This is a genomic window from Halobacillus rhizosphaerae (assembly GCF_046719735.1).
In the GTDB taxonomy this organism is placed as follows: Bacteria; Bacillota; Bacilli; order Bacillales; family Halobacillaceae; genus Halobacillus_B; species Halobacillus_B rhizosphaerae.
In genome coordinates this window covers 576,715-634,385 of sequence record NZ_JAUTWQ010000001.1, presented here as the reverse complement: position 1 = coordinate 634,385, position 57,671 = coordinate 576,715, and the positions used below count along the sequence as shown (strand labels likewise).

Here is a 57,671-nt window from a genome sequence, read left to right as displayed (position 1 = left end):
CATAAAAGTCTCGTCCATGAAGAGTAAAGTAGCCGAGATAAGGGTCCGCTTTATGATGCATGGCTCTTTGCGTGTGAATAACCCGTCGTCCCTGCTGCTTGTTATCTTCCCAAAACTGTTCATCATAAGGAAAGAAATAGGCAGGTATAGGAGTTCTGGCTTCTTTAGCTTCTAGGATCACATCATCATGATGTTTTCCCTTTTCTCCTTCAATTAATATATAATAGCGCTGTAATCCGGTTGAGCCGATACCGGATCCTTTCTTTTTCACCACATCTTTAATTCGGTAGAAAGATTCGGGTTCTCGATTGTCAGGGTGCACAGAAGCAATGTAATCCTTCCAGGCATGCTTCAGCTTTTCCTTCTCCTGTTTGGAAACCGCAGTCAACTTATCTTTACCGATGTCGAACGAACGGATAGAATCCTGATCCACTACGGTTTGTTTTTCCAATTCATGAGATGCTTGTCGTTTTTTTAGTTTCTTTAACACTTTTTTAATTGGACCTTTTGTATTATCTACAGTAAATTGTAGCTTCACCGGGTCTTCGTCGCCATCTTTAAAGGCTTGTAGCTGTTTAATATAGGACTTTAAATAGTGATTAACTAGTTCATCTTGCTTTTCTTTTGAGAAACCAAGCGGACTTGTCATTAGCCTGATGCTTACCACCATCCGCATAACATCATAGAGGTAGGATCCTAAATAGCCTTCATCAAAATCATCAACATCAAAAACAATCTCGCCTTGTTCGTTCTGGAAAGCACTAAAGTTATCAAAATGCATGTCACCCATGATCCAGGTCGGTTTATCTTCAGGTGTATGGAAAGTCAATGGAAGATCCGTAGTGTCAAAGAAATATAAATAAGCACTTCCTCTAAAGAAACTATAAGGATCTTTCTTCATTTTCTGATACTTATTTTTCTGATCCTTGTGGGAAAGGTTCATTAGTTTAGCATCAAATTGATTTAATACCGTTTCTAACGACTGCTTTCTAAGCTTGTCTTTTGTAGATACGATGCGTTCTGCATGATGATCCATCATCTATACCACCTTTTCTAAATTGCATCCTAATCCATTTATACCCTCCCACGAGGCAGAAAAAACAAAAAAACGGCTGCTAATAAATAGCAGCCGTTTTCTTCATTATGACTTATGATAAAGGCTATTGTTTTCTACTACTTGCATGACCTTGCTTGTTTGTTCCATTTTACTGCCGCAGATTGGACAGAGATTTTCTTCGTTGGTACGAAAGTTGTCACGCATCCAACAATTGCAATCCTCGGACGTACACTCCCAAATCTTCGTTTCTTCTTCTTTCACTTCTACCTGGTTTTTTTTACCAAATGCCATTAGAACTGAAACCTCCTCTTGACACAAGATTTATGTAAAAGAGACTGACTTTAGTGAGCCAGTCTCTTTCTAACTTATGCCTTATAGTTTAGTTACGTTCGCAGCTTGTGGTCCGCGGTTGCCTTCTGTAACTTCAAATTCTACAGATTGACCTTCTTCAAGTGCTTTGAATCCTTCTTCATTGATTGCGCTGAAATGTACAAATACATCGTCTTCGCCTTCAACTTCGATAAATCCAAAACCTTTTTCCGCGTTAAACCATTTCACTGTACCTGTTTTCATAGGAATGGGTCCTCCAATATTTCTTAAAATTAATATGCGTTTTGCTATAAAGAAAAAATCACATATTATAAAAAGTACCAATAAACATTGATCACTCTTTATAATAGGTGATTCAGAACTATTCTTCTTAGGATTGGCAGAAACTTTTTTCTTATTAATATAATATACTATTTTTCACCGGTGAAGTCAAGATAGAGCGCCTTTGGAGCCCTATATTTAATAGTATATTCAAGCCCAGGTGTTTTTATTCATTTCTTTTTAAGTTTTTTCGATAATCCCGCAGGCGATTCTCTTCCCAGCATTCCCAGAAGGCTGAGTTCTGTAATCATCAGGCCCTTGATGAATAATAACTGCCCTTCCTATGATTTCATCTACTGTAAAACGATCTGTAAAAAAGATCATACGTGCTCGACCCTGGTTGGAGAAAAGAACCGGAAAGTCTCCTGGGTGATTGCCATGAGGCTGCTGGTGAGGATTCCAATGCCCACCTGCCGAAGAGAATGGCTCTTTTCCATCTCCAAGCTCGCATACACCTTTTTCATGAATATGAAACCCGTGCGGACCGACTTGAGGACCATTCTTTACTCGTTTAAATGGAGGTAACCCTTCCACTTGCACGAATATTTCTACTCCGTAAGGACGCTGGTAAAATTGCATGATGCCTTTAAGATCTGGAGCAAGAGGGCTGCTTAGAAAGGTGACTCTTGCCTGCTCTGCAGTGGCTGCAGGACGATAAGGGTTGTAAGGATAGTACCCGTACATTTTTTTATCCTCCTCCTTTCTTTTCAATTTATGCTTCACGTATTCTAATCATTACTATTCTTCATTTACAAGCTATTTTCCGTGTGCTACACTCACCTGTAATGTCTCAAGATCACAAAAGGAGAGATCCATGATGAAAAAAATGATATTAATGATGATGATTGCTCTTGCAGCTATGATAGGAGTTAGCGCCTGCTCTCAAGATTCTGATGACAGCAAGCAAAGCCAAAGCTCCAATGAGAGTCAACAAGATCAAAGTTCCAGTGATGACAAGAAAGCTTCCAGTGAAAAAGAAGCTACTGGTCCTGTAGCTGTTGTAAATGGCAAAGAGCTTCCACGAAAAGATTTCAACACCCAGCTTGAGAGTATGAAACAGAAATATAAGCAAATGGGAATGGATGTAAGTAAAAAAGAAGACATGCTAAAGAAAAACGTCGTAGATCAAATGGTTGGTGCTGAGCTGATCAGTCAAAAAGCAGATAAAGAAGGCGTCAAAGTTACCGATAAGGAACTGGACAAGCGTTATTCTGATTTTACAGACCAATTTAAATCTGAAGAACAAAGAAAAAAAGCTTTTAAAGATAATGATTTAACAGAGAAAAAAGTAAAAGATCAACTAAAAGAAAACTTAAAGATTAGTAAATATATCGATAAAAATACAGAAGAACCGAAAGTTTCAGATAAAGAAATTAAAGAGCAGTATGATAAAATGGCTGAACAACAAGATGATGCTCCGAAGTTAGATAAAGTTAAGCCGACGATTAAGAAACAGCTAGTTCAACAGAAAACTCAAAAACAAATTCAATCCATTGTTGATAAACTTCGCAAAGAAGCTGATGTCGAAGTTAAAATTTAAACAGTAAAAAAACCTGGCCAAGCGGTCAGGTTTTTTTATGGACATTCTGCTGTTTGAAATCTACTGTAATTTACTTCGCCTAATCACTATATATGTCACCCCTGTTTTGTCTGACAAATCTAATCCTAGAACACCCCTTCCACCTCAACACAAAACAGGGTGCTGAGAAATTCTCAACACCCTGAAGATTTGGTAAAACACGCTTTTCATCCGATTCATTCTATATTCATAGTTCCTGACTTTCTTTGATTTAGGAATGGATAGTTTCTAACCTGGCATATTGATCCTCGAGTACATTTACTTGAGTGTAGTTTGTTAAACTATAAGACAAACGGTTGAAGAACTGGCGAATTTCCCTTGTCCATTGTTCGGAGGCTTGCTGGAACACTTCATCCCAAATGGATTCATAGTGACGGGTCAGAATATCTTCTCCATCGCCTAACACCTGTTTTAAGTGCGGATTGAACCGAGCACTAAGCGCTTCTTTCATCTCTTCTTTTTCATTTTTTTCAAAAAACGTCTTCGTATTCTTAAACATTCGTAATATATCTTGATATTGCTGCTTATCTAGCTCAAATTTCAGATTAAATTCCGGACTGGAGAGATGATTTAAATCCTCGACAGAAAATTCAATAGAGCTGTGAATCTTTCTTAGCTCCTTCTCTAGTTCAGCTTGTTTTTGCTGAAGCAGTTCTGTCAGCAGCCGTTCAATTCTTAAGCTGACTGCTCTCAATTCCTGCTTCATTTCAAAATCAATTTCTCTCACCAATCTTTCCCCGGCTGAATCCACTTGTTCTTTCACATTTTCATTTTTTCCATTAATTACTGCTGGATTAAATTGCTGCTTAAAGAAATCATGGAAATTTAACATCATTCTCTCGTGGACATAATGAATTTGCTTTTCGACTTTATGTCGGATTGGTTCATATTCTGAAGTTCCGTTGAGCTTTTCAATAACGGAGACAGCCTGGTCTTCATTTTCCTGATACGTTTTAAGCTGAAGCTCGCGTTCTTGTTGATTAAGCTTGGCGTGACGGATAAATTCATGTAACGAATCCTTGGCCGCTTTGATATCATGGTAAATCGACTGGATGAGAACATCGGCTAATTCTTCATGTAAAAAACGGCTGAACCTGTCTTCAAAGACATTCATCCCTGACTGGCCGGACTTATTGTCCATCTTCTCACTCAGTGCTTGAAGACTTGATAAGGAGTACAACCGCGGATGGCGAATGTTAAAGCGCGTGAGCTGGTCTTTTAAATAGCTTTCCACCTGCTGGACTTCTTCAGGGGAATCTGCTAAATCACTAGCATTAATAATAAAGAACATTTTATCCATGGCAAACGTGTCTTTCACGCGGCCAAGCTGAGTTAGAAAAGCTTGATCGGCTTTAGAAAACGGGTGGTTATAATACGTGACGAAAAGAACAGCGTCGGCATTCTTTATATACTCGAAAGAAACATCTGTATGTCTGGCATTCACTGAATCTGCTCCCGGTGTATCTACCAGAGTGATGCCCGCCCGTGTCCATTCGCAATCATAATAAAGCTCCATCCATTCAATGAAACAAGACTTCTGTTCCTCAGCAACGAAGGATGAGAATTGCTCCCAAGTAATGGTCATTTCAGTACCAAAATATGGGCTCATATAATCATATCCGGATTGAAATGCCTTAATAAACGACAACTGTTTTTGCTCCAGTTTCTTGAAATCTTTATCGGTCCATTTATTGATTTCTACCATTAATTCCTCTGTGTCTTTTGCTTGTAAAGATCGTTGATGAATCAATTGAGAAAAATCCTCAAGCAGCTGCTGTTCTGTTTTGACTTTTACGCGTATAGTCCGGTCTGGGAATTGTTCTGTTGGCGGACAGATTTTGTTAATTGTGGCCGTCGTAGGATTAGGAGAAACCGGCAGAACACGGTCCCCAAGCAGTGCATTGGCAAAGGATGATTTACCCGCACTAAACGCACCAAACAGTGCCACTGTATAACTTTGGTTAGCTAAGCGATTCTGTTTCGTTTGCAATTGCTCATATAAATCTTTTAGTCCTTCCGTTTCCTGTAAAACGGTTAATGCTTCCTCTGCATGTTTCATAGCTTCACTGGAAGAGGTCTCCCCCGCATCTTGTTCAGCCGAAGCTTCCCATTCCTGTTTACTTGGCAAAGGTTGATTAGAAAAGTCCGTGACAGCTTCAAGAGATTTGAGCTGGACTTGAACCTCCCGTTCTTTCAAGGCCTTCTTTACATGTTCATCTAGCTGATCAGACTGCTCGGAAATAGACAATTGTTGCTTTAACAATTTGCTTGTTTGATGAAAATTTTCGTCCAGCTGATCAAGCTTCTTTTCGATGGCCTTCTTATTCTCTAATGCCTGGATAATCTCTTTATACTGCTCTTTTTCATCCCTATTTCTTTCCTGGAGAATCTCTTTCATTCGTTCCTGCCATTCAAGCAGTCGGGTTCTGTATTGTTGTTTAATATCTTTCGCCACTTGTTCCGTATACCGTAGTACGTAATCACCGGTCACAGATGCGCCGGGTTCAATTAATTTTCTCAGCCGATCTTTTTCATAGGAAAGAGAAAACTGCTGGATTTCTTCAATAATAGAGGAGTCTTTAATCTCAAAAGCATCGATGATTTCCATTATCCGATCTCTTAATGGCCATTTGAGATTTTTCTCCATTACGTCTATTAAACCTGAATAAAAATCATTTTCTCTTCGCTGTAGTTCTTCTTCTGTTTTCTTTTTTGTGAACAGCATTCCAACTTTAAATCCAGACTGACTGGCTTCTAAATAAGCTTTAGCCTTGTCACGCAATGTGCTTGGCATTAGGTAAGCATTAGGCAGAAAGGATAAGACTCGTTCTTTAAATTGCCGATGTAGTTCTTCACTCTTCTGTTCCTGCTCAAGGAAGTAGGCTTCCCAATCTTGAATATGATCATTGGCCGCAAGAATATGGGTGGCCGTTTCCTCTTCCTCCAACAGTTCCTGACGCTTCTCCTGAAAGATTTCTTCTTCTTCGCGGATTGTATCGTTGACGATCGCTTGAGCATCTTTGCTCGCCTGCTCTTCTATTTGTGAATAATCTCTATTAAATAATTCCTCGAAATCAGAAACCAGTAAATCTAACTGGTTCTCACCAACCGTTTCATTTTTCAAGGAAGTATAATAAATTTTTTCAGGTGTGATCCCCCACTGCTGAAGAGAAGCCTGGATGCTCTCTTTAAACTCCTTGAAACTTAGTTCGGAGTCCTGGTGTTTGTCTACTTGATTCACCACTATAGAAAAAGGGGTTCCCCTGGTTTGCATATCTAACAAAAATCTCAAATTCACTTCGGACTGCACATGGTTATAGTCCATAATATAGTACATGTAATCCATTAAATGCAGCGATGACTCAGTAATTAACCGATCGGCATCATTGCTGGAATCTACCCCTGGGGTATCAAGAAGTGCTACGTGTTCAGGTAATTCATCAAGCGGACGACTAATGTCAACACCGGTAATCTCCTCGCCATTCAGACACATTTCCTTTACTGTTTCAAAATCAATATCGCCGTCGTATCTCTCGGGCGGCCCTTCCCTAAACCGGGTAACGGTGTAGGGGGAACCTGATAATAACTTTACAATATTAGCACTCGTAGGAATGGGACTGGAAGGTAAAATCTGTGTGTGAACCAGTCTGTTTATCATGGTTGATTTACCAGCAGAGAAATGGCCGGCAAAGCCTATCATCATTTGTCTGGATTGAATCTTACTAATTAGATCAAGCACTTTACTTGCTTGTTCTTTTTTCTCTATTTTTAATAAATGATTATATAAATGGTTTAATTGTGTCCCAGTCTTCGCTGTAGTGACAGTCATCAGCCAAACTCCTTTTTAGTTAAGCTCGCGGCTCCTAATTCATTACTCTCTATTCTACTCAATAACCTGCCTAAGCCTCAAGTAGTAAACGCTATTTTCTTAAGATCCGCTTACAGGAAGTAAAGTAGAATTAGTAAGAGAAATTATCAATGAGCCTACTGTCCGACTTACTTGCCTTTATTCACAAACTGAAATGTTCTGAGAAACACGGCCAATAATTAGACTATCTTTTCCGATTCTTAAAAAGTTAATCAGAACCTTTCCTTGCGGAGGAACTCTCCTTCAAATACTGGTCAAACCCTTTCACTTGTAGCTGATGGAACCGTTTCTCTACCTGCGATAAATAAGCGGCGGTAAGATGCGGCCCCCCTCCTCTGTGAATTTCTCTTGCATAATGCAGCGGCGGAGTTAAATCTTCTTTTTTGTGAATAACGGTAAATGACAAAACCTCTATTTTACGAGAGTTATGTAAATCGACTTCCACGACTACTGGTCGATAGCCGCCAGTAAACACTCCCTCTCTCTGATAGAGGTAATCAAGCGCCTCTTTTTCCACTTGGTAAACCAATCCCTCTACATGCGCGCCTTTTTTCTCAGCTATATCTGCTCTTCCACCATCTTTAACATGGTGGGAGAAACGAAGCTCATAATCATCCAGCCGGGCAGCTCCTATCATATTCTGAAATAGGTGATCTACCTTGCCAATTTGGAATCTTTCCTGGTCCATACATGAACCATAGGCAAGATAATAATAACATTCCTGCTTCAGAAGCTGTCTTACTTTCCAGTTTCCATGAGGTACCTCAGGCAATTGCCTTCCAGCTTCCTGTTTTCCCCATTTATAGACGATTGCCTGATGATGACCTTGATCCGTCGTGACTTTAACTTCCTCCCGGTAAAATAATGAAGAAGGATCTTCGGCCCGGTAACCTTCCAAATAATCAAGCTTTTTTAAGAAATGGGGTGGGATTTCATATAGCTCTCCGTAAGTAATGGCCTGAGGATCATTAATTAAGAAAGGATAGTAAAATTCCCCTTCCGTCAGTCTGCCCGAAATCCAGGCTTGCTCGGCTAATAAATCAGCTCCTTTTAAATAATGATGATTTACCTCATTTTTTCGTAATGATCCATAGACAAAAACTTTCATATACTTCACTTCCTTTTAAATATATCTCTGTAGGCAGGCAATCCATAGGCTGTATTGGCTGCTTTAACCGCCCGCAAGACAGCCTTTTCTACTACAGACACTGCCAGCATGCTTAATCCATTTAGGTCAACCTCTATTTTATTCGTTGAGAGAGTAAACAATGTATCTCCATCCACAAAGGTGTGAGACGGCCGCATAGTTCTAGCCAAGCCATCATGTGCAATGGAAGAAAGTTTGTTAGATTGAGCTTTGGTTAAGACTGCATTCGTGATGAGAGTTCCGATCGTGGTATTATCATTAAATCGATTCGTCTGCCGCTCCTGCAGCTGGCTGATCAGTCCGTGCTCCGAATTCATAAACTTATTTTCTCCACGGTTATAAGCGCCGGCGACAATACTATTAGAAGCTGGATCAATCACATCTCCGAAACAATTGACTGCGATAATGGCACCCAACTGCAGATCACCCGCTTCAACCGCCGCCCAACCCAATCCTCCCTTCATGGAATAATCCCCGCCATAAATTTTCCCTACCGAAGCTCCTGTTCCTGCTCCCACATTCCCTTCAAAAAATGGTGTATCAGAAAAAGCTTTGGCACAAGCATTATATCCCATCAGCTGGTTTGGCCGTACTTCGGCGTCGCCTACGTTTAAATCAAACAAAATCGCTCCCGGTACGATCGGCACAAAAGTCTTACCTACATCAAATCCGATCTTCTTCCTCTCTAAATATTCCATAATTCCCCCTGCCACATCTAAACCGAAAGCACTTCCACCGGCCATAAAAACGCTGTGAACCCTATCTATTAAATTCTCTGACTTTAATAAATCGGTTTCTCGGGTTCCCGGCGATCCCCCTCGGACACTGACACCGGCAGCAGCACCTTCCTCACAAACTATTACTGTACAGCCTGTCCCCGCTTCCTCATGCTGAGCGTGACCCATTCGAAAACCCTGAATGGCCTGAATATCAATCGCTTTCATGAAAAAAACTCCTTTCATAGGGTTTTTATAAGACAAAATAAGGTAATAAACTACTATAATCATTGGGAGGTGCTTTTTTTATGCCATTCACGCAAATTGTAGTTCACGGCCAAGTCCAGGGAGTTGGCTTTCGTGCTACAGCTAAAAATATCGCAGATCAACACCAAGTCAAAGGGTGGGTGAAAAATACCGCATACGGTGCAGTAGAAATTGAAGCAGAAGGAGATCAGGAAGAACTCGATGCCTTCATTGGAAAAATAAAAGATGGCCCCACACCATTTGCTAAAGTTGAATCTGTTGATATTGAACGGAAAGAGGAGCTAAAGGGATATAAAGAATTTAAAATTGTACATTAAGAATAAACCGCAGGGCTGACCTGCGGTTTATTAATTTATATTCATTTCTTATGCATTGGACGGACGATCACTTCATTTACATTAACATAGTCTGGCTGGGTGGCCGCATATGCTACAGCACGTGCAATATCTTTTGCCTCCAGGGGCTCCATGCTATGATCTTTGAACATCTCAAGTACTTCTCCATCTGTAATATGATCTGTTAATTCGGTATCTACCGCACCTGGGGAGATATTCGTTACCCGGACACCTGAACGAGATAACTCTTTCTCCATTCCCATGGAGAGGGCACGTACCGCATACTTCGTTGCACTATAGACCGTACTGGATGGAAACACTTCATGGCCAGCCACAGAAGAAACATTGATAATATGGCCAGACTCCTGTTCAATCATTGATGGTAGAGCGGCATGAATACCAAATAGTACACCTTTTATATTAACGTCAACCATCTGCTCCCATTCATCAACATAATCATTTTTAAGAAAAGAAAGAAGCATGACACCGGCGTTATTAACTAATAGATCCACACTTCCGAATGAATCTTTCGTGAGTTTCACCAGATTCTCCACATCTTCCCTGTTCGTTACGTCTGTTTCTGCAACCTTCGCAGCAACATTATATTCTTTCTCTATTTGCTGAGCGAGCTCTTCAAGTCTTTCGGATCGACGGGCGGCCAGAACCACATTCGCACCTTCAGCTGCCAAGTGCTTAGCAATTGCTTCGCCTATCCCGCTGCTTGCTCCCGTGATAATTGCTGATTTGTCTGTCAGAGTAGCCATAATAAATTTCCTCCTTGTAAGAACTTCATTTAGAATTTACCCGATTTCTCACGTTCTTAAGCTTATGTACCGGTAAAAAGTGGGTCCTTCCTGAGTCTGGAAACCAGCATGATGCAATAAAAAATCCGAACGATGATGGAAGTATGCCGTTAACATATCATCATCGTTCGGATTTAATAATCACTAAAAAATAGCTGTCCCAGCGTCTTTCTATCTGTTTCTACTGCTGTTCTTCAAAAAACTTGCGGTTCAATTCGATGTATTTGTTTTCCTCTTCAGGAACTTCGTCCTCAATATAAATAGCTTCCACAGGGCAAACCGCTTCACAAGCACCACAATCTATGCAAATAGCAGGATCGATATAGAACATATCTTTTCCTTCTTCAATACAGTCAACAGGGCACACATCCACACATTCGCCTGATTTTTCTTCTTTACAAGGGGATGTAATTACAAACGACATGAAAATCTCCTCCTTTTTGTAGAATTAAAGAGTGCTTATGTCTCAAAATTCACCTTACTATGAAAAATAAACACCACTTCCATGATACCTATTATAGATAAAATTCGCAATTCCTTCTTATGAATCGACCATTTTCAACTTTAAGATAGCTCTATTTGCAGTATGTAAGCCTATGAAAGAAGATTAATGAAGACTGGGCCTCATTAATCTTCCCAAACTCGTTCCACTGTATACTCTCCACCCTGTTTTTGTACAAGGAAAACATCTGGACGGGAAAGCCGCTTCCAATCAAAAAAACCTACCTCGTGCTTAAATCTCTGCAGCAATAAAGCTAATAAGTTTCCATGAGTAACCAACAGAATATTGCCATCTTCATTAGCTTCTAATTCATCAATTAAGGAAAGAACACGTTGTTTCGCTTCTGCTGAAGATTCTCCGCCGGTCAGCTTAAGTTCTGGATCTTTGAAGGTATCATGCAGAACTTCTTCCCAATCATCCAGCGGTTCATGGCTCAAAATTCTTTCTTCTAATCGATCATCCGTTTCGATTGTTAAGCCGCTGTTTTGCGCGAAAGGTTTAATTGTCTCTACTGCTCTTAAAAAAGGACTGGATATAATCCGGTCGATCTTGTAACCTGATCTCTCCAAAAAAGCTGAAAGAATTTGGGATTGACGCACCCCTAATTTAGTTAAGGGAGAATCTTCATGCTGACCATCTGTTTCGCTATGACGTACGAGAATTAATTTGTCCATTTGTGACCCTCCTCCTCTTTCCATCACTTACCCTTATTATCTACGATGAAAAGAATAATAACAAGGAAGGAAGAGCAAAAGGTCACTTTTTATAGATTTGTTCACCCCGATACCAAGTTTCCAGCACTTCGATATCCTTAATGTTTCTCGATTCCACTTCTTTAGGGTGTTTATCCAACAAGACAAAATCCGCCTGGAACCCTGGCTGAATTTTTCCTTTTTTTGATTCCTGGTACTCTATTTCTGCTGGAGTTACTGTAAACCCTAAATAGGCATCATCAAGACTGATGCGCTCTTGCGGCATCCAGCCCCCTTCAGGATTTCCTTTTAAGTCCATACGATTGACCGCTGTGTAGATAGAAACTAGGGGATTAATACTTCCTATGGGTAAATCTGAACTTAAAGTTACTGGGATGTGTTCTCGTAAAAGACTGTTAAAAGCATCACAATAGGGTACAAGTTCCTTTGGAGTCCATTTATCTTTCTTGTCCCACTCTCCGAGCAGAAATGAGGGCTGAGTCTCAATATATGGTTTTAATTTACTAAGCCGTTCGATTAAATCCGGCCCCAGTGTCTGAGCGTGGATAATACGATGGCGCAGCTGTGAGGTTCTTGCTTTCTCACTCTCTAAAGCTTCAATTGCTTGTTCAACAGCTCTGTCACCAATTGCATGCATAGCTACTTGCATATTATTTTCTGCAGCAATGGCGACCATTTCATTCAATTCCTCTTGAGAATAAATTAAGACTCCCTCGGTGGAAGGATTATCCGGATAAGGGTTTCTCATAGCAGAAGTGTGTAACCGCTGGGTGCCATCTAAGAAGATTTTAAAGGCGCCAACCTTTACTTGACGTGTTCCATCTCCGGTGCGCAACTTATTCTCCCTAACATAATCGGCAGCATCACTTTTATCAAAAATATAATGATGAAGCTGAACATCTAAAGGTAATTTACCTTCTTCTTCAAGCTGTGTATAAGCCTGCCATAACTTTTCATAAGTACCAATAAAGTTAATATCATCTGTGTGAACTGAGGTGATTCCATATTCAGATAGATGCGGGGCTGCAGCTTCGATAGCTTCTTTAGCATCCTCCACAGACCTGCCCCAGAAATGGTGTTTAATGTAATGAACGGCGGTGTCTTTAAAACGGCCATTCCAATTCCCATTTTCATCGGTTTCTTTAAATATATCCGGCTCTTTAGCAAAAGCTTTTTCCTGCTTCAATAGATCCAGCGCTTTAGAGCTGATTACACACTCGTGGCCATCTTCGTGCATCAGGTAGATATAAGCATCAACATGAATTTCATCTAAATCTTCAGCAGTTAGTAAATGATCAATATCATCGAATTCCGCATCGTTAAATCCTTTACCGAAAACCCAGTCTCCTTCCTCAATGATGTCATAATGGTTTTCGATTTCCTGTTTCAACTCTTTCCAGCTGGATACTTCGGTAAGATCCAACTCTTTTTTTAACAAACCAAAACGAAGTAAGTGCATATGGCTGTCATTGAAAGAAGGAGTTAATACTTTTCCTCCTCCGTCATACACGACTTCATCATTACCTTGATAAGGACTTGGGAGAATATCAGTGATCTTCCCTTGTGAAATACTTACTGCACAAGCATCCTCCCCTGCACTCTCATTGAATGGCTGATAAATTCTTACGTTATCAATAATCATAACCTATAACCTCCATGACATTAATCTACCATTTTACTTCCCCATTTCTCCTAAAATGTAACATCGAATATCCTAACCGCTTAAGCAATGCAGCATGAAGCCCTGCCTTATTCACTTAATCGTGCCTTATGAACTTATAAGTTGGAAATAAACTAACCAGCAAGTGGAATGGAAATTAGAAGAGCAGCAGATGGCTCTTTAACTACTAAAAAACCGAACCAATATAAATCATTGGATCGGGTTTTTAAGTGAATACATTTTTTAATTGTAAGGATCTCACTGTGCGATTAATTAAAGTTCTTTAAAATATTCTTTGTAGAATCCGCCAATTCTACCTGAGTTGTCAACGATAAAATAAAACTCTTCACTTTCGTTTTTAACGTCATACACTTTCCCAGGAGTTAAGACATTATTGACGACAAACTTCTTCGCTTCGTTATGAACACACTCGATTTGCTTGATAGTCGCTGTTGTTTCCCAAGTTTTATGAATCACAACACATACCTCCTTAACACTATCTATCATACAATGAACAAATGGATGACTCAATGACGCACTAATCTTGAGCAGAAAATAACTCCTTATACCAGTCCTTTGCCGCCAGCACCTCTGATTGTGTTAATTGGTGACCCCTCTCTTCCCAATGCACTTTCACTTCTGCTCCAGCTGATTGTAAAAGTGCATGTAATTCTTTTGTTTCTTCAGAAGAGCAGATTGGATCATTTTCCCCTGCTCCGATAAAAATCGGTGTACCGGTAAGATTAGGAAGGTCCACACCTCTTATTGGGACCATCGGATGAAATAACAAGGCACCTTCTAAACTGTCTTGAAAATGAAATAACAAACTTCCTGCAATATTGGCGCCATTCGAGTATCCGACCGCAATGACCTTCCTTCTGTCAAATGAATATTCTTCAGCTGCTTCTGCCAAAAACGTATTCAGTTCATTCGTTTGCTTTTTCAGATCTTCCTCATCAAAAACTCCTTCGCGAAGTCTTTTGAAAAACCTGGACATGCCTTGTTCGAGAACATTTCCTCGGACCGATAAAACTGCGGCATTCGGATCAATCAGCTCAGCAACCTGCAGTAGATCATTTTCTGTTCCTCCTGTACCATGAAGCATTAATAATGTTTTATGATTTCCTTCTTTACCCGCTTTAAAAATATGTTTCATTCTCATCAATATGCTCCTTTGTTTACATAATATTATTATCGTTTACTTATAATCAATTCTGGTTAAATTTTATCTTTAATTCAAGATAAAGTCAAAGGTACACTCTGGCAGGAGCAAGATATACAGTAAGCTGAAGCTGTACTGGTGACTTGGTGACTCTTACTAAATAAAAGAAAACCGACCCTTTGAAATGAAAGAGTCGGTATCTGTAATTGCATTTAGTTTCTATAAACCTCGCCCTCTTGACGTTGGGAAATAATTGAACCTTTAGAAATTCCTATTATCAGAAAAGCGAGGAATCATCTCCCTTTTACCCATAGGGATTACTTGTAAATTATTTCTTAAAAAGGTGAAGTAAATATCCATAGCCTTCCTGTTCCATTTGGTCTTTGGGTATAAACTGCAGAGCAGCAGAGTTAATGCAATACCTCAGCCCGCCCTGATCTTTTGGACCATCCTCAAACACGTGGCCTAAATGGGAATCTGCCTCCCCGCTTCTCACTTCTGTACGGATCATTCCATGCGTAGCATCGGTTTGCTCCTGGACTTGCTGTTTCTCAATAGGTTTAGTAAAGCTTGGCCATCCACAACCCGCATCATATTTATCCTGGGAACTAAACAAGGGTTCTTTCGAAACAATATCTACATAAATCCCTTCTTCATCATGATCATGATATTCATTTTGAAACGGCCGCTCTGTTGCATTTTCCTGGGTAACCTTATATTGAATATCAGATAGTCTTTGCTTTAATTCCTCTTCATTCTTCTTAAAGCCCCAGTGGTCCTTTATAAATCCTGCCCGGCCAGAACCGCGCTTGTACCGCTTATAGTGATAGCTGTGATTCTTATAATAATCCTGGTGCTTGTCCTCTGCTGGATAAAACGTTTTGGCAGGCAGAATTTCTGTTACAATCGGATCCTTAAAGAAACCGGATTGTTCAATTTGACGTTTACTTTCTTCCGCCACCTGTCTTTGCTCTTCATTGTGGTAATAAATGGCAGTTGAATAAGATTCGCCACGATCTGCAAACTGACCGCCTGCATCTGTGGGATCAATTTGTTTCCAAAATAATTCTACTAAACGTTCATAAGGAAAAATCTCAGGATCATAAATAATCTGAACGGCTTCTTTATGGCCGGTCGTCTCCGTAATCACTTGCATATAGGTAGGGTTTTCCGTGTGTCCGCCCGTATATCCAGAGGTGATGGATTCAATCCCTGGCCGCTCATCAAATGGTTCTACCATACACCAGAAACAGCCTCCAGCAAATGTGGCAGTTTGTAGTTGTCTATTCATGTGAAAAACCTCCAATAGTAGGTAAACTTTTTCAATATGCTTCCTCTTATTTTTGCGAATAGAACAAAAAAAATCAAGCCACATGCACAGCCTAAATATAGAGTTTAGGCTGTGATGTACCTTGACGCCGCTTCATAGAAGAGTTTTCAGCTTCAACAGATTCTTCGAAATCAATCGATTCATCTTGTCTTTTCTTACTTTTTGGCTTAGTTTCTTCTTCTGTTTCTTCATCATCTGAAGAATTCATCAGCTTCATCATATTAATCATTGCTGGAATATTTTTTACCATGGGACCGTACTGCTGAACCATAGGTGCTGCGGTCTGCACAGCTTTTAGTGCCGTTTGCATATGACCCAGCCAACCGGCTCCTCCTGCCCCTGCCGCTTGGCTGGCTCCTAGAGCTTGAGCACCATATCCTGCTGCGCCGAATCCAGGTACGCCCATGCCGGGGATACCCATACCAGAACCTGCTGCCCCTGCTGCACCTCTATTTAAAAAGGGAGCAATAAACTTCATGATTCCTTGTGGTGCTGGTGCTGCAGCTTGTTGAAATCCAGGGAACATACCACCCATGGGAGGGAACGGTGACTGACCTGTCGGGAACATACATAACCCCTCCGTAAATTTGAATTAGTGTAGCATATGCCCTGATCCTTGAACTGGTTTGGGCTTTTAGAGGGAAGATCGATCAGGAAGTGACCAATCGATAGTCGGGCGTCCATGAGCTTCTAAAAAACGGTTCGCCTGCGAAAAAGGACGGCTCCCAAAGAAACCTCTGTGAGCAGCTAAAGGACTCGGATGGACCGATGAGATGACTTTATGCTTGTTCGCATCAACGGAAGAGGCTTTCTTCTGAGCATGTCTACCCCAGAGGATAAACACTACCGGCTCTTCCCTATGATTTAACAAGTCAATGACACGGTCGGTAAATCGTTCCCAGCCCAGCCCTTGATGAGAATGTGCTTCATGAGCTCGCACGGTTAATACATTGTTTAGCAACAACACACCCTGCCGAGCCCATGGAACTAAGTATCCGTGATTAGGTGGAGTAATACCTAAATCTTCCTCTAACTCTTTATAAATATTTCTTAAAGACGGAGGAATTGCCACGTGCGGCTGCACAGAGAAGCTTAAACCATGAGCCTGTTCAGGACCATGGTAAGGATCCTGACCTAATATCACGACATTTGTACCTTGATAAGAGGTTTCTTTTAAAGCAGAAAAAATATCGTACATGTCTGGATAAACTGTAGTCTTCTGATACTCTCTTTTTAACTGTTCTCTCAGCTCCTGATAGTAAGGCTGCTTAAACTCATTTTCCAGAAGTAGGCCCCAGTCGTTTTCTAAAATTTCCACAAATAAACTCCTTTGTCTAAGTTAATAACAGGAAAATCATCAGAATATTTCCCGGGCAAGCGCAGTATCCGACAATACCCTTTAATAGTTGTGTCGTTAATTGACTGAATATAAAGAAACTAATCGGTATTTACAGATGGTTGTATTATTTTTCAAGATGACTTCTTCAATTATTCCTGCACCAATCTGATCTGACTTTATATGTCTTCTTATTTCCAGAGGTTCATTCATTGGAAAAATCTTATAGCCGGGAAATGATATTTCAAACAGATTGTCGTCTGCATCAACACGACGTTCTTTGCCTTCAGTGATTAATAACCATTCCATCGATAAAGGTGTGGACATCTCTAGCGGCCTCCTCTTGTTTTACTGAAATATAAATTCGACAGTAGAACCCTCAGGTCCTGTATTAATTTGTAATTTCGCTGGAATTTCTTCTTTTAGCTGTGCAACGTGGGAAATAATTCCGAGCATACGGTTGCCATCCTGCAAGCTCCTTAGGCAGTCAATCGCCTGCTCTAGGGAGATTTCATCTAAGGAACCAAATCCTTCATCAATAAATAATGTATCCAGCTGTACACCGCCTGCATGAGACTGAACTACATCCGCCATTCCTAGGGCAAGACTCAAGGATGCCTTGAACCCTTCTCCCCCGGAAAGTGTTCTTACTGATCTGTTTTGCCCGGTATGATGATCGAGCACTTCTAAGTCCAATCCGCTCTGTGCTCCTCTTTTAGCAATTTCATTACTTCTTTGTAACTGATAACGGTGATCAGACATTTGATCTAAGCGGAGATTTGCCTGCATCAGGATTTCATCCAGGAAGGAGGCTAACACATACCTTTCCAGAGACAGCCTCAAATGGTTGTCGCCTTTTGCCAGCTGAGCTAACTCTGCAATATCATAATATTGCTTAGCTAAGTTCCCCTGTTCATTTAAGAGCTCAGTTATTTGATTATGAATCTCTTTATTTGTCTGCCATTCTATCTCCAGTCGATTCACCCGCTCCTGCTGCTGTTTCTGCTCCTCATTCATCTTCTGAAGATTTTCTTCTAATCCAGCCAGGTTGGGCGGTTCTACCCCTTTAAGTCTAAGGTCCAGTTTATGGAGAGAATCATTGACGATCGCTGTTCTCTGCTGGAATTTTTCAATTCTCTCACTTATCTTCTCTTGCTCTTCTCTCGAAAGGATGGCACGATGATACAATTCAACGGTTTGAAAAGAATATTGAGCCAGCGTTTCATGGAAAAGCTCTTCTTTCTCCTCTACCGCTAATGCGAGGTTTTCAAGAAATTTACTGCCTTCTTGATCGGCAGCATTTAACTGCTGAACCTGATCTCTTAAATGAAAATAGTCCTCTTTCAATTTCTCCCAAAAAGATACTTGCTGCTGGTATTCCTTCTTTATAGCATCGATCGATTGGTCTAACTTGGTAATATCCTTCGTTTCAAAGGAATACGTTTGTTCAAGACTCTCCATCTGGGTCTGTAGTTTAGTAGATAGTTGCGCCAGTTCATTGACTTGTTCGTTAGACTGCTCCAGATTGACTGTTAAGCTCTTAAACTTTCGCTCCATTTTTTCTAAATCTTGAGCCGCTCTTTCTACTTCTTTAACCTTGTTAGCAGAATCCTTTAAGTCCTGAAGTATTTTACTCATAGATCTTTCAACTCTTTGAAAAGCTTCCTTGATTGATTCATCTGATAGTTCAGGCACCAGATTTTCTAAGTCTTTTTTGAGAGAATCTGTAAGCTGACGCTGAGATTCTCCAGCGGACTTTACATCTACCGCTTTTGTCTGAAACTCAAGGTGAATTGCTTCCCTTTGTTTGAATCTTTGCTTTAGTTGTTCAAGATCTTGGGCACTCACAGATCCCTCTGGCCTCTTTGCCAGAGAAGGATGGTGAACCGAGCCACAGACCGGGCAGGCATCATCATCTTTTAAGTCTGCAGCTATGCTGTAAGCGTGATGTTTCGTCATTTCATCAACAGCTGCTTCGTACCTTTGCTTCGATTGCTCATAATCCTTTTCCACCTGCTTAAACTCATGGTGAAACGCTTGGTACTTTGTCCGCAGCTGTTTTAATTGGTCCCACTCTTTCTGCAATCTGTGCAGATCCTGTTTCTGCTTCGCTTCCCGATCCAACTGGTGTTCAAGCTTAAGTTTATTATTGGACGCTTCTTGATTGTTCCTTACAAACTTTTGTAGCTTTTCTATATCATTCTCTCTATCCTTCAGCTCACTCTTCTGGTGTTTTAACTCTTCCTTTTTATTGGCGATTTGTTTATTAATAGAAGAGTAATGGTGTTCAAGCTGGATGTATTCTTCAAGGTGCTCTTTTTCTTTGAGTTTCCTTGTCCAATTCTCTTTTAACTGATTTCTTTCTGTTTCTCTTGATTCCTCTTTTTGATAGTTGGTTTTTAACTCGGCAAGCTGTTCAGCTTTTTTCTTTCTTTCTTGCTCTCTGTTCTGCTGTTCTGACTTAGTTTTCTCCCATTCCTTCTGCCTATCACGCCACTGCCGCTCATACGGAACAACTTCCGCGGCTCGCTGTGCCCATTTCAGCTGATCGTTCAGCTGGTTTATTTCTTTCTCTTCTTCTTTCAAAGTGACCTTTTCTTGTTTTAATGATTCTAATTCATTAAAAAGATCCAGAATTCTTTTACCTTCGTGAAATTGCGCTTGAGCTTTTTCAACCTCATTAGTGCTCTTCTGAAGAATTTCTACTGCCTTTTCCTTTTCATTAGCTTGTTTATTCATCCGTACTTTCAGCGCTCGCTGAATATCCTCTGGATTCGCATCAAGCTCGACCTCATGTTCTTCATCCCAATGGATCTTATTCACTGCCTGCTCAATTTTCCATTGAAATTGCTCAATTTGCGTCTTTAAAGTTTTAGACTCCTGCTTCAAATAATCAGTGATGTCTGAATAAAACTGGGTGCGAAATATTCGTTGAAGGATCTCTTCTCGTTCTTTACTATTTTCTGAAATTAGTTTACGAAACTCTCCCTGAGGAATCATAATCATCTTTCTAAACTGTTCATAATCCAGTCCTAATAATTCTTCAATACTCTCATTAACTTCTTTAATTTTGGAAGCAACCAGTTTTTCCCCCGCTGGCTGCTGCAAATAGATTTCTGCCCTTGCCGGTTCTTCTTTAAATCCTTCCCCGCGTTCTTTCGGCTTCCACTGTTTAGGCATACGAACGACGCGGTAGCTTTTTCCACGAAGCTGAAATGTAAACTCCACCGCCGTAGGGTCGCCGGGATTTGCAAAATGGCTCCTCAAGGACTCCTGGTCACGGTCGCTTCCGCTTGCTCTGCCATAGAGAGCAAAACTCATCGCATCGAAAATGGTTGTCTTACCTGCTCCTGTTGGGCCGGAAATTAAGAAAATAGATTCATCTCCAAGATATGAAAAATCAATCGTCTGCTTCGTCTTATAGGGACCGAAAGCATGCATTGTTAACGTCAGAGCTCTCAATTCAACGTCCCCTTTCTGATTCTTTTAATTTTTCTATAGCCTGGGTCACCATTTGCCGGCGTTCTTCGGGCATCGTATCCCCTTTGAGTTCTTCATAAAATAAATTGAATAAATCGGCATGAGACATACGCTGTCGTTTCTGAACTTTCTCAAGGTTTTCAAACTGATTCTCACCAGTCATGCGTTTTCGCTCCAGATGAAGGATATTAGGATAAACTTTTCTTAATTTCCCCATTGGATCAATAAGCTGCCCATCGTCCAGCAGTCGAATATGCAAATAATTTCTGAGGTCTTCGGCGGCATTTCCAAGTAGTAAATCTTCAAAATAACCTTCGATGACTTCGAAATCGCGGATCGGTTTCAGAGGAATTTTCTCAAATGAATTCATTCCCCCGTCATCAAGCTCAACCATGGTTACCGATTTATTATGATTCGCTTCTGAGAACGAATATTTTAATATCGAACCACTGTAGCGAATGGACGCTTGCGTTACTTGCTGAGGTTGATGCAAATGGCCAAGCGCTACGTAGGAAAAGTCTTGAAACAGATGAGCATGCACATACGGACTGCCGCCAATCATTGACAGCCGCTCTTCAGACTCAGATTCCATGCCCCCTGCGAGGAAAGAATGGCCTACCCAGACATGCCGCTCATCCATATTAAACCGAAGCTTAATATCCTCTACAAGTGCTTCTGCTGCCTGTTGATGAGTTTTAATAGAGTCATCGGCAAGCACATAAGCAGCCTCTGCGGGCTCTAAATAAGGAATTAAATGAAAATGAACAGGTCCGAATTCATCCTGAAGCGTAACCGGTTCGCGCTCTGTTAGTAGTTTAGTATCTAAATAAAGCCCCTGCTTGCGAAACAAACGAGAACCAAATTCTAATCGGTCCGGGCTGTCATGATTACCAGAAATAGCGAGAACAGGAATATTCAGTTCATTAATAAGTGTAGTGAGGACCTGGTTTAGTAAGTCCACTGCCTCTTTAGGAGGAATGGAACGATCATATAAATCGCCCGCTATGATCAATGCATCAGGCTGCTGCTCCTTTACAATCTCAATCAATTGCTCCAAAATGTAACGCTGATCTTCTGTCATATGGACAAAGTTAACGATCTTGCCTAAGTGCCAGTCAGCTGTATGTAATATTCTCATAATGATCCCCCTATACGGTAATTAAACATCCTTAGTCATTTTCTTCAATCTCATAGGCATCATAAAGCTGATCAAACACAGATAAGGCATTGGTAAATGGAATATTCCATTCCAGATAACTGCTGATTTCGTTATAGGTTTTTGCCTGTTTAGGAAAACTATGGTCCTCAAACATCCAATCTGCTAACTTCTTAGCACCGTCCTGCTGCTTATTCCCTCGATACCGCATCATGTAATGATAAAATGATCTCATTTGCATGTTCCCCCTAGTTAATGTGACTTCTTTTTACCATGGATTAAAAGATTAATCAAAACTTTCAATACGGGAATACGAGAAAAAAGAATCCTCAGGAGAGGATTCCTTTAGTCGTCCATGAATTCACTATGTTTTTTTATTTTATTCCGGTACACTACACGCGAAAGCAAAATACTAATTTCATACAGTACAATTAGCGGCACTGCTACTACTAGCTGCAAGACAAAATCAGGAGGAGAAATAATCGTCCCGATGATGATCAGCACAAAGTAGGCATACTTTCTAACTTTTACAAGAAAAACTGGATTCACTATACCCAGGCTTGTTAGAAACATCGTAATAATAGGAATTTCAAATATTACTGCAAATGGAATGGTCACCCGAAACAGAAATTTAAAATAACGGTCTACCGTAAATATTTCCGTAAACATTCCTTGGTTTAACGAAAGCAGAAAAGGAAGAATAAGTTTAATAAATACGAGATAACCAAATGTCAAACCCGCTAGAAACAATAGAAAAATCGCCGGAATATAGGATAAGGAAACCTTCTGTTCTTTAGAAGTTAGTGCTGGCTTAACAAACAGCCAGACTTGTAAACACAATACAGGCAGCGTTCCTACAACGGCAACGATGGTTGCCATTGTGAAATAAATCCAGATGATTTCTCCAGGGCTTGTAACGTGTAAATTAAAGGGTAAATCGTCTACAAAAAAGTAATAAATGTCTCTATAATAAACAAATCCCACGATAAAAAAAGCAATAAATGCAGCCAATGTCCAAATAATTCGTCTTCTCAGTTCACTTAAATGGTCGGTTACATTCATTTCTATGTCTGCACTCAAATTTTGATCCGGCATACCTATTCACCTCCAGGCTGACGTTTGCCTGACATAAAGAAAATGCAAGGGAGAAACCCTTACACCTTCAGCGTTTACTTGTTATACATGCTTGTCCTTATTTTCATCTTTGGTATCTTTATCATTGTCGGACATGAGTTCACCGGTGGCCTTTTTAAACTCTTTCAGCGAGCTGCCAAAAGCCTTCCCGATCTCTGGAAGTTTTGACGGTCCAAAAATAACAAGAGCAATGATCAGAATCAAAATAAGACCAGGCACTCCAATATTGGATAACATTTTTCACCACTCCAATAACAAGCTTATTTTTGCTTAGATTTATCCTCAGGTTCAAAAGCTTTCTTCGCTTCGGAGAAATTTTCCGTTACATCACCTGTTAAGTCTCGAGCCGACTTTTTAAATTCTTTTAAGGTTTGTCCTGTTGCTTTTCCAATCTCAGGGAGTTTTTTCGGTCCAAAGACCACCAGGGCAATCACAAGAATTAAAATAAGACCCGGGATTCCTATACTTGAGAGCATAGAATTCACCGCCTTTTTTAAAATAAAATCATGTTGGATTACATTTCTGTTATTATTTTCATCATATCATGTAAAGGCTTAATTGTCTTGCTGCTCTGCTATTTTTTTGCCAACTCTACAGCCTTCAAGTAATCCTCCGGTGTATTCATGTTAAAAAAATGAGCAGAAAGCGCATCTTCTTCAATGCCGGAAAAACTTTCTGGATATAGGGTACGAACCTGGTCCAGCACCATTTTAACCTTGCGCTCCCCTTTTTTTAACGAGGATTCAATTAAAGGAAGCATCCTGCGATGGTAAACCGCTGATGTCGGCTGAAACCTCCCTTTGTATAAAGGTACAATGGCATCGATGTCAGGATTTCTTAACCGTAATAACTGTTCAAATACCTCCGCACGAATAAAGGGTGTATCACAGGCAGTAACGACAAACCACTCTTCTTCCCTTTGTTTCATCACCGTATGAAGCCCTCCCAAAGGGCCAGAATCCTTAATTAGATCAGCAATATGTTCGGTTTCCATTAATTCTTCTGCCCTTGGCCCCTCCTGATTGACAACTAACTGATTCGATACTTTTCTCATTTCATTAAAGATGCGCACGATTACAGGCTGCCCCTGCAGAGTTAGAAGAGACTTATCTTCTCCCATTCGTGTAGAACCGCCTCCTGAAAGAATAACTGCACATAACTTTTCTTGCTTGCTCATTTCCGGTCATACACACGGAAGTAATAATCATAAGGATTACGTTGGTCTCGCGTCCCTTTCGTTTCTGAAACCATAGTCCATTCAGAAGGATCATATTCAGGGAAATACGTATCCCCTTCAAATTCATGATCGATAAACGTCATGTACATGCGATCCGCAAAGGGAAGCATCTGTTTAAAGAGAACACTCCCTCCAATAACAAACCATTCTTTCTCTGGATCATTCTTTTCTAAATCCAGAACTTCCTCTATAGAGTGAATGACCGTACAGCCCTTATGTGAATAATTTTGATCACTGGTGATGATAAGATGTTCTCTTTCGGGTAGAGGACTGCCAAACGATTCAAATGTTTTTCTTCCCATAATGATCGTTTGTCCCCAAGTCGTTTCTTTAAAAAATTTGAAATCGTTTGGAATGTGCCAAGGCAGGTCGTTATCTTTGCCAATCAATTGATTACGATCCATTGCAAATACAAATGAAATCATGTGCTCACCTCGTCTATAAATTATACAGCTACTGGTGCTTTAATGGCTGGGTGCGGGTCGTAACCTTCTATCTTCAAGTCTGCCATTTCCATATCGAAAATACTCTGTTTATCTTTATTGATCCAAAGTTCTGGAAGTGGTTTAAGCTCTCTAGACAGCTGGGTATGAACCTGTTCCACATGATTGCTGTAAATATGAGCATCACCCAGCGTATGGACGAAATCACCCACTTCTAACTGGCATTCATGAGCAATTAAGTGCGTAAGCAAAGCGTAGCTGGCAATGTTAAAAGGAACCCCGAGAAAGATATCAGCACTGCGCTGGTATAGCTGGCACGACAGCTTTCCGTCAGCTACATAAAATTGAAACATCGTATGGCAAGGCGGGAGTGCCATGTTTGAAGGTACATCTTCCGGGTTCCAGGCAGTAACAATATGACGTCTAGAATCAGGATTATGCTTAATTCCCTCAATAACATTCTTTAATTGGTCGATCGTATCACCACGAGAGGTTTTCCAGTCACGCCATTGTTTCCCATAGACGGAACCAAGATTGCCAAACCTTTCACTAAATGAATCATCATGCAGAATTAAGTCTTTAAATTTCTTCATTTGCTGCTTGTACTGTTCATTGAATTGAGGATCTGCTAAACTTCTTCTTCCGAAATCTGTCATATCCGGACCGTCGTAATCTTCACTCTCAATCCATGATTGAAAAGCCCATTCGTTCCAAATATTATTATTATTTTCTAGTAAGTAGCGGATATTAGTGTCCCCTTTAATAAACCACAATAGTTCACTTGCAATTAAGCGAAAAGGGACTTTTTTTGTCGTTAGCAAAGGAAATCCTTGCTGTAAATTAAATCTCATTTGGGATCCGAAAATGGAGTGGGTCCCTGTTCCAGTTCGATCTTCTTTTCTTACACCTTCAGCCAGCACATGTCTGCATAACTCCAGGTAAACTTCTTCATTACTTTCCATTAAGTGGTACCTCCTCTGATGTTCCAGCTTTATGTAGTTTTACTTTCAGTTGAAAAAGCATTCCATTCCTTATTGAACTCTTCCACATACTTTATCATGAAATCGTGCCGATGTTCAGCTTCTTTTCTGCCACTCTCGGTGTTCATTAAATGAACAAGCATTAATAATTTATCTTGAAAGTGTCGAAAAGAAGTTGCTTGATCACTAAATGAATGTATCGGCTGGCCATTCGCCCCACCATAGGCAAAGGTGCGGGCAATGCCAATTGCACCGATCGCGTCCAGTCGGTCCGCATCCTGAACGACTCTTCCTTCCAGCGTGGAAGGAACTTGTCCTTTAGAGAAGGAAATAGTCTCGATTAAATCAGAAATCAGGCTGATTTGAGTATTAGTGTATCCAAGAGAGGTCAACAAAATATCCCGCTGTTCAAGAGCTTTGTCAGGATAAGAAAATAATTTGTGATCTCCTATATCATGCAGTAAGCCAGTAGTTTCACAAATAAATGGATCAGCTCCTTCCTTATGAGCAAGAGCTTTTGACCATGAAGCCACTCGAACCATGTGTTCGTAATCATGACCCGTATAATCTTCTGCAAACTGCTGCCTTACAAACTGGTGGATGCGATCGAAAGCGGTCTGCTTATCCATAATTTCCTCCCTAAAACTGAAATAAATCCATCTGTCTAGGATTTAAATTCTTATATTCAATCTCCAGCATTTTCTGGAATTGTTTCGCATTATCCGCTGCGTCACCACCGGAATTATTATTAAATAAAGCTGTAATGTCCGGGGTCTGCTGTTTTAATAGTTGGATTCTTTTCACCCATTCCAATAATTCTTCCTCGTTATACCGATATAAGAAGCGAACCTTTCGCCAGTCTTTCCGCCCATTTTTATTCCATCCGTGAACGTTACGCCCGTGAAAACGGATCAGCGATTTTTCTGGATGGGTAGGCTCCAGCACTAATGGAACAGATCCTTCCCCTGCCTGTGGTTCATCACAAATCGTATGGATCCATTGCTGGTCCTTCATAAAGTCGATGGTCTGCTGTTTGTATTGATCGGTAAACCAGCTTCTATTTCTGAACTCTAGAGCAAGAGGATAATCGTCGAGCCACTCTCTGATCAGGCGGAGCTTTTGAATGTGCTGTTTATTAACATTGAACCATGGAGGAAATTGAAATAGTAAAGCCTTCACACGATTCGCTTCCACTACGGGCTGGATAGATTCTTCATAACGTTTCATTAAATCTCTGGCTTCCTGCTTCGTTCTGGCTGCCCGGTCATGACCGGTAAGCTGATTGAATGCCTTAATGACAAAAGTAAAACGCTCCGGTGTTTGATTTAACCATTTTTTATAATGGTTTTCAGGCTGAATGGCGTAAAATGCTGTATCTACTTCTACGACGGGAAAATGAGAAGCATAGACAGCAAGCTTATCTTCAGGTTTTGTTTGATCAGCGTAAAGGGAGGCATGGTCGCCCCAGCCGGTTAATCCTATATCGATCGTCAAGAGTTTTTACCCCCTTGTTCATATATTATTTAAATTGTAGCAAATAAAATCCCCCCCTGCCTACTTAAAGGCTGGGGAGGATGTAGTTTAAAACAATCCTTTTATCGTTCCAGCTTCTGTAACATCCATATTTAATGCAGCAGGTTTCTTAGGTAAACCCGGCATTGTCATAACGTCACCTGTCAGAGCGACAATAAACCCCGCACCTACTGAAGGGTGAAGCTCCTTCACAGTGATTCGGAAGCCTGAAGGTCTTCCTGGTTTGCCAGGATCATCCGAAAGAGAATACTGGGTTTTAGCCATGCAAATTGGGAGATTGCTAAATCCATTTTCATTGATCTGTTTGATTTGTCTTTTAGCTTTCGAGGAAAACTCTACTCCGTCTGCGCCATAAATTTTCATGGCAATTTTCTCAATTTTAGTTTCTATAGAATCATTCAGCTCATACGTATAAGTAAGGTCAGATTGCTTTTGTTCACATAACTCCACCACTTTATAAGCTAAGTCTGTACCTCCCTGACCACCTTCTGTAAAGACATCAACCAAGGAAACTTCAGCTTGCTCCTTGCTGCACCAGTTTATTAAATAATCCACTTCTTTCTGAGTGTCTGCTGGAAACTTGTTAATAGCAATAATAAATGGAAGATTAAATTGCTTTATGGTTTCCATGTGTTTTTTTAAATTATCCATACCATGTGCCAGGGCTTCTAAATTTTCTGTTTCCAATTGTTTTTTATCCATACCTCCATGCATTTTCAAAGCTCTAATTGTAGCTACAATAACCACTGCGTCCGGTTCAAATCCACCTGCACGAGTTTTAATATTTATAAATTTCTCCGCTCCCAAATCAGCACCAAATCCAGACTCCGTAACTACATAATCACCAAGTTTTGCAGCAATTTTCGTAGCCATCAGAGAGTTGCATCCGTGAGCAATATTAGCAAATGGGCCGCCGTGGATGATGGCAGGCGTATTTTCCAGCGTCTGGACTAAATTAGGCTTTATAGCATCTTTAAGTAACAGGGTCAGAGCCCCTTCAAATCCAAGCTGCTCAACGTTCACAGGTTCTTTCCCGTACGTATACCCGATAACCATTTTAGCAAGACGCTTTTTTAAATCCTGCAGATCATTAGCAAGGCATAAAACAGCCATAATTTCTGATGCTACTGTAATTTTAAAACCATCTTCTCGAGGCATCCCCTTTGTGGGTCCTCCCAAGCCAACCACTACCTGCCGCAGTGCACGGTCATTGATATCCAATACCCTCTTCCATTCCACTCGCCTTGGATCGATCTGCAATTCATTTCCCTGGTGAATATGATTATCAATAAAAGCGCTCAAAGCATTATTAGCTGTAGTAATCGCGTGGATATCTCCCGTAAAGTGAAGGTTGATTTCCTCCATGGGAACCACTTGAGAATATCCACCACCGGCAGCTCCCCCTTTAATGCCCATCGTTGGTCCAAGGGAAGGCTCACGTAAAGCAATGATCGTATTCTTATGTATCCGGTTCATCGCCTGCCCCAATCCAACTGTTATCGTCGATTTGCCTTCCCCAGCAGGGGTGGGGTTAATCGAAGTGGTTAAAATAATTTTCCCATCCGGGCGGGTGGCTAATTTTTCAAGAAGGTGGTCGGAAAGCTTAGCTTTATAATGGCCGTATGGCTCCCAATCCTCTTTTGTAAGCGCTAACATATTTGCGATTTCTTCAATTGGCTTCATTTCTGCATTCAGAGCAATTTCTATATCAGACTTCATTATGATTCTCTCCCCTTTTCTTTAGGTGGTCTTTTCCATTATAACGCAATTTTTTTGACTCGGTAGTATTTCCTGCCATTTTTCCAATGAGATCTTACTGATTATGCCGTTATGAGCTCTCTTCTCAAAAATGAAAAAATGAACAAAAGTAATTCATTTTTTATCAAAAAAACCCGAACTCTTTAAGAACGTCCGGGCTTTCTGTGGTTCAAAAAATAGGCTTCATCTCTCTGGGGAGTCTATAGATGGTGCTGTATCCGATGAAATTTGCGCTGATCATTGTCATCGCTGTCTTCTGCCTTGAGCATTACTCAACGTTCGGCAGTGACAAGATTATGATTGTCACAGGCAGTTGCTGATTCATACGTTACATGTCATGGGAACTATGCTGATTCTGTCTGGAATGATTAGCGTTTTTCACCTTATGAGATCCTTCTGTTGGCACACCATAGGGCTGCTTTGGACTTTGCGGTAGGTGGACGCGTTCTTGCTGTTTTGGTCCCATTTTCTTTCCTGACATATATGCTTCCTCCCATCGTTAATTATTTGCGCTTTCTAGCTTCCTCCGGGCCTTCTAATTTCGTGGCACCAGGATAATGAAGGCTCTGATCTCTGTCAGACTCCACTCGTTTCGATTGCTTTAACTTTTTTATTTGTCTATCTTTTCCCATAGTTAGTCCTCCTCTCCTTGTTAGTATGAATAAAGGCAGCATCTCTCATACAAAGGAATAAGGGAATTCTCCCTATGCATCATTAAGCAAGAGAAACCGTAAGCGAATTAACTGACATTCATCCCTCTGAAGGCACACTGTAGGAAGAATTCCTTGAATATTGCTTCCCCTGCTCCTCCTTTACTTGATCTTAGTCAGTTTAGAGGTTAAACTATATTTGTTTAGGGTATAAACTATTGAGGGGTGGATTTTTTGGGAAAACAATTAGACACAGCAATCGAATTATTTAAGGACATTATGATTTATGGTACAGAACGTGTCATAAAATCGATCGATCATGAAGTCTTTCATGACTATTCACCAGAACAGCTGCACATGATGCAGATTTTATCCAAGACTGAAGGAGTATCACCAGGAAGATTAGCTGCTTTACAAGGGGTTCACAAAAGTGCCGTCTCAAACCGAGTTAAAAAATTAGCTCAGCAGGAAATCGTAGTCATTCACGGTTCGGAAAAAGACCAGCGCGGGAAAACTATTCATCTAACGGATAAAGGTATAAAAATTATACAAACTTCCAACCAAGTCATTTCCCGCCATATTGAGTCCCTGCTTTCCGATCAACTGGAAGATGAAGAAATTGAGGAATTCATTCGCATTTTTATTAAACTTAAATCGATTTTGAAAGTGGAGGAAGATAGCCAATGAGATATATCTTAAAATATAAATGGATCGTTGCACTACTCCTGCTGGTTTTAACCGTGGGATTAATGTTCATCTCTCCGAATCTTACTAAACAGGCGGAAGATGCGGGGAACTTACAACTGCCCGATGATGCAGATTCGCAAAAAGCAGCAGACATATTGAATAATGCAGGTGCGAGTGATGAAACCATCTCTTTGGTATTTGATCTTGATCAGACTGTTGATGACCAATCGAAAGAAAAAATAAAGCAGGTTGTCACCAAACTGGAGAAAATGAAAGCTCCACTTAAAGACGTTATTAACCCCTTCCAGTCTAAAGAAACAGAAGATCAGCTTGTATCAGAAGATAAGAAAACCATCCTGGTCCCTGTTACTGTCGATGGAACTGACGAAGAGATCAATGCACTAGCAGATCGTATAGACAGTAACATTTTACCTGATGACCTGCATGCGTATATAACAGGACAGTCCATCATTAATCAAGATGTAAATGAAAGCAGTCAAAAAGGATTAGAAAGAACGGAAATCATTACGATCGTATTAATCTTTGTTCTGTTACTCGCTGTCTTTCGTTCCATTATTACTCCCTTCATACCGTTAGTTGCAGTCGGAATCACTTACTTATTAAGTCAATCACTTGTTTCCTTCTTTATTAAATGGTTTGACTTTCCAGTATCCAATTACACCCAAATATTTCTAGTTGCTGTTTTATTTGGAATAGGAACAGATTACTGTATTCTCTTGCTCAGCCGGTATAAAGAGGAATTAACTCAAGGCCACTCTACAGAGGAAGCCATTATAAACACCTATAAAACAGCCGGACGCACACTACTTATCAGCGGAATAGCTGTTTTTGTCGGTTTTCTTTCTATAGGGTTTGCAGATTTCCGCATATTTAAATCTGCAGTGGGAGTGGCCGTGGGAATTGCGGTATTATTACTGGTTTTATACACGATCGTGCCCTTTTTTATGGCGGTGCTTAAAGGAAAACTATTCTTTCCTTCTAAACGGTCCGCAACGCATAGAGACAGTAAGATCTGGCGAGGTCTCGGCCGGTTCTCCGTTTTAAGACCTGTATGGTCCATGCTGGTTGTTGCAGCCATTACGGTTCCATTTCTATTAACGTATAATGGCAAGCTTTCTTTTAATACTGTTAATGAGATTGGAGATGGATACGACTCTGTAAAGGGCCTCCATGCCATAGAAAATGGTTTCGGAAAGGGAGAATCACTGCCCCTTACAATTATTCTTAAAGATAAGAAAGATATTGTCACAGAAAAAGTCCTTCCTTATGTAGAAGTGCTCAGCTCGGAAATTGAGAAAAATGACCAAGTGGATTCGGTTCGGTCAATTACCCGCCCTACTGGAGAAGTGATTAATGATTTGTATGCTAATAACCAGCTGAAACAAGTTGCCGATGGTCTAAAAAAATCCAGAGACGGGATTAAACAAACGAAGCAGGGGTTGGCAGATATTCAAAGTCAATTAACCAATATCTCCTCTTCCATTCCATCAGGATCGAGTACGGGGGGGTTATCCGACGCTGCCTCTGCTATCGGACAAGTGAATCAACAGCTGGGAAATATTAATCAAGAACTGCAGCAGACACAGAATACTGCTCAAGCTGCCGCCGGTCTTAACCAAGTCCAACAGCAGCTGGGGCAAATTCAGCAGTCGCTCTCCGGGGCATCTTCTCAACTCCAAAATCAAGCGAGTCAAACGAGTGATTTAAAAAACGGGCTATCCCAATTGGCTGAAGGAGTTGGTTCTTCAAAAGATGGACTCGATCAAATTCAAAATGGTTTAAGTGATGCAGCAGATGTCTTATCAGCTATGGGAAAATCGGATCCACTGCATGATACTGGAGTTTATATCCCTGAAGGAACACTGAAAGATAAAGATTTCCAATCCTCCATTGATCGTTATTCATTCGATGAACAAAAAGGGTTAAAGCTGGAAGTCGTATTGAAGAATGATCCTTATTCTAAAGAAGCCATAGATACAACAAAAGATATTAAAAACACCGTAGAACAGCAATTAAAAGGTACACCGCTCGAAGGGATGACAGTAGCCTACAGTGGTATTTCTAGTACAAATGAGGATCTATCCAATATCTCTAAGAGCGACTTCAATCGAACGGTTACGATTATGATCATTGGTTTATTTATCGTACTAACCATCTTATTCCGGTCCATAATCATGCCGGTCTATATGATTGGTTCCTTACTGTTAACTTATTATACTTCGATATCTATAGCTGAATTAATCTTTGTAAATATCCTCGGGTATGATGGGATCACTTGGGCCGTCCCTTTCTTTGGATTTGTTATGCTGATTGCTCTTGGTGTAGATTATTCCATCTTCCTACTAGATCGTTTTAATGAAGAGGCCAAAGTAGATTTTAAAGAAGCTATGCTTACTTCAATGGCTAAAATGGGCACCGTAGTTATGACAGCTGCCATCATCCTAGCTGGGACATTCGGAGCTATGATGCCTTCAGGGGTATTAAGTTTAATTCAAATAGCCACGATAGTTATTACCGGGTTACTCTTTTATGGCTTGATCATACTGCCTCTGCTTATTCCGGCAATTACCGTCTCTTTTGGAAAAGGGGCATGGTGGCCATTCAAATCAAATAGCTCACAATAAACTTCAAGTATTCAATCAAAAATAGACTGGGTTCCAACCCGTCAAAATAACAAAAAAAGGTTCCGACCCTCATAACAGAGGGTCGGAACCTTTTTTGTTTTGTTACTATTCTTTATCAGCTTGGGAAAGGAGCTGCCCCCATTTATTTCCATGTCTCTTCTAGTACTCGCAGCCAGTTTCCGTGTGTGATTTTTCGCAGGGATTCCTCATCAAAACCACTAGCCTTAAGCTGGCTGGTTAACTTGTCGACTCCTGAAATATCTTTCAGTTCTGCTGGAACGGTTGTCCCGTCAAAATCTGAGCCTAATGCTACGTGCTCAACACCAATCCGGTCTGCAATATATTGAATATGTTTCACAATTTCTTCGATAGGCGTTTCTGCAGGAATTTTCGCATCGCCTTGAAGCATGTTGATACTATAAGTTACTCCTGCTACTCCATTCGATTCAGCTATTGCATCTAATTGTTTATCCGTAAGGTTACGGGAAATTGGACAAAGTGCATGGGCATTTGAGTGGGTAGCTACCAACGGCGCATTAGTTAACTTCGCAGTATCCCAGAATCCCCTCTCATTCATATGGGACTGGTCAAGCATGATACCTAAGGTGTTGCACTCGCGTACCAATTTCTTTCCAAGCTCTGTTAATCCTGGTCCCGTATCGGGAGAGGAAGGATAGATATAAGGCACACCTTCAGCGAAAATATTCCCTCTGCTCCATACTAAGCCTAAAGAACGTAGCCCTGCTTGATGATAAACGTGTAACGCATTCAAATCTTTATCAATTGCTTCCGCTCCTTCCATGTGAAGAATAGCAGAAAGTGATGGCTGCTTCATGTTTTTCCTCAGTTCCTCTACGGATCTCACGACTTTAAACTTGCCCTTTGACTGGCGCTCAAGACGGAATAAATTTGCGATCATTTGATTGGTGATACGGTGAGAGTATTCATACGTTTCTGCTTCAGGAAGCGGCATTTTATACCCAGAGTTAGTCATAAAGTCTTCGGGCTTTTTCATTTTCTTTGCAGGTGGCGAAAAAACAGCGAAAAAGCCTGCCTTTAATTGGTGCTGCAGAGCGCGGGGTAAATCAAGGTGCATAGAGGAACTTCCCTGTAAAAAAGCTTCTTCGACCGGTTGTTCCTGCTGTATAAGTTTTAACAATGTATCATTATGTCCATCAATTATGATATTCCCCATCTTTAAACATCCTCCCTATTTCCTTCTCAATCCCCAACTTTTCACAGTTAGAATCCATCAGTGACTATACTTTCTTCAGTTACCTATCCCCTAAAAACAAAAAGACCGCTTCTATTAACGGTCTCTTTGAATAAGTTCATTAAGCCATCCATTTGGGTGGAGTATTTTTCGACCAATAAACGTCCCCGATGGTGTGATGTGCCTCAAACCCATCTTCATTTAAGTGATAATGAAAATTGAACCAGTACCCTTCTCCCGGACGCTTGTCCCTTCTTACATGGAATCGAGCTACTTCTATTTTTTTGTTGTGGTCATAAAGGTTAAATATTTTCTCCCCATACCCTGCTGAAGGTTGTTCAGCTATCTCATAATTGGGGACTGTTTCGTCTTCTTGCTGATGGAAAAGTTCAGCGATCACACTTTCCATTCCAGGCAGTACTGTAGTTAACATTTCGTCTTCCACTTGATTCATGATTTTAGGACCTAATTTAGATACGGTTTGTTCCCTTGCCTCTGCAGTAATTAAGTGAATATATTCTTCGTTGGTTAGAGAAGAATCTAAGGAATTCTTTGAATTCGAATCATCGCGGTTATTAGAATCTTGACTCTCCGAGAAAGAGAAGATTTCCTTTTCCAGATTCTCTTTAGGTGAGACTTCACTATTCTTAGCTGTTTCTGTGTCTATGTAACTAGTCGGAATATAAATTCCTAAGGTCATGATAGCAACCAGAACAACAAAGACTTTTCTTATCCATATTTTCATAAGATAAACTCCTTCAATCTTTACTCTCTTTAAATTCTACCATTTTGTTCTAAAAAGTCTATAAAACCGATTACATTTAAACAAATATTCATACAACTCCGCTAAAACTTTAAAGGCATCTAGTTTACGGACTGCTTAATTTACGAAATAACCTATAAAAAAGTTTCACTCATTGAAAACAATTCCAGAAATTTTTTTTCGTGAAAACATGGGTTAAATCGAACAATTTTCAGCGAATCATTTGACTATACAAATAATTCTGATAACATTATTTAAACATGATGAGGTCTATTAAAAGCCCGTCAAATAAAAGTTTATAATAGGAAGGTGAGAGTGTGCCAATTCAAACTACAAACAGTGACCATACCACTCCTCTCCGCCGCGACGTGAATGCTCTTGGAAACATTCTTGGAGATATTCTCGTTCATCACGGAGGAGAAGAACTACTGGATAAGGTAGAAACGATCAGAACACTAACCAAAAATTTACGTAAAAACCCTGATGCTGGACTCTACCAAAACCTAAAGGATGAGATTAACAACCTCCAGCCACCCATGCGCTCTCAAGTAATCCGCGCATTTTCTATTTATTTTCACCTCGTTAACATAGCCGAGCAAAACCACAGAATTCGCCGCCGTCGCGAATATCAACTTCGAGAAGATCACGGGGCCCAGCCTTTTTCTTTAGAAAGTGCGGTTTTGTCATTAAAGAACAATGATTTTTCTAAAGAAGTTATTCAAGATGTCCTTCATCAATTATCACTTGAACTCATTATCACGGCCCACCCAACTGAAGCTACCAAACGAACCGTGCTCGAGATTCAAAAAAGAATAGCCAATCTATTGAAGCAGCTGGATCAACCGCAAATGACGAAAAGTGAGCGGGAGAGTCTAAAGGAAAGCTTATTTAATGAAGTAACCGTTCTCTGGCAGACTGATGAATTAAGACATCGTAAGCCAACCGTGATGGATGAAGTAAGAAACGGACTTTATTACTTTGATCAAACACTATTCGATGTTCTTCCTGATATCCACCAGGAATTGGAACTTCAGCTTGAAGAGGCTTACCCCAATGAAGAATGGACTGTTCCTAATTTCTTAAAATTTGGTTCATGGATTGGCGGAGACCGCGATGGAAACCCTAATGTAACCCCTGAAACCACTTGGGAAACCCTTAATAAACAACGTGAACTTGTATTAAAAAAATACGAAGAAGTTCTTGTTGAACTGATGAAACGGTTCAGCCATTCTACTAATCGGGTCAGCATTAAAGAAGACTTTATCCATGCCGTTGAAAAGGAAGAACAAAATCTTTCCGAAAATAAAAAGTGGCGAGTGGATAACGAAATCTACCGGCGCAAATTTGCTATTATTCTTGAACGCCTTCGCCAAGTAGGAAACGAAGAAAATGGCTACCAATCTGCAGATGAATTATTGAGTGATCTTCGCCAAATTCAAACCAGTGTCAAAACCCATCAGCCCAATAAGCATGAGTTGAAAATGCTGAGAAAATTAATTAGGCAAGTCGAGCTTTTCGGCTTTCACCTGGCAACTCTTGATATTCGAAATCACAGCGGTGAACATGAAGCGGCCATAGATGAAATCTTAAATAAAGTTAACATATCAGAAAACTATTCTTCTCTTTCTGAAGAAAAGAAAATCAACGTGTTGGAAAGTGTCTTAAAAGACCCTCGGCCGATCACCTTATTGAATGAAGATTACTCTGAAGCTACACAAGAAATGCTGAAAGTCTTTCAAATGATTAAGCAAGCACATAATGAGTTCGGAGAGCGTTCGATCGAAGTATATTTGATAAGTATGACTGAAGCTGCCAGTGATTTATTAGAAGTACTAGTGCTCGCAAAAGAGGCAGGTATTTATCGTCTGCACGCAGATGGAAAAGTTGAAAGTCATCTGAATGTAGCTCCACTTCTCGAAACAGTAGACGATTTGGTTGCAGGTCCAGAAATATTAAAAACCGTTTTTGACATGGGCGTTTATAGTAAACACCTACATGAAAGAAATAACCATCAGGAAATCATGCTGGGTTATTCTGATGGCAGTAAAGATGGCGGTACGTTGACAGCAAACTGGAGATTATATAAAGCTCAACAGGAAATACATGAAATGGCTAAAGAATATCAAGTTAAATTAAAATTCTTCCATGGTCGCGGAGGCTCACTTGGAAGAGGCGGCGGACCCCTAAACAGAAGCTTATTGTCTCAGCCAGCTGAAACTTTGGGAGAAGGAGTTAAAATTACCGAACAAGGCGAAGTGCTATCTTCTCGTTACCTGCTTAGAGATATTGCATATAGAAGTCTTGAGCAGGCTGCCTCCACCCTGGTGGAAGGCGCAGCTAATTTATCTCAGGAGTCTGAGCAGTCTCACCATCGCGAAGAGCAATGGGAACAAGCAATGGAAGATATCTCGGACATCTCCCTGAAAAAATATCAATCGTTAGTATTTGGAGACGAGGACTTCCTCACCTATTTCAACGAAGCCACTCCGCTCCAAGAACTGAGCGAATTGAATATTGGTTCCCGTCCAATGAAACGGAAAGACAGCTCCAAATTTGAGAACCTGCGGGCAATTCCATGGGTATTTGCCTGGACGCAGAGCCGTCATCTGCTTCCAGCCTGGTATGCTGCTGGTACAGGTTTAGCAAGCTACGCAGGAGAAAATGAAGAACACCTTGCTCTTTTACAGCAAATGTATAATAACTGGCCATTCTTCAGGTCTACGATCGACAATTTACAAATGGCTCTTACGAAGGCTGATATTCAAACAGCGAAACAATATATTGCGCTTGTAAATGATCAGAAGCTGGGAGAGAGAATCTTTAAGACCATCGTTACTGAGTATGATGAAACAAAAGAAATTCTTCTGAAAATTACTGGAGATGAGGAATTGCTGGATCAACAAGCAACGATACAGGAGTCAGTTCGTCTTCGTAACCCTTATGTTGACCCTTTGAACTTCCTGCAAGTTGAATTGATCAAAGAACTCCGAAACTCAGAATTAGAAGATGACGAATTGCATACGGAGGTATTGCTCACAATAAGCGGTATTGCTGCAGGTTTGAGAAATACCGGTTGAATTTATGAAAGAATACTATCACTAAAAAACCCGAACCATTGTTCAGCTTTGGTTCGGGTTTTAGTATTTATTGTTACATGAATGGAACGTTTCTTCCTGATCTTTTCTATTCATTCACCTACTGTACGTAATTTAATCAGTAAGCATTCGCAAGGCGGCTTCTAAGTCTGCGTCTTCCTCCAAATGTGCGGGAGACCAAGGAATATAAACATCTGGTTCGATCCCTTTACTGACCATCCCTTTCCCGCGATCCAACTGAGCGGATCGTGAAGTCGGATAAATAAGTTCAAATTTGTCCCAGCTTTGAATCGCTACATTTGTATAGTCATTTAAACCTGCTGTGGCTCTGCCGATCACTGTGACTTTAGCTGATTTCTTACACGTCTCGACAAAAGAGTCACCTGAGCTTCCACAATATACATCAGAGAGTACAATTATTTGGTCAGGGCCAGGTTTGCTTTCTATTGTAAAACTGCTATCGAGCTCACTTAAATCGAGCTCTACAAACCCTTCTCCTTTCTGTTTAATTAATTCAGTGACGATTATATTCACCATGAATTTAGTAGTCTCATCTTCTGATTTATCTGCAATATTCCTTAACATACTTTCTCGCAGGCGTACATTTCGGCTGGTACAGTTAGTCAAACTACGGCCTTCCTCCTCAGAAAGATCAACGATAGGTTCTTTAAATAGATAAGGAAGCAGAGGGAAATAAGCAGAATCTACTCCACCATTGTTGATACGAACATCAATAATCAGCTTGTCCATCGCTTGTAAATGCTCTTTATTTTCCTGAACCAAGTTAGCTATTTTATCAGGATCCATAAAGTCCGTCATCTTTAACAGCCAGGCTCCGTCTAGTTTCTTCAAGGAATATTCTGATTCAGGCGTAGAAGCAGAATACGTTTTTATCGAAATCCAATCCGTTCTTCCAAACGAGTCAGTTACCTGGGCTTTAGAATACAGCGGCAGAATTTTATTCCATTTTTCTCTTTCTGCCGTGTTTTCCATTAGCTGCCTGCGGTGCTTTTCTGCCAGATCAAGAATACTTATTCCGTCTAAAGAAGTTATAACTTGTCCACGGTCAACTCCAGAGTCCTTAGACACTTCAGTGATGTACAGCTTATCGTGTACTCTTCTTACCTTAAAACCGGTTTCCTCAGAGCTGGCCAGTGACTGAGGCTCACGAATTCTAAAGGCGACATGAGGATCTTTTAAGTCTAATAAATAGTCTTGAACAACTTCTGCAAACACCCGTGGGTTAAGGGTCCCTTTTTTAGATAAAGTAATAATCTCATCCTTGTATGTATCGGGGTCGTCCCACCCTTGTTTATCATAACTACCCGCATAATCATATTGAATGATACTCACTATGTCAGCGAAAATTTGTTGATAGTTCATCCAATCCGCCTTTCTTTTTCCAGTCTGGACTATACTACGATTTTAATTGACAGAAAGTTTCAACTTCATCGTAATATTTTCCTGGCAAGAAAAGTAACAATGATTGTATTCCCTTCTTGAATCCGTTATTCTTATCCTAATTAATGAATAGTAAGAGGTGTTTACTTGGAACATCATTCTTTAACATCCCTAATGATAGTCGTAGGTATCGCATTTTTCATTCCGATCATTCTTCAACGATTACATTTAAGGTTCATCCCAGTTGTTATTGCAGAAATTATTGCCGGTCTGTTAATCGGACAAAGTGGATTTAACCTTATCTCTGAAGATCCCACCTTAGAATTATTATCTCTACTAGGTTTCATCTTCCTCATGTTTATCAGCGGTTTAGAAATCGACTTTAGTATATTCGAAAGAAAACGTAAAAAACAACAGAACTCTCCCAATCCAGTCTGGGCTGCTTTACTTATCTTTTTAACCATTATGGTTATTTCGTTTGGATTGTCTTACTTACTCGTCTTTCTAAAGCTCATTAAAGACCCGTTCTTAATGACACTAATCATTTCAACGATTTCCTTAGGTATCGTCGTACCTGTATTGAAAGAAAGAAAAATGACCGATGGAATTCTAGGTCAGATTATTCTTCTTGTAACAATGATTGCAGATTTTACTACTATGATCCTGCTGACTGTATATGCCATGTTCAGAGACGAGGAGGGACTGCGTGTTCTCCTTCTGTTAGTCCTATTTCTTGCCTTTTTCCTTGCTTATCGAGTAATTAAAAGGTTCTTTAGCATTCCCTTATTTGACAGCCTCCTAAGAGGAACAACTCAATTAGGAACCCGGGGTGTCTTTGCCCTGATTCTTTTGTTTGTAGCATTATCAGAGGTCATTGGGGCTGAAAACATTCTCGGTGCTTTTCTAGCAGGTGTAATTATTTCCTTACTTTCACCGAAGGACGATTTTATCCATCAACTGGACTCCTTTGGATTTGGCTTCTTAATCCCTATCTTCTTTGTTACTGTCGGTGTAAATCTTAATATTTGGGAGTTGTTTGTTGATCGTAAAATCCTTCTGCTGATGCCGCTCCTCCTTCTATTTATGTATATTGCTAAAATTATTCCGGCGATGATTTTAAAGAAATGGTACTCATGGAAGGAAGTATTGAGCATCGGGGTGCTGACTACCTCGAAATTAAGCTTGGTAATTGCTGCTGCAGCGATCGCATTAGATCTTGGCGTTATTGGTGATGTCCTTCATGGTGCTATCATACTAGTATCTATCCTCACTTGTTTAATTTCACCGATCATTTTTTCCAGGCTATTCCCGACGGCACAGCCTGAACAGACACATATTTCCATCGTAGGAGCAAATCCGACTACTTTATTTGTAGCAAGAGATTTAATGGAAGAAAACTCCGTGGTTCGGGTTTATAGTGCTAAACAGGAAATCGAGCATAAAATGGTTCACCCTTATCCGTTAATTTTAGTTGAGGAATTGTCTGTTTCCTTATTAGAAGAAAAAGGAGCGTTTGAATCCGATAAGATTGTGTTTGCTACGAGCGATGATGAAATTAACATCCAATTAGGTAAGTATGCTAAGCGGCTAGGATTGAAAACGATCGTTATTAAAGTGGAAGATCAATCGCTGCAAAAGAATTTAACAGATGATGATATCACGGTTTATTCGACCCTTTCTTCTACTAGAACATTGTTAAAAGCCCTGATTGATAATCCAGGACTCGTACAGTTGATCACTCAGCACAATAAAACAATTAAAGAAATTTTTGTCAGTCACTCTAATTACGATCAGACGCCGATTACGAGACTTCCGTTTTTAGGAGAGTCGCTTATTCTTCATATTTACCGTCATGGAGAAGTCATCATACCGCACGGTCACACAAGTTTACAACGCGGTGATAAGATACTAGTCAGCGGTAAAAGTGAAGAGCTTAGACGAATACGAAGAGAACTTTCCTATCAAAAGTATATTCATTAGATATCCGTTGCTGCGAAACAGATGGCCTAAGCAGCACATTTAATTCATTGCAAATAACTCCTCAACCCCCGGCTCTGTTCATTCAAAAAGTTCGGGGGTTGAGGGTAATATCTTACCTTCCTATTACAGGCAGATTCCACCGCTAATCTCTTCTATTCAAATAGTCAGCGATTCCCATCGCACATACGGAAAGATCGAGGCGCAGGATTTCAAATACTTTGTGGTCTGCTTGGATACCTTTGGTCAATAAATGAGCAGAAACGAGGTCATAGAGTCTGCGTTCAATTCCTCTCCTTCCCTCCCCTTCCTTCATGGCGATCTCCCCCGCTTCTATAAAAACGGGGAGCCATGACTCTACTTCATCAAATGCTGCTGCAGGCGACTCTGATACCCCGTAATGACCGAAATATATAACATCAGCCTTCGTTTCCCTAAACCTTTGTATCGATGTCTTCATTGCCTGAGGATTAAACTGATTAGGGGAAGTCGTTGGTAAGTAAAAGGTAAATCCGTGATCGAGGGTTTGATGGTAGCGAATACCTGCCGTATCCCCGGTAAATAGTCCATTACTAAGTGAATCATATATAGCAAGATGATGATTGGCATGTCCCGGCGTATCATAAAAGACTAAAGTGCGATCATTTCCTATTTTTAAGGTTTCGCCGTCTTGTTTAATGACTATTCTGTGTTCAGGAATTGGAACGATCGGGTCAAACAGCTTCTCAAACTGTTCACTGTAAACAGCTTTCGCTCCAGCGATTAAGCGGGAAGGGTCATGAAGATGGCGCTTCCCTTTAGGATGAACAATAATTTCAGCATTGGGACATTCTCTTAGTAATAGTCCTGCCCCTCCTGCGTGGTCCAGATGAATGTGTGTGACGATGATGTACCTGATATCTTCCGCACGGATGTTCAATTGTTTCAACCCTTCCAGGACATGCGGTATGGACGGACTCGGACCTGTTTCAATTAAAGTTAGATGTTCTTCTTCCAGGACATATGTGCCTGTTCTCCTCGCTAATCCTAGATCGAATCCGTCTATTAAATAAATTCGATTATCAAGGGGCTCTGGTTTCATTTTCACACTGACCGCTCCTTCCATATTTATAACTTAATATTACTAAAATTTAGCAATTTTGTAATGAGAAAACCCTTTCAATAACTCACAAACAATCGTGAAGACCTGTGATTCAATCATTTATCCTTCTAAACTACCGGAATATTATGAATAATTAGGTTACTTCTTGACGGTGAATTTCAGATGCGATATATTGTTAATAAGCAAATAAGACGTACGGAATCATAAATGACAGGTAGTTCCCATAGAAGTGCTTTGGAATTTATATTCCTGCCTCTAGTGGGGATTTTTTCATGTCCTAACTCCTTGCGTCCATTTGCAATTTCCACGTTTTACGTGCAAGACTTTAGGAGGATTTTTTAATCATGGAAAACGGTACAGTAAAATGGTTTAATGCAGAAAAAGGTTACGGATTTATTCAAGTTGAAGGTGGAAACGACGTATTCGTTCACTTCTCTGCCATTGAAGAAGAAGGCTTTAAATCTTTAGAAGAAGGACAAGCCGTAACATTCGAAATTGTAGAAGGCGACCGCGGTCCGCAAGCTGCGAATGTGGTGAAAGAATAGATCATGAATTAAACGACCACCCTGATGAGGGTGGTCGTTTTTTAGTTGATTATAAACAATATCCCTCGTATAATTGAAAGCTGTCTGAAGCGGTTCGAAACCTCCCGCTTTATCAAAACTAAGGAGGATGAATAATGAGCAATGAATGGATGTGGATCCTGTTTGCCCTGGTAAATTTCGGGCTGTTGCTAGTGGTGTACCGTATATTTGGGAAGCCAGGCTTATTTGTATGGATTGGGATGTCGACTGTCATTGCCAATATTCAAGTCGTCAAAACTGTGGAGCTATTCGGTCTGAATGCCACCCTCGGCAACATCATTTATGGTACAGCTTTTCTAGCTACGGATATTTTAAATGAAAACCATGGGAAGTCCGAAGCAAGGAAAGCCGTTTGGATGGGTTTTTCCACCCTGATTATTATAACGATTATGATGCAGATGGCTATCCAATTTACTCCTGGAGAGAATGATGTGGCTCAATCAGCCATGCAAACACTATTTGGACTTGTTCCCCAAATTGCCATCGGTAGTTTATGCGCATATATTGTTAGTCAATATTTCGATGTATGGCTTTACTCCAAATTGAAACAAATCTTTACATCTGATCGTACACTTTGGATAAGAAATAACGGAAGTACAATGATTAGTCAATTGTTAGATACGGCTATTTTCTGTGGAATCGCATTTTATGGATTATATTCCCTTCAAGTATGGATAGAAATATTTCTGACGACTTACTTTATCAAGTTCATTGTTGCTGCAATTGATACCCCTTTCTTATATGCAGCAAAAGCTTTTAAGCACAAAGATATTTAGGAAGTGAGGTATCTGTATGATTGAGGTTTATACTGACGGGGCTGCAAGCGGAAACCCTGGGCCTAGCGCAGCAGGAGTATATATAAAACTAGGAAATAATCATTGGGAACATCGCTTTTATCTGGGTGATTTATCTAATCATGAAGCAGAGTTCTGGGCAGTCATTCACGGTCTGGAAATATGCAAACGAGATTTCCCAGGAGAAATCATCTCCATACGATCAGATTCAAGAGTTGTCGTGGATACGATTGAGAAAGAATTCACTAAAAATGTAAAGTATCTCCCTTTGCTTTCAAAGATACAGGAGCTTAAGCAATCATTTCCTTATGTATTTATTAAATGGATCCCTGAAAAACACAACAAAAATGCAGACCGGATTGCCCGTGCTGCATTAAAAGAAAATCACTAACCCAGGCGTTTATGCCTGGGCTTAGTGGTTTCTTTCCAGATTAATCGGCGGGATCCACCGGCAAGCCCCCGTGCTTCCAACGCCTCGTAAACTTGTTTTCTTGTACAGATTTCAGGTTTAGCAATGTGCTCCAGCACACTGATAAAGAAGCTTGGATCAAATTCATGCTGGTATTTTAAAGTAGTCCTCACGGCAATAATGGCTTTCCATTCGGAAGCATTTGCTGAATTCTTCCCAAAATAAATGAACCGCACATTCTCATCAGAGAGCTTGAACCCTCTTGTCCACAAATCTTCTAAGAAAAATGCTAATGGTTTGTTAGATTTCATTATTTGCTCCTTAAGATCGAACTCTCTTTTTGTTGTCAAAGGTCACGTACAAGGACCAGTTTAAATTATTAAACGGAAAAATCTGAGAGGCATTACGGTGGAGGATGTATTTAACTAAGGAAGAACAGACTTTCTTGAACCTACTTTACTGTTACCCTATTATAACAAAAAGAAAAAGCCAAGTGAGTCTCACTCGGCTGAAAATGTTTGCTCATAGTTTTTTTTCTGCTGGCTTTGTGTCTTGATTTGTTGAATTTTAAAGACTTCCAGCACATATTTCGCTGGTATCGATCCAAGTTTAGCGAGCGTCCATACCGTCAAACTACTATAAATAACGACGATCATCATAATTAGAATAATCATTTTATGCACCCTCTTCTAAATGATAATGATTTTCATTTCTAATTAGAAGTATAGCAAAGCCCGCTATTTGTTGCAACTCTGAATTTTTAGACATTTATTCTCTAAGTGCCTGGTTTTCTGCTGGAATCCGGATGGTCATTAAAGCTAAATGAAATACCGGAAAAATGACGGCCGTCATGTATGCCTGAAACATGATTGGAATAACGACCAGTTCCAAGAAAACAATCAGGTAATTTGGGTGTTTAATGAGCCTGTAAGGTCCCTTGGAAACAGGTTTCTCACTTGGGAGGACAATAATTCTAGTATTCCATCGTCTCCCCAACGAAGTTATACACCACACTCGAAGTACTTGAAGAATGAGAAACATTATAAAAAAAGGAACAAAAAGACTGGTAAACTGGCGTGTAGAAAAGAAAAATTCCACCGCTAGAGAGATGAAAAATAAACTGTGCAGCACGATAAACAGGAAATAATGTTCTTCCCCTGTTTCCTTTCCACCTTTGGACATCATCCAGTTGAAATTTGATTTCGCCAGCCAGAGTTCACCTAATCGTTGGATAATAATAAGTAAATATAAAACGACTAAGATTCTTTCCATTAGCTCCACTCCATACTGACTATTTCCGAACTGAACCCTGGTCCCAGTGAAGTCATTAAGGATTTAGTTCCAGCATCTGGCCGGGCCAGCATGGCTTCATGGAGAACATAATGAACCGTTGGTGAAGACATATTCCCGTGTTCTCTAAGTATTTTTTTGGTATGCGCAAGCACAGTACTATCAAGCTTCATTGTCTCTTCGTACGCTTCTATCACTTTTCTTCCTCCTGGATGTGCAATCAGAAACGGAAGTTCACTAATGTCCCACCCTCTTTCTTCTAATACTGACTTAGCATGAGCGCTCCAGAATTCTTTAACAAGCCTTGGAATGCTTTTCTTGAAGATCACCTCAAAGCCCGTTTCTACCACCCGCCATCCCATCACTGTACTACTATCCCTTTTGATTCGTGAGCTGGAGTAATCTACTCTTGCTATAGAGCTTCTACGCTTACTTAATAAAAGCGATTCATCTCCAGCAATAAGTACAGCAGAAGCCCCGTCCCCAAATAGAGCAGTACCGACAAAATTACTTAAGCTGCGATCATTTAGCTGAAAGGTTAAACTGCATAATTCAAGACAAACAACTAGCACATTCTTGTCTGGATGCCCTTTCAGCCATTCCAGCCCCCTTGCAACTCCGCTTGTACCTCCAGCGCAGCCTAATCCGAATATCGGAGAGCGCTTAATTGATTCCTTGAACTTCAAGTCATTGATGATATAAGCGTCTAATGTCGGTGTAGCTATCCCGGTAGAGGAAATGAACAGAATATGATCAATGTCTGCTGGTGACACGCTATCTGTTAAAAACTCTTCATGTGATAAACAGTTTGAGATAGCTTGTTTGGAATACTGAATAGCTTTATTTTGAAATAGATCATTTCGCTCTGGAAAACTATGTGAATTTTTAAACCACGAAAGGTCAATAGCCAGCTGACGTTTATCGATGCAGGTGTTTTCAAAAATAGGCATTAACCTTTGCTTCTCATGACTGGTCATTGGAAATATCTGTTCTACAAATGATTGAAGCTCTTGCTGGGTATAACAAAATTCTGCTGTCTGAATACCACTGGAAAGTATATATGGCATACAATGCCTCCTTTCGCATAGTATTCACAGCATTTAACTAAATATGAAAAAATAAGAGTACTTTACATGAAGGAACAGGTACAATTCCAGCTAACATATACATGCTTTTCAAAAACCATAAATAGACATCCCGCCATCCACTAGCAGGGTTTGACCAGTCATATAGTTTCCTGCTGGAGAAGCCAGAAAGACGGCCGCACCAGCCAGTTCCTCTAACTTACCAATTCTGTTTAACGGGGTGCGGTCAAGGATGGCCTGTACGTATTCTTCGTCTTCAAGTAAAGCTTCAGTTAATGCTGTAGGAAAATACCAAGGACCAATAGCATTTACGTTAATATTATATTTCCCCCATTCCAGAGCAAGGTTCTTAGTCATTTGAATGAGGGCACTCTTTGTCATGGCATACACCACCCCTGTTCTTAACGCAATGTGGCCGCCTACTGAAGAAATGTTAATGATTTTACCTTCTCCCTGTTTCTTCATTACCTTGCCTGCATATTGCGATAAAAAGAACGCACTTTTCATATTAGTAGAAACTATTTGATCCCATTCCTCTTCACTTACAGACTCCGCTTCACTACGAATATTTATTCCAGCATTATTAACCCATATATCTATGGATTGATTTCCTCTTAATTCTTCAACATCCTTTATGATTTCTTTATATTCATTAACGTCGCGGCAAATCGTGTATGATTCTCTTCCAAGCTGACGGATTTCTTGCTGTGTTGACTCCAGGTCTTTCTCATTTCTTGCAATAATAACGACATGTGCACCAGATTCGGCGAAAGACATCGCAATTGCTTTCCCAATCCCCTTTGTGCCGCCTGTAACGACTGCTAGTTTGTTTTCTAGTGAAAAGCTAGGTAAATACATCATCATTCCTCCTAATTCGACAAAAATTGATTAAATTTTCAGTATATTATAACATTTTTGCTAATTCTTTACATTTAAAAAAGTTACCCTTACACTGTAAATGACATTTAGAAAATGGGGGTTATGCAATATGAGAAAGTGGCTACTCGCTTTAGGTTTGGCTTCTGCTCTTGTAGCAGCAGGCTGCAGCAGTAATTCAAGCGATGAAAACAGTAATGGAAGTTCTGATGACAATCAATCAGAAGAAAGTTCTGACCAAACTAGTGATAAGCAATCCATGAAAATGGCTGTCTTAGACGAACAAATGAATATGAAAGACGTCTTCAAGCCGTATCAAGAAAAGATTACTGCTTACCAAACTGAAGTATCAGCAGAAGAACCAGATCAAGAGAAAATTAAAGCAGCTGGAAAAGAAGCTCAGACTGCAGCAAAAGAAGCAGCAGATAAAGCCTCTAATTATGAAATTCAAGCGGATCTTTCCGATGATGTGAAATCTCAGTATAAGGATGCATTGTCCTCTCTTCAAGGATACTACCAAGATGTCTCAGATGCACTTGATAAAGATGCAGCTAAAGCAGACTTGTCTTCAGCAGAAGAGAAATTTACCAATTTTAATGACACACTTGGCAAAATTTATGAAGATGTCGGATTAAATGCTCCGGATATGATGAAAGAATTTTCCTAATAAAATAAGAAAACCAGCTCTTCTTGGAGCTGGTTTTTTTATTAATAGAGATACTTTTACTAACAGGCTTTTCCCTTCCAGGTTCAGGAGTGCTCCTCTTAATCAACGATTATTTTTAGTAAATGTATTCTTTTAGAATTACGATTTCATGAATGTAAGGACTTTTTTACAGACAGGAATCTTCTTAAGGACGGTAATTAAGTAAGTCAGGTGGAGTTTTTTAAAACGGCTTGACCAACAATCCGGGCAAGTAATCCAAAGACAAATCCTGCAATCACGCTTATAATGCCATTGTTAAAGAGAAGATTACCTACAAAAACCCCAATAAAAAACATAATTCCTATAAATAAGCCCAATATGATTTTCTGATTTATAGCCAAGTAAATTTCCCCTTTAAACTTGATGAGTCATTGACTCTATAGAAGAAATACCAATATTATTGCGTACTTCCCCAATTTTTTCCTTCAGAATTCATATATCCTTTCTTACCGTTCTAAAAACATTTACGTTAAGCACTTCTCCCGCTGTCTATGAACATATGGAATAATAACAAGTATCGGTTAGTCTCATTCCATCCGCTGAAAGATCTTCATTCCTTAAGATACCTTCCAGCGTATACCCGAGTTTCTTCGCTAAGGATCGGCTTTTAACGTTTGTCGATTCACACCTTATTTCTATTCTTTTAAAGGTCATATGATTAATCCCCAAGTCTGTTAATGCCTGTACTGCTTCTGCCATATATCCATTGCCGCTGAACCTTGTATTAATCCAATATCCAATTTCACATTTAGGAATATTCCAGTTAATACTTTGCAGACTGCATGCCCCAATAAAATCACTAGTATCTTTATGGAAAATCAAAAAACGAAAGCTCTCTCTTTTCAAAAAATGAATATGAGCATTTCTTAAATTAATTTCTGTCTCCTCAGGTGAAGGAAGTTCTTGGGCAAAAGGGAGCCAGGCTCTTAATTCTGCTAGAGAATCTTTTATTGCCTGATTTACAATAACTCCATCTCCAGCAATTTCGGGTGCCCGAAGGATAAGTCTCTCCGTCTCTAATTGATTCGGAACATCTAATAATAATGGATTCATCATTTAAGATCCCCTTTCACATAAACTGATCTCACCAATGCATAAGTGACGGTGAAGTACCCTTATAATTTTGGTGCTTACATTACATTTAATTATAATTAAGATAGCAAAAATTGTTAAGAAATTAATGTAAATTCCTGTTAATCTAAATGCAAGGCACGTGATGGATCATTGAATTATTTGGAATGCATTCAAAGAACTATCGATTACATTGAAGAAAATTTGCATGAAAAGCTCACACTTGAAAACTTAGCTGAAATTGCGCATTTTTCTCCTTTTCATTTTCATCGGCTTTTTCAAGCCATGGTTGGGGTACCTGTAATGGATTATGTAAGGAAGAGGAGAATGACAAAGGCAGCGGAACGACTATTTTACACAGATGACAAAATTATTACTATTGCATTAGATGCTGGCTTTCAATATCAAGAATCTTTTCATCGATCTTTTAAGAAGATTTATGGCGTTTCTCCTAAGCAATATCGCAATGCAGAGCAATTAAGGGGTCCTTTTCGCAGCAAAGCCTGCCTTTCTACAAGACACTTATCAGGAGGGCAAAAGATGGAACCGAAATTCTTGACGAAACCCGCGTTTCACATCATTGGTTATGAACTGAAAACGAAGAATATGGAGGGACAGAATAATAATGATATCCCTCAATTTTGGCAGCAATATATACAAAATCGATTGGGTTTCAATATACCCCATCCCCTGAATAATGATGAAGAACTTGGTATCTGTACCGATTTCTCTCCAGAAACAGGTGAGTTTGTTTATATCATTGGGATGGAAGTAAAGGAAGGTACGGACGCTCCAGACGGGTTGGTATACAGAAGCTTTCCTCAATTGGAATACGTTGTGTTCACTACTCCACAATCAGATAATGAGTCTTTTCCCTCAACCATTCAGTCTACATGGAATTACATCTTTAGCGAATGGTTTCCAGAGTCAAATTATGAACATAGGGGTACCCTGGATTTCGAGCTGTACGACCAAAGATGTTATGGACACTTAAATAAACAGATGGACATCTACATTCCCATTAAGAAAAGATTGGTTAAAAAATAACAAAAATGTGTTTCATCCTGAAATACTTAAAAGGCGCAATTCTATTTCTAGAATTGCGCCTTGATCATTGAAAACATTTCGCCTCTGCGAAATTTAAATCCATTGAATAAGAACCTTATTTCATATACCGATATTCCAATAAATTATTTAATATATAGACTTCCTGAAGCAATTCTTCTCCCACGTTCGTTTCCAGAACCTTTTTTCTCTCTAATTCTTCATCTACTAAACGTTTTACTGATAAAACGTCAGTCCCATTCATTAGAACATCTTTTTTTGAATGGAAGTGTTTATGAGCGACGAGCTGCATACCATAAGAATTATATAATAACGTATATCCGGCAATTCCTGTAGTAGATTGATATGCTTTTGAAAAACCTCCATCTATGACGATCATCTTCCCATTCGCCTTAATCGGATTTTCTCCATCAATTTCTTTCACTGGTGTGTGGCCGTTGATAATGTGTCCTTGCTCTGGATTCAGATTAAAGTCAGTTAAGATCTTACTGCAGATTTCCTCCTGTTCCCGTAAATGATAGTAAGGATTTTTCTTCTCTTTATGGACTTGTTTGTCTTTTATGAAATATCTTTCAAACGTCGTCATTTCTCGTTTACCAAACAGCGAAGAGTATTCTCCTGTCCATAAGTACCAAACCATATCGGTTGCCAGGTCATCTGTCTCTTCAGGATGAGCAAAAGCATATCGTAAATAATATTCGAAAATATCCAGTAAGTCGCGTCCTGCATAGGTACGGTTGTCAATTCTCATTTTTTCCATATTTCCTTCTTGATCTAAAGGAATACATCCGTGGATTAACAGGTTCCCATTATATTTCAAATACAGACTGCCTTTCTTCATTAGAAAGTTCATGTGTCTGGATAATTTTTCAGAATGCTGAACGGAAAATAGCAGCTTGTCCATTACTTGCTCTTCTTCCTCTAAGAGTTGAGCGGGGGATTCAGGATTGATCGTGCTAAAACAAGTATTTTCTAATGGATACTTCGTACCGTGAATCGTAATTTCATTGGCTTCAAAATCAATTTTCTCTAACAATAAACGATCCGACATATTAAAGTAAGAACGTCTCTTAATAATCGGGCTTTCTAACTTGAACTGAATCATGGCAATGGCCTGATGTATTTTAGTAATTTGTGATTTTTCAAGATTCGTTTGTTTTTCGTCTGAATCTACCTTAGGTCTGAACGCAGAATTATCTTCATAGTATTTCTCTGCCAGATTGAGAAGGGGTCTTAGGTTTATTCCATATACATCCTCAATGATTTCCAAATTATTGTAGCGGGCACAAATTCGAATAATATTTGCGAGACAAACCTTTGAACCTGCGAAGGCGCCGATCCAAAGGGCATCATGATTCCCCCATTGAACGTCAACCGAATGATAATTAATGAGCGTTTCCATAATTTTATCCGGCTCAGGTCCTCGATCATAAATATCCCCTACTACATGCAGGTGATCCACTACCAATCTCTGAGTAGTATAGGCGAGACCAATGATAAGTTTATCGGCTTGGCCCAGGGAGATAATCTGCTGAAGTATTTTAGAATAGTATAGTTCTTTATTTATAAAATCCTCCGTTTTATAGAGGAGCTCTTCTACCACATACTCAAATTGGTCAGGTAATGCTTTTCGCAATTTTGATCGTGTATATTTAGAGGATGCGTAAGAAATAAGTTTAATCATGCGCTTAATTAGCTGACTGTACCACTCGGTTAATTTTTGATCACTATCAAAGGAATTCTTCATCATTTTAATTTTCTCTTCTGGATAGTAGACCAATGTGGCGAATTCATCGATTTCTTTTTCGGTTAAAACATCGTTAAACAGATCCGATATTTTCTCCTTCACTTTCCCAGACCCATTTCTTAACACATGTTGAAAGGCTTGGTACTCCCCATGTAAATCACTGACAAAGTGTTCTGTTCCTTTTGGCAGATTTAGAATAGCTTTAAGATTGATAATTTCAGTAACAACTTTTTCTTCACTATTATATTCTTGGGCAAGTAAATCTAAGTATTTAGTGTTCAAAATTATGTAACTCCTTTCAAAATGATAGGCTGATAATAAGAAAATGCATTAGAATGACTTAAAATGCCAAGAAGAAACACCGTTTCACTTTACCGAATAGAACCATAAAACCCTATTAAATCCTAGTATTCTCTTTGATCGTAACATATTTTTAAGTTTAAAAGACGCCTTCCTTCTCTGAACAAAAATATTTTTTTATTGTTTTCCACAATCCGTACTCTTGTCTAGAACGTACTGGATCGTAGTTCTTTACAGTTCCCCCACTTTGCTGTGTCACTTTCTTACACATGCCTAATGGATCTGTAAAGGAACCATTAGGCATCCAGCCGATTGTAGGGATTTATACCATGCTAATCTTCATTCATCACTCTTCTGTTCCTGGCAATTAATTTTAAAGAAACCAAGGAGTGAATCCACGATGTAATCGGAATGATCAGAGCAATTCCAATTCCTGCTGAAAAGATGGTAATCATTTCACTGCTGAATATTTTGGAATTCACAATTTCCCCAAGCGAATAGTCTAAATCCTTAAACCATATAAGCAAAGCCATATAGCCGCCAAAGAAAGCAAAAAACAACGTATTCGTATCCGTTCCCAAAATATCTTTCCCAATTCTCATACCAGAAAGAAAGAGGTCTCTATGATTAATAGATGGGTGGTGATTCAAAGTTTCACTCATAGAGGAAGTAATAGACATAGCCACTTCGGTAATTGCACCGATTGTACTCATGATAATGACGGATGCTCCAACCTTGATAAAATTGACACCAATATAAAGAGAGTAGGGGGCAAGTTCCTCCGACTGCTCTTCACTAAACCCTTGAATCATCGATACTCTAGTTACGAGATCTATAAACAAAAGCAGGATTACAATCGTTATCATAGTAGAAATGAATGCCGTTATCGTCTTCCTGTTTATTTCATTGATAAAAAACAGATTAATACAGCTAATCACTGTGCATGCAATCATAGTTAGAAAAATAGGATTCCTATCAGGATCCAGCATTAAAATAATAGTAATCATGAGCACGCCAAAATTAAAAAATAAGGAAATAAACGATAGTACTCCTTTATTTCCACCGATACTAACCATCAAAATAAATAAAATCACGGACAAGATCATTAGTACATTCATATTCTTTTCCTCTTTCGATTAATGAAAAATACGGAAGTATAAACAGCTATAGGAATCGTTAACACAATCCCAATCCCCCCGGCCAAAGCTCGTGCCACTTCCAGCGAAAGATTCATTGAAAGTGTAAACCCTAGAGAAGAGGCATTCTTCAAGTACAAAATCATAGCGGGAATGGAGCCACTAGCATAAACAAAAAATAAAATATTGGTCAACGTGCCCATAACATCTTTACCAATATCCATTCCAGACGTTTTCAGGGCTTTCAGACTAATGTTAGGATTCTTTTCAACTAACCCGAAAATCGAAGATGCAATAGTAATCGATACGTCCATCACTGCACCCAAAGATCCTACAAACAACCCGGCCATAAACACAATCTCGTAAGGTCTGGTCAGAAATTGCATCTCTTCATACCGAAGACCGCTGCCACCAGTAAATTTGATTGCCAGATAGGTAATAAGCAGCGAAAGAAAAATCCCCACCAATGTCGCTGTAATGGCTGCATAGGTCATTCCGTTAAACCCGTTAAGGAGTAACAACGAGATCGTTGTAAACAGTAGAACTAAAAGACTGCATATCCATAACAAACTCACATTTGCATGATTGAGATAGAGATCCAATGCGTAAGACATAAGCGCGGCATTCACTGACAAACTAATTAATGAGAAAAAACCCCGCCTTTTTCCTACAATAAGTAAGATAAGAATAAAACACCATCCTACAAGCAGCACATACTTATCACGCTTTACATCCTTGATCGTACCGGTCAATGTTCCTTTTTGATTTTCGCTTTTATTTACAGTAACAAACAATTCATTTCCTACATGGTAATCTTGATCATAAGCACCCGTTGTGGAATACGTATTCGTTAAGTGAATATTTTTCTCTTTATCTTTTCCATTTCTTATTTCAGCGGTGATGTTTTGCGTGAACAGTCGATCCTTATTGTTGTGGACATCGGTAACTTTCTTTTCACCCTGTTGTTGAATACTAGTTACCTTTGCTACGGTCCTTTTGTAAAAAGACTCATTATGGTTAACAAATACAACAGAGGCAGCAAAACACAGCGCTATAATAAGGTATAAAATAATATGTTTCGTCTTCAGTTTTTTTAAAATTTCGAGCAATAACACTCCACCAACAGCCTCCAGTCTGCTTTCTAGATGATTTTCAAATGTAGAAGTAGGTCGAGCAAATAAAAAAGAGTTCACGAGAGGCTAAAGAACTCAATGTTTTATCAATCAACTTAAATTGGCTGAAACAATGGGGCTAATCATAGCAGATATACTTTTGACCGTCAAAGCTGCACACAACTGTTAATGATCACCCTGGATTTATTAAAGGAAAGTTTATGTAGAGATTTTCTTCTTCTTGGAGTCCATAAATATGGACGATTCTACATTAATACTTTAACGAGCTTAATTTCATCTCTTACCGGGATACCTTCATACCCATAGAAAGGTATCTCAGGCTTAATTTTTCTTGCTTGTTTGATGGCATTTTGAAAAAGTTTCGATAGGATGAATCCTCTCTTTTGATAAAATCTCAAGGCATTTAGATTATCATTGGTAGTGATTACCTTTAAAAAACTGCATTTTTTTGTTATAGCGGTCTTTTCCACATGATTTACCAATGCTTCCCCAGTCCCTCTCCCTTCTATCCTGCTGTCTAAGGAAATAATTTCACATTCCACTCCACTGATTATAAAAGTGACCAAACCGCAGATCGTTCCCCTATCATCCATAGCGGCAAATCCGTCTAATTCACTACAATCAAAAACCCCACTTGAAATGACCATTTGACGACTTCCCCACTGACTCTCTAAGAAGTGAATAATTTTATCCTTCTCCACGTACTTTCTTTCCAAAATTTCCATTTACACTTTCCTCCCTGAATTTCTATCGGGCTCTTCCCCTTTTAATTATAAACAACCTTTAAAGCAATTAAAGAACTGAATTAACTTTCAGAAAGTATTTATGTAGTTAAATATAAATTAAAAAAATCAGCCTGCCGAAAACAATCTCGACAAGCTGAACAATGTAATAAAGTATAGTTTCTTTTAACCATAAAGAATTCTATTTCTTGATCGGTAATGGGGCCTCTGAAGAAATGAAACCTTTAGCTGCTAATTCTTCCCAAAAGTCGTTCGGGATATCCCGCTGAATCATTTCTATGTCTTCTTTGATGCGATCCGGCCGCGTGGACCCTGGGATAACTGACTTTACAGCAGGATGAGAAGTCGAGAATTGCAAGGCTGCTGCTTTTAAAGGAACATTATATTTCTGGCCGATTTCGTTTAATTGATTGACCTGTTCAACAATTTTTTTAGGAGCTTTTTCATAATTATAATGTTCTCCGCCTAAGAGTACACCTGAGTTATACGGGCCTCCTACGACAATGCCTACATGATTTTCTTCCGCCTTCTTCATCATTCGTTGTAGGGCATGCTCATGCTGCAGCAGGGTGTATTGTGTTGCTGATAAACATAGATCCGGCTTTGTTTCTTCCAGTCCCATTGCAAGTTCGATCGGTTCAGTCGTATTTACGCCGAGACCCCACGATTGAATTACCCCTTCTTCGCGCATTCTTGTTAATACTCGGAAAGCACCTTTTCTTGCCTCTTCAAACTTACCGAGCCACTCATCACCATGAAAATCCGGCGAGACATCATGGACAAATACGAAGTCCAGGCGATCTGTTTTCAACCGTTCGAGGCTTTGTTCAATTGACCTCTTCGTAGCATCTTCCGAATAATCGGTGATCACTTTATTTTTTCTGGCATATTGAAATAAACCTTCTTTATTTTCCTCTTCATCCAGTACATATCGACCTACTTTAGTACTTAGCAAATAATCGTCACGGTTATAGTTGGAAAGAGCTTTACCCAATCGCATTTCAGCAAGACCGGCTCCGTAAAAAGGTGCCGTATCAAAATAACGTACTCCTTGATCCCAAGCTGTTTGAATGGTAGTTTGGGCCTCCTCTTCCGGAACTTCACGAAACATATTTCCTAATGGTGCCGTACCGAGTCCTACACGATGTTTTAGTGCATCCTCAAAAGATTTCATACGATCTATTCCTCCTCTGTTCTTTGATACATTTATGTATCCAATTTAAGGAATAGTTAAACAAGAATAAGCTAAAAAAGCTTATTCTTGTTTGTAAAATGCATAGAATGCTTTCCCTATTCTTTTTCTGAGAATTTGCAAATGTGGAAGATGTATTTTTTGGATAAGATAATTAAACTACGTCAACTCATCATTTTTAGGTTTTATCTCACTTTAAACAATGGCTGTAAAGGCTTGCAGGTTAATAATTGGTCCAATTTATTATTGACTACCGCAGCTTTTATTAAAGGCAGCACTTCTTCGTAAGCGTCAATCAACTTCTTTATGTCTTGATCCGAGTGTGAATAACTTAAGTTATGGGTGCCTACCGTTAAAATCCCTCTTTTAAACATTTCCTGTAGAAATAGGGTTTTAATTTCCCAGGTAGAATAATTGTTAAAACTCTTTATAACCAAAAAGCTCCAAGAAGGATGGCCCTTAATTTCAAATAAATCCTCTAAGGAATGTTCAGTTATAATCCGTTCCGTTTCACTCATGATTTTCTTTCCTGACTCTTTAATTCTATCAATGACGGGTTCTTTTGTAATTTTGTCTAGAGTGGCTAAAGTAGCCGCCAGCGATAAAGTCTCTCCCCCAAAAGTAAAGGAAAGAAAGGCCTCTTCACTGAGCTGCATAATATCTGTACGGCCAGTTATAACAGATATAGGGTAGCCATTTGCCATACCCTTACCGAATGTAGCCAAATCAGGGATGACATTAAAGTATTCCTGAGCACCACCTTTAGCAAAACGGAACCCCGTAATGGTTTCATCAAAAACAAGTAATGCGCCATGCTCATGGACAAGTTTTTTCAATTTTTTCAGAAATCCGTCCTTGGGGAATTCTATATTCATAGGCTCTAGGATTACTGCCGATATTTGATTGGGGTATTTTCTAAATAGGATTTCTAAAGAGTCCAGGTTATTATAGGTAAACGTATGGGTTAGTTGTTTAGTGGCTTCAGGTATGCCTAAATCGCGGGTGGTTGATCCTATATACCAATCGTGCCATCCATGATAGCCGCAAACCGCTACTCGATCTCTCCCGGTGTAAGCTCGAGCTAATCGTATGGCTCCTGAAGTAGCGTCTGAACCATTCTTGCCGAACCGCACTTTTTCAGCACAAGGCACCATCTGGAT

At 39.8% G+C, this 57,671-nt stretch carries 59 protein-coding genes (2 of these 59 only partly in view); 11 read left to right on the top strand and 48 right to left on the bottom strand.

All coding sequences use genetic code 11. The annotated features are described in order from the left end of the window. The 4 genes from Q7A53_RS03310 to Q7A53_RS03295 all read right to left on the bottom strand — a co-directional run. Window positions 1-1,036, bottom strand: partial view of a DUF2252 domain-containing protein gene (locus Q7A53_RS03310; protein ID WP_411787680.1) — the 5' portion only. Its footprint begins 308 nt before the window's first position; only the first 1,036 of its 1,344 coding nucleotides appear in the window; its start codon is at window positions 1,034-1,036; its stop codon lies beyond the left edge, outside the window. A gap of 105 nt (window positions 1,037-1,141) precedes the next feature. Then, the gene (locus Q7A53_RS03305; RefSeq protein WP_411787679.1) at window positions 1,142-1,348 is read right to left on the bottom strand and encodes a cold-shock protein; all 207 of its coding nucleotides are present in this window, start codon (window positions 1,346-1,348) and stop codon (window positions 1,142-1,144) included. Window positions 1,349-1,429: 81 nt separating this feature from the next. Continuing rightward, window positions 1,430-1,630 (bottom strand): cold-shock protein, encoded by a 201-nt coding sequence (locus tag Q7A53_RS03300; protein WP_411787678.1) that lies wholly within the window; start codon window positions 1,628-1,630, stop codon window positions 1,430-1,432. A gap of 258 nt (window positions 1,631-1,888) precedes the next feature. After that, window positions 1,889-2,392, bottom strand: a complete 504-nt coding sequence (locus tag Q7A53_RS03295) for a superoxide dismutase family protein (protein ID WP_411787677.1) — start codon at window positions 2,390-2,392, stop codon at window positions 1,889-1,891. Window positions 2,393-2,525: 133 nt separating this feature from the next. Between Q7A53_RS03295 and Q7A53_RS03290 the strand changes: the two genes are divergently transcribed. Next, the gene (locus Q7A53_RS03290; protein WP_411787676.1) at window positions 2,526-3,248 is read left to right on the top strand and encodes a SurA N-terminal domain-containing protein; all 723 of its coding nucleotides are present in this window, start codon (window positions 2,526-2,528) and stop codon (window positions 3,246-3,248) included. Between the two features lie 250 nt (window positions 3,249-3,498). On the opposite strand, the gene Q7A53_RS03285 is transcribed toward Q7A53_RS03290, so the two are convergent. From Q7A53_RS03285 to Q7A53_RS03275, 3 genes are all read right to left on the bottom strand, one after another. Further along, window positions 3,499-7,116: a dynamin family protein gene (locus Q7A53_RS03285; protein WP_411787675.1), complete on the bottom strand. Its 3,618-nt coding sequence runs from the start codon at window positions 7,114-7,116 to the stop codon at window positions 3,499-3,501. Window positions 7,117-7,363: 247 nt separating this feature from the next. After that, window positions 7,364-8,263, bottom strand: coding sequence for a gamma-glutamylcyclotransferase (locus Q7A53_RS03280; protein WP_411787674.1), 900 nt, complete (start codon window positions 8,261-8,263; stop codon window positions 7,364-7,366). Window positions 8,264-8,268: 5 nt separating this feature from the next. Beyond that, complete coding sequence (locus Q7A53_RS03275) at window positions 8,269-9,246, bottom strand: P1 family peptidase (protein WP_411787673.1); 978 nt, start codon at window positions 9,244-9,246, stop codon at window positions 8,269-8,271. Between the two features lie 80 nt (window positions 9,247-9,326). Between Q7A53_RS03275 and Q7A53_RS03270 the strand changes: the two genes are divergently transcribed. Then, window positions 9,327-9,602: an acylphosphatase gene (locus Q7A53_RS03270; RefSeq protein WP_411787672.1), complete on the top strand. Its 276-nt coding sequence runs from the start codon at window positions 9,327-9,329 to the stop codon at window positions 9,600-9,602. 41 nt (window positions 9,603-9,643) lie between these two features. Here Q7A53_RS03270 and Q7A53_RS03265 read toward each other — a convergent pair whose 3' ends face one another. The 24 genes from Q7A53_RS03265 to Q7A53_RS03150 form a co-directional block, all read right to left on the bottom strand. Next, on the bottom strand, window positions 9,644-10,384 hold the full coding sequence (locus tag Q7A53_RS03265) for an SDR family oxidoreductase (RefSeq protein ID WP_411787671.1): 741 nt from the start codon (window positions 10,382-10,384) through the stop codon (window positions 9,644-9,646). A gap of 220 nt (window positions 10,385-10,604) precedes the next feature. After that, complete coding sequence (locus Q7A53_RS03260; RefSeq protein ID WP_411787670.1) at window positions 10,605-10,847, bottom strand: indolepyruvate ferredoxin oxidoreductase subunit alpha; 243 nt, start codon at window positions 10,845-10,847, stop codon at window positions 10,605-10,607. A gap of 203 nt (window positions 10,848-11,050) precedes the next feature. After that, window positions 11,051-11,599: a histidine phosphatase family protein gene (locus Q7A53_RS03255; RefSeq protein ID WP_411787669.1), complete on the bottom strand. Its 549-nt coding sequence runs from the start codon at window positions 11,597-11,599 to the stop codon at window positions 11,051-11,053. Between the two features lie 82 nt (window positions 11,600-11,681). Then, window positions 11,682-13,280, bottom strand: coding sequence for an amidohydrolase (locus Q7A53_RS03250; RefSeq protein WP_411787668.1), 1,599 nt, complete (start codon window positions 13,278-13,280; stop codon window positions 11,682-11,684). A gap of 291 nt (window positions 13,281-13,571) precedes the next feature. Continuing rightward, window positions 13,572-13,775: a DUF6501 family protein gene (locus tag Q7A53_RS03245; protein ID WP_411787667.1), complete on the bottom strand. Its 204-nt coding sequence runs from the start codon at window positions 13,773-13,775 to the stop codon at window positions 13,572-13,574. 61 nt (window positions 13,776-13,836) lie between these two features. Next, window positions 13,837-14,454: an alpha/beta hydrolase gene (locus tag Q7A53_RS03240; protein ID WP_411787856.1), complete on the bottom strand. Its 618-nt coding sequence runs from the start codon at window positions 14,452-14,454 to the stop codon at window positions 13,837-13,839. A 334-nt stretch (window positions 14,455-14,788) separates the two neighbouring features. Next, a complete protein-coding gene (msrB, locus tag Q7A53_RS03235) occupies window positions 14,789-15,751 on the bottom strand; it encodes a peptide-methionine (R)-S-oxide reductase MsrB (protein WP_411787666.1) in 963 nt (320 codons plus the stop codon). 91 nt (window positions 15,752-15,842) lie between these two features. After that, entirely contained in the window at window positions 15,843-16,358 is a 516-nt protein-coding gene (gene vrrA / locus Q7A53_RS03230) for a VrrA/YqfQ family protein (RefSeq protein WP_411787665.1), read from the bottom strand. 66 nt (window positions 16,359-16,424) lie between these two features. Beyond that, complete coding sequence (locus Q7A53_RS03225; protein ID WP_411787664.1) at window positions 16,425-17,108, bottom strand: uracil-DNA glycosylase; 684 nt, start codon at window positions 17,106-17,108, stop codon at window positions 16,425-16,427. A 96-nt stretch (window positions 17,109-17,204) separates the two neighbouring features. Beyond that, window positions 17,205-17,453 carry a DUF2584 family protein gene (locus tag Q7A53_RS03220; RefSeq protein ID WP_411787663.1) on the bottom strand — a complete coding sequence of 83 codons (249 nt, stop codon included), beginning with the start codon at window positions 17,451-17,453 and terminating at the stop codon, window positions 17,205-17,207. A 21-nt stretch (window positions 17,454-17,474) separates the two neighbouring features. Next, complete coding sequence (locus tag Q7A53_RS03215) at window positions 17,475-20,588, bottom strand: AAA family ATPase (protein ID WP_411787662.1); 3,114 nt, start codon at window positions 20,586-20,588, stop codon at window positions 17,475-17,477. A 1-nt stretch (window position 20,589) separates the two neighbouring features. Then, window positions 20,590-21,744: an exonuclease SbcCD subunit D gene (locus tag Q7A53_RS03210; RefSeq protein ID WP_411787661.1), complete on the bottom strand. Its 1,155-nt coding sequence runs from the start codon at window positions 21,742-21,744 to the stop codon at window positions 20,590-20,592. A gap of 31 nt (window positions 21,745-21,775) precedes the next feature. After that, window positions 21,776-21,997 carry a YozE family protein gene (locus Q7A53_RS03205; RefSeq protein WP_411787660.1) on the bottom strand — a complete coding sequence of 74 codons (222 nt, stop codon included), beginning with the start codon at window positions 21,995-21,997 and terminating at the stop codon, window positions 21,776-21,778. A 110-nt stretch (window positions 21,998-22,107) separates the two neighbouring features. After that, the gene (gene tatC, locus Q7A53_RS03200; protein ID WP_411787659.1) at window positions 22,108-22,857 is read right to left on the bottom strand and encodes a twin-arginine translocase subunit TatC; all 750 of its coding nucleotides are present in this window, start codon (window positions 22,855-22,857) and stop codon (window positions 22,108-22,110) included. A gap of 81 nt (window positions 22,858-22,938) precedes the next feature. Then, window positions 22,939-23,133, bottom strand: coding sequence for a twin-arginine translocase TatA/TatE family subunit (tatA, locus tag Q7A53_RS03195; RefSeq protein WP_411787658.1), 195 nt, complete (start codon window positions 23,131-23,133; stop codon window positions 22,939-22,941). Between the two features lie 23 nt (window positions 23,134-23,156). After that, window positions 23,157-23,372 carry a twin-arginine translocase TatA/TatE family subunit gene (locus Q7A53_RS03190; RefSeq protein WP_411787657.1) on the bottom strand — a complete coding sequence of 72 codons (216 nt, stop codon included), beginning with the start codon at window positions 23,370-23,372 and terminating at the stop codon, window positions 23,157-23,159. 98 nt (window positions 23,373-23,470) lie between these two features. Then, complete coding sequence (gene mobA / locus Q7A53_RS03185; protein ID WP_411787656.1) at window positions 23,471-24,073, bottom strand: molybdenum cofactor guanylyltransferase; 603 nt, start codon at window positions 24,071-24,073, stop codon at window positions 23,471-23,473. Next, a complete protein-coding gene (locus tag Q7A53_RS03180) occupies window positions 24,070-24,558 on the bottom strand; it encodes a dihydrofolate reductase (protein ID WP_411787655.1) in 489 nt (162 codons plus the stop codon). Before Q7A53_RS03180 ends, mobA begins: the two co-directional genes overlap by 4 nt. A 20-nt stretch (window positions 24,559-24,578) precedes the next feature. Further along, window positions 24,579-25,538, bottom strand: a complete 960-nt coding sequence (locus tag Q7A53_RS03175; RefSeq protein WP_411787654.1) for a thymidylate synthase — start codon at window positions 25,536-25,538, stop codon at window positions 24,579-24,581. Between the two features lie 29 nt (window positions 25,539-25,567). Next, window positions 25,568-26,185: an HD domain-containing protein gene (locus Q7A53_RS03170; RefSeq protein ID WP_411787653.1), complete on the bottom strand. Its 618-nt coding sequence runs from the start codon at window positions 26,183-26,185 to the stop codon at window positions 25,568-25,570. Between the two features lie 10 nt (window positions 26,186-26,195). Further along, window positions 26,196-27,050 carry a DUF72 domain-containing protein gene (locus Q7A53_RS03165; RefSeq protein ID WP_411787652.1) on the bottom strand — a complete coding sequence of 285 codons (855 nt, stop codon included), beginning with the start codon at window positions 27,048-27,050 and terminating at the stop codon, window positions 26,196-26,198. Window positions 27,051-27,137: 87 nt separating this feature from the next. Continuing rightward, window positions 27,138-28,808, bottom strand: a complete 1,671-nt coding sequence (locus tag Q7A53_RS03160; protein ID WP_411787651.1) for a formate--tetrahydrofolate ligase — start codon at window positions 28,806-28,808, stop codon at window positions 27,138-27,140. A 367-nt stretch (window positions 28,809-29,175) separates the two neighbouring features. Further along, window positions 29,176-29,328, bottom strand: coding sequence for a small acid-soluble spore protein P (locus tag Q7A53_RS03155; protein WP_411787650.1), 153 nt, complete (start codon window positions 29,326-29,328; stop codon window positions 29,176-29,178). 22 nt (window positions 29,329-29,350) lie between these two features. Beyond that, window positions 29,351-29,479: a YpzI family protein gene (locus Q7A53_RS03150; protein WP_411787649.1), complete on the bottom strand. Its 129-nt coding sequence runs from the start codon at window positions 29,477-29,479 to the stop codon at window positions 29,351-29,353. Window positions 29,480-29,731: 252 nt separating this feature from the next. On the opposite strand from Q7A53_RS03150, the gene Q7A53_RS03145 reads away from it, so the two are divergent. Both Q7A53_RS03145 and Q7A53_RS03140 read left to right on the top strand, forming a co-directional pair. Next, the gene (locus Q7A53_RS03145; RefSeq protein WP_411787648.1) at window positions 29,732-30,184 is read left to right on the top strand and encodes a MarR family winged helix-turn-helix transcriptional regulator; all 453 of its coding nucleotides are present in this window, start codon (window positions 29,732-29,734) and stop codon (window positions 30,182-30,184) included. Further along, entirely contained in the window at window positions 30,181-32,829 is a 2,649-nt protein-coding gene (locus tag Q7A53_RS03140; protein WP_411787647.1) for an MMPL family transporter, read from the top strand. Before Q7A53_RS03145 ends, Q7A53_RS03140 begins: the two co-directional genes overlap by 4 nt. 142 nt (window positions 32,830-32,971) lie before the next feature. Here the strand turns inward: Q7A53_RS03140 and Q7A53_RS03135 are convergent, their stop codons facing one another. After that, window positions 32,972-34,024, bottom strand: a complete 1,053-nt coding sequence (locus tag Q7A53_RS03135; protein WP_411787646.1) for a dipeptidase — start codon at window positions 34,022-34,024, stop codon at window positions 32,972-32,974. Between the two features lie 139 nt (window positions 34,025-34,163). Continuing rightward, on the bottom strand, window positions 34,164-34,787 hold the full coding sequence (locus Q7A53_RS03130) for a YpjP family protein (RefSeq protein WP_411787645.1): 624 nt from the start codon (window positions 34,785-34,787) through the stop codon (window positions 34,164-34,166). Window positions 34,788-35,122: 335 nt separating this feature from the next. On the opposite strand from Q7A53_RS03130, the gene ppc reads away from it, so the two are divergent. Further along, a complete protein-coding gene (gene ppc, locus Q7A53_RS03125; protein WP_411787644.1) occupies window positions 35,123-37,882 on the top strand; it encodes a phosphoenolpyruvate carboxylase in 2,760 nt (919 codons plus the stop codon). Between the two features lie 132 nt (window positions 37,883-38,014). Here ppc and Q7A53_RS03120 read toward each other — a convergent pair whose 3' ends face one another. Next, the gene (locus tag Q7A53_RS03120; RefSeq protein WP_411787643.1) at window positions 38,015-39,283 is read right to left on the bottom strand and encodes a S41 family peptidase; all 1,269 of its coding nucleotides are present in this window, start codon (window positions 39,281-39,283) and stop codon (window positions 38,015-38,017) included. A gap of 165 nt (window positions 39,284-39,448) precedes the next feature. On the opposite strand from Q7A53_RS03120, the gene Q7A53_RS03115 reads away from it, so the two are divergent. After that, window positions 39,449-41,281: a cation:proton antiporter domain-containing protein gene (locus Q7A53_RS03115; RefSeq protein ID WP_411787642.1), complete on the top strand. Its 1,833-nt coding sequence runs from the start codon at window positions 39,449-39,451 to the stop codon at window positions 41,279-41,281. Window positions 41,282-41,423: 142 nt separating this feature from the next. Here the strand turns inward: Q7A53_RS03115 and Q7A53_RS03110 are convergent, their stop codons facing one another. Then, entirely contained in the window at window positions 41,424-42,359 is a 936-nt protein-coding gene (locus Q7A53_RS03110) for an MBL fold metallo-hydrolase (protein WP_411787855.1), read from the bottom strand. 365 nt (window positions 42,360-42,724) lie between these two features. Between Q7A53_RS03110 and Q7A53_RS03105 the strand changes: the two genes are divergently transcribed. From Q7A53_RS03105 to Q7A53_RS03095, 3 genes are all read left to right on the top strand, one after another. Beyond that, window positions 42,725-42,925 (top strand): cold-shock protein, encoded by a 201-nt coding sequence (locus Q7A53_RS03105; protein ID WP_411787641.1) that lies wholly within the window; start codon window positions 42,725-42,727, stop codon window positions 42,923-42,925. A 134-nt stretch (window positions 42,926-43,059) separates the two neighbouring features. Further along, window positions 43,060-43,740 (top strand): queuosine precursor transporter, encoded by a 681-nt coding sequence (locus Q7A53_RS03100; RefSeq protein ID WP_411787640.1) that lies wholly within the window; start codon window positions 43,060-43,062, stop codon window positions 43,738-43,740. 16 nt (window positions 43,741-43,756) lie between these two features. Further along, the gene (locus Q7A53_RS03095; RefSeq protein ID WP_411787639.1) at window positions 43,757-44,149 is read left to right on the top strand and encodes a ribonuclease HI family protein; all 393 of its coding nucleotides are present in this window, start codon (window positions 43,757-43,759) and stop codon (window positions 44,147-44,149) included. Here the strand turns inward: Q7A53_RS03095 and Q7A53_RS03090 are convergent. The 5 genes from Q7A53_RS03090 to Q7A53_RS03070 all read right to left on the bottom strand — a co-directional run bounded on the left by Q7A53_RS03090 (window position 44,146) and on the right by Q7A53_RS03070 (window position 47,400). Beyond that, the gene (locus Q7A53_RS03090) at window positions 44,146-44,478 is read right to left on the bottom strand and encodes a DUF6123 family protein (protein ID WP_411787638.1); all 333 of its coding nucleotides are present in this window, start codon (window positions 44,476-44,478) and stop codon (window positions 44,146-44,148) included. The genes Q7A53_RS03095 and Q7A53_RS03090 overlap by 4 nt on opposite strands. A gap of 189 nt (window positions 44,479-44,667) precedes the next feature. After that, the gene (locus Q7A53_RS03085) at window positions 44,668-44,841 is read right to left on the bottom strand and encodes a hypothetical protein (protein ID WP_411787637.1); all 174 of its coding nucleotides are present in this window, start codon (window positions 44,839-44,841) and stop codon (window positions 44,668-44,670) included. Window positions 44,842-44,935: 94 nt separating this feature from the next. Then, window positions 44,936-45,439 (bottom strand): isoprenylcysteine carboxyl methyltransferase family protein, encoded by a 504-nt coding sequence (locus Q7A53_RS03080; protein ID WP_411787636.1) that lies wholly within the window; start codon window positions 45,437-45,439, stop codon window positions 44,936-44,938. Then, window positions 45,439-46,524 (bottom strand): type III polyketide synthase, encoded by a 1,086-nt coding sequence (locus Q7A53_RS03075; protein ID WP_411787635.1) that lies wholly within the window; start codon window positions 46,522-46,524, stop codon window positions 45,439-45,441. The genes Q7A53_RS03080 and Q7A53_RS03075 overlap by 1 nt, the downstream gene beginning before the upstream one ends. A 108-nt stretch (window positions 46,525-46,632) precedes the next feature. Next, window positions 46,633-47,400, bottom strand: a complete 768-nt coding sequence (locus Q7A53_RS03070) for an SDR family NAD(P)-dependent oxidoreductase (protein ID WP_411787634.1) — start codon at window positions 47,398-47,400, stop codon at window positions 46,633-46,635. A gap of 130 nt (window positions 47,401-47,530) precedes the next feature. On the opposite strand from Q7A53_RS03070, the gene Q7A53_RS03065 reads away from it, so the two are divergent. Further along, entirely contained in the window at window positions 47,531-48,085 is a 555-nt protein-coding gene (locus Q7A53_RS03065; protein WP_411787633.1) for a hypothetical protein, read from the top strand. Between the two features lie 206 nt (window positions 48,086-48,291). Here the strand turns inward: Q7A53_RS03065 and Q7A53_RS03060 are convergent, their stop codons facing one another. After that, window positions 48,292-48,465: a hypothetical protein gene (locus Q7A53_RS03060; RefSeq protein ID WP_411787632.1), complete on the bottom strand. Its 174-nt coding sequence runs from the start codon at window positions 48,463-48,465 to the stop codon at window positions 48,292-48,294. A gap of 148 nt (window positions 48,466-48,613) precedes the next feature. After that, window positions 48,614-49,177: a GNAT family N-acetyltransferase gene (locus Q7A53_RS03055; RefSeq protein WP_411787854.1), complete on the bottom strand. Its 564-nt coding sequence runs from the start codon at window positions 49,175-49,177 to the stop codon at window positions 48,614-48,616. Between the two features lie 171 nt (window positions 49,178-49,348). On the opposite strand from Q7A53_RS03055, the gene Q7A53_RS03050 reads away from it, so the two are divergent. Next, complete coding sequence (locus tag Q7A53_RS03050; RefSeq protein ID WP_411787631.1) at window positions 49,349-50,242, top strand: AraC family transcriptional regulator; 894 nt, start codon at window positions 49,349-49,351, stop codon at window positions 50,240-50,242. A 115-nt stretch (window positions 50,243-50,357) separates the two neighbouring features. Here Q7A53_RS03050 and Q7A53_RS03045 read toward each other — a convergent pair whose 3' ends face one another. The 6 genes from Q7A53_RS03045 to Q7A53_RS03020 form a co-directional block, all read right to left on the bottom strand. After that, window positions 50,358-52,289 (bottom strand): fructose-1,6-bisphosphatase, encoded by a 1,932-nt coding sequence (locus Q7A53_RS03045; protein WP_411787630.1) that lies wholly within the window; start codon window positions 52,287-52,289, stop codon window positions 50,358-50,360. Between the two features lie 350 nt (window positions 52,290-52,639). Then, window positions 52,640-53,425 (bottom strand): YibE/F family protein, encoded by a 786-nt coding sequence (locus Q7A53_RS03040; protein ID WP_411787629.1) that lies wholly within the window; start codon window positions 53,423-53,425, stop codon window positions 52,640-52,642. Continuing rightward, the gene (locus Q7A53_RS03035; RefSeq protein WP_411787628.1) at window positions 53,422-54,552 is read right to left on the bottom strand and encodes a YibE/F family protein; all 1,131 of its coding nucleotides are present in this window, start codon (window positions 54,550-54,552) and stop codon (window positions 53,422-53,424) included. The genes Q7A53_RS03040 and Q7A53_RS03035 overlap by 4 nt, the downstream gene beginning before the upstream one ends. A 269-nt stretch (window positions 54,553-54,821) precedes the next feature. Continuing rightward, window positions 54,822-55,301, bottom strand: coding sequence for a GNAT family N-acetyltransferase (locus Q7A53_RS03030; RefSeq protein ID WP_411787627.1), 480 nt, complete (start codon window positions 55,299-55,301; stop codon window positions 54,822-54,824). Window positions 55,302-55,500: 199 nt separating this feature from the next. Beyond that, complete coding sequence (locus tag Q7A53_RS03025; RefSeq protein WP_411787626.1) at window positions 55,501-56,493, bottom strand: aldo/keto reductase; 993 nt, start codon at window positions 56,491-56,493, stop codon at window positions 55,501-55,503. Between the two features lie 203 nt (window positions 56,494-56,696). Continuing rightward, a protein-coding gene (locus Q7A53_RS03020; RefSeq protein ID WP_411787625.1) for an aminotransferase class III-fold pyridoxal phosphate-dependent enzyme crosses the window boundary here: on the bottom strand, window positions 56,697-57,671 show its 3' portion. It continues 315 nt past the right edge of the window; 975 of the gene's 1,290 nt are visible here — the last part of the coding sequence; the start codon falls outside the window, past its right edge; its stop codon occupies window positions 56,697-56,699.

What these genes read in the sequence shown, in the direction of transcription:
- Q7A53_RS03305 (WP_411787679.1), bottom strand. Translation starts at nt 1,348, where the DNA reads ATGGCATTTGGTAAAAAAAACCAGGTAGAAGTGAAAGAAGAAGAAACG.
- Q7A53_RS03300 (WP_411787678.1), bottom strand. Translation starts at nt 1,630, where the DNA reads ATGAAAACAGGTACAGTGAAATGGTTTAACGCGGAAAAAGGTTTTGGA.
- Q7A53_RS03295 (WP_411787677.1), bottom strand. Translation starts at nt 2,392, where the DNA reads ATGTACGGGTACTATCCTTACAACCCTTATCGTCCTGCAGCCACTGCA.
- Q7A53_RS03290 (WP_411787676.1), top strand. Translation starts at nt 2,526, where the DNA reads ATGAAAAAAATGATATTAATGATGATGATTGCTCTTGCAGCTATGATA.
- Q7A53_RS03285 (WP_411787675.1), bottom strand. Translation starts at nt 7,116, where the DNA reads ATGACTGTCACTACAGCGAAGACTGGGACACAATTAAACCATTTATAT.
- Q7A53_RS03280 (WP_411787674.1), bottom strand. Translation starts at nt 8,263, where the DNA reads ATGAAAGTTTTTGTCTATGGATCATTACGAAAAAATGAGGTAAATCAT.
- Q7A53_RS03275 (WP_411787673.1), bottom strand. Translation starts at nt 9,246, where the DNA reads ATGAAAGCGATTGATATTCAGGCCATTCAGGGTTTTCGAATGGGTCAC.
- Q7A53_RS03270 (WP_411787672.1), top strand. Translation starts at nt 9,327, where the DNA reads ATGCCATTCACGCAAATTGTAGTTCACGGCCAAGTCCAGGGAGTTGGC.
- Q7A53_RS03265 (WP_411787671.1), bottom strand. Translation starts at nt 10,384, where the DNA reads ATGGCTACTCTGACAGACAAATCAGCAATTATCACGGGAGCAAGCAGC.
- Q7A53_RS03260 (WP_411787670.1), bottom strand. Translation starts at nt 10,847, where the DNA reads ATGTCGTTTGTAATTACATCCCCTTGTAAAGAAGAAAAATCAGGCGAA.
- Q7A53_RS03255 (WP_411787669.1), bottom strand. Translation starts at nt 11,599, where the DNA reads ATGGACAAATTAATTCTCGTACGTCATAGCGAAACAGATGGTCAGCAT.
- Q7A53_RS03250 (WP_411787668.1), bottom strand. Translation starts at nt 13,280, where the DNA reads ATGATTATTGATAACGTAAGAATTTATCAGCCATTCAATGAGAGTGCA.
- Q7A53_RS03240 (WP_411787856.1), bottom strand. Translation starts at nt 14,454, where the DNA reads ATGAAACATATTTTTAAAGCGGGTAAAGAAGGAAATCATAAAACATTA.
- msrB (WP_411787666.1), bottom strand. Translation starts at nt 15,751, where the DNA reads ATGAATAGACAACTACAAACTGCCACATTTGCTGGAGGCTGTTTCTGG.
- vrrA (WP_411787665.1), bottom strand. Translation starts at nt 16,358, where the DNA reads ATGTTCCCGACAGGTCAGTCACCGTTCCCTCCCATGGGTGGTATGTTC.
- Q7A53_RS03220 (WP_411787663.1), bottom strand. Translation starts at nt 17,453, where the DNA reads ATGTCCACACCTTTATCGATGGAATGGTTATTAATCACTGAAGGCAAA.
- Q7A53_RS03210 (WP_411787661.1), bottom strand. Translation starts at nt 21,744, where the DNA reads ATGAGAATATTACATACAGCTGACTGGCACTTAGGCAAGATCGTTAAC.
- Q7A53_RS03205 (WP_411787660.1), bottom strand. Translation starts at nt 21,997, where the DNA reads ATGAGATCATTTTATCATTACATGATGCGGTATCGAGGGAATAAGCAG.
- tatC (WP_411787659.1), bottom strand. Translation starts at nt 22,857, where the DNA reads ATGCCGGATCAAAATTTGAGTGCAGACATAGAAATGAATGTAACCGAC.
- tatA (WP_411787658.1), bottom strand. Translation starts at nt 23,133, where the DNA reads ATGTTATCCAATATTGGAGTGCCTGGTCTTATTTTGATTCTGATCATT.
- Q7A53_RS03190 (WP_411787657.1), bottom strand. Translation starts at nt 23,372, where the DNA reads ATGCTCTCAAGTATAGGAATCCCGGGTCTTATTTTAATTCTTGTGATT.
- mobA (WP_411787656.1), bottom strand. Translation starts at nt 24,073, where the DNA reads ATGAGCAAGCAAGAAAAGTTATGTGCAGTTATTCTTTCAGGAGGCGGT.
- Q7A53_RS03180 (WP_411787655.1), bottom strand. Translation starts at nt 24,558, where the DNA reads ATGATTTCATTTGTATTTGCAATGGATCGTAATCAATTGATTGGCAAA.
- Q7A53_RS03175 (WP_411787654.1), bottom strand. Translation starts at nt 25,538, where the DNA reads ATGGAAAGTAATGAAGAAGTTTACCTGGAGTTATGCAGACATGTGCTG.
- Q7A53_RS03170 (WP_411787653.1), bottom strand. Translation starts at nt 26,185, where the DNA reads ATGGATAAGCAGACCGCTTTCGATCGCATCCACCAGTTTGTAAGGCAG.
- Q7A53_RS03160 (WP_411787651.1), bottom strand. Translation starts at nt 28,808, where the DNA reads ATGAAGTCTGATATAGAAATTGCTCTGAATGCAGAAATGAAGCCAATT.
- Q7A53_RS03155 (WP_411787650.1), bottom strand. Translation starts at nt 29,328, where the DNA reads ATGTCAGGAAAGAAAATGGGACCAAAACAGCAAGAACGCGTCCACCTA.
- Q7A53_RS03150 (WP_411787649.1), bottom strand. Translation starts at nt 29,479, where the DNA reads ATGGGAAAAGATAGACAAATAAAAAAGTTAAAGCAATCGAAACGAGTG.
- Q7A53_RS03140 (WP_411787647.1), top strand. Translation starts at nt 30,181, where the DNA reads ATGAGATATATCTTAAAATATAAATGGATCGTTGCACTACTCCTGCTG.
- Q7A53_RS03135 (WP_411787646.1), bottom strand. Translation starts at nt 34,024, where the DNA reads ATGGGGAATATCATAATTGATGGACATAATGATACATTGTTAAAACTT.
- Q7A53_RS03130 (WP_411787645.1), bottom strand. Translation starts at nt 34,787, where the DNA reads ATGAAAATATGGATAAGAAAAGTCTTTGTTGTTCTGGTTGCTATCATG.
- Q7A53_RS03120 (WP_411787643.1), bottom strand. Translation starts at nt 39,283, where the DNA reads ATGAACTATCAACAAATTTTCGCTGACATAGTGAGTATCATTCAATAT.
- Q7A53_RS03110 (WP_411787855.1), bottom strand. Translation starts at nt 42,359, where the DNA reads ATGAAACCAGAGCCCCTTGATAATCGAATTTATTTAATAGACGGATTC.
- Q7A53_RS03105 (WP_411787641.1), top strand. Translation starts at nt 42,725, where the DNA reads ATGGAAAACGGTACAGTAAAATGGTTTAATGCAGAAAAAGGTTACGGA.
- Q7A53_RS03100 (WP_411787640.1), top strand. Translation starts at nt 43,060, where the DNA reads ATGAGCAATGAATGGATGTGGATCCTGTTTGCCCTGGTAAATTTCGGG.
- Q7A53_RS03095 (WP_411787639.1), top strand. Translation starts at nt 43,757, where the DNA reads ATGATTGAGGTTTATACTGACGGGGCTGCAAGCGGAAACCCTGGGCCT.
- Q7A53_RS03090 (WP_411787638.1), bottom strand. Translation starts at nt 44,478, where the DNA reads ATGAAATCTAACAAACCATTAGCATTTTTCTTAGAAGATTTGTGGACA.
- Q7A53_RS03085 (WP_411787637.1), bottom strand. Translation starts at nt 44,841, where the DNA reads ATGATTATTCTAATTATGATGATCGTCGTTATTTATAGTAGTTTGACG.
- Q7A53_RS03080 (WP_411787636.1), bottom strand. Translation starts at nt 45,439, where the DNA reads ATGGAAAGAATCTTAGTCGTTTTATATTTACTTATTATTATCCAACGA.
- Q7A53_RS03075 (WP_411787635.1), bottom strand. Translation starts at nt 46,524, where the DNA reads ATGCCATATATACTTTCCAGTGGTATTCAGACAGCAGAATTTTGTTAT.
- Q7A53_RS03070 (WP_411787634.1), bottom strand. Translation starts at nt 47,400, where the DNA reads ATGTATTTACCTAGCTTTTCACTAGAAAACAAACTAGCAGTCGTTACA.
- Q7A53_RS03065 (WP_411787633.1), top strand. Translation starts at nt 47,531, where the DNA reads ATGAGAAAGTGGCTACTCGCTTTAGGTTTGGCTTCTGCTCTTGTAGCA.
- Q7A53_RS03055 (WP_411787854.1), bottom strand. Translation starts at nt 49,177, where the DNA reads ATGAATCCATTATTATTAGATGTTCCGAATCAATTAGAGACGGAGAGA.
- Q7A53_RS03040 (WP_411787629.1), bottom strand. Translation starts at nt 53,425, where the DNA reads ATGAATGTACTAATGATCTTGTCCGTGATTTTATTTATTTTGATGGTT.
- Q7A53_RS03030 (WP_411787627.1), bottom strand. Translation starts at nt 55,301, where the DNA reads ATGGAAATTTTGGAAAGAAAGTACGTGGAGAAGGATAAAATTATTCAC.
- Q7A53_RS03025 (WP_411787626.1), bottom strand. Translation starts at nt 56,493, where the DNA reads ATGAAATCTTTTGAGGATGCACTAAAACATCGTGTAGGACTCGGTACG.